This window comes from Rhabdothermincola salaria (assembly GCF_021246445.1).
GTDB lineage: Bacteria > Actinomycetota > Acidimicrobiia > Acidimicrobiales > Acidimicrobilacustridaceae > Rhabdothermincola_A > Rhabdothermincola_A salaria.
In genome coordinates this window covers 795781-852905 of record NZ_JAJQXW010000002.1, presented here as the reverse complement: position 1 = coordinate 852905, position 57125 = coordinate 795781, and the positions used below count along the sequence as shown (strand labels likewise).

At 72.9% G+C, this 57125-nt stretch carries 54 protein-coding genes (2 of these 54 only partly in view); 30 read left to right on the top strand and 24 right to left on the bottom strand.

Features of this window, described 5'->3' with window-relative positions; genetic code table 11:
* From lhgO to LUW87_RS13190, 5 genes are all read left to right on the top strand, one after another.
* A protein-coding gene (gene lhgO, locus LUW87_RS13210; protein WP_430300539.1) for an L-2-hydroxyglutarate oxidase crosses the window boundary here: on the top strand, nt 1-549 show its final stretch. It extends 738 nt beyond the left edge of the window; 549 of the gene's 1287 nt are visible here — the last part of the coding sequence; its start codon lies beyond the left edge, outside the window; its stop codon occupies nt 547-549.
* A gap of 70 nt (nt 550-619) precedes the next feature.
* The gene (locus LUW87_RS13205) at nt 620-1255 is read left to right on the top strand and encodes a peroxiredoxin (RefSeq protein WP_232671645.1); all 636 of its coding nucleotides are present in this window, start codon (nt 620-622) and stop codon (nt 1253-1255) included.
* A gap of 143 nt (nt 1256-1398) precedes the next feature.
* Nucleotides 1399-2187 (top strand): ABC transporter ATP-binding protein, encoded by a 789-nt coding sequence (locus tag LUW87_RS13200; protein WP_232671644.1) that lies wholly within the window; start codon nt 1399-1401, stop codon nt 2185-2187.
* Nucleotides 2187-4742: an ABC transporter permease gene (locus LUW87_RS13195; RefSeq protein WP_232671643.1), complete on the top strand. Its 2556-nt coding sequence runs from the start codon at nt 2187-2189 to the stop codon at nt 4740-4742. Before LUW87_RS13200 ends, LUW87_RS13195 begins: the two co-directional genes overlap by 1 nt.
* A gap of 43 nt (nt 4743-4785) precedes the next feature.
* Nucleotides 4786-5181 carry a pyridoxamine 5'-phosphate oxidase family protein gene (locus LUW87_RS13190; protein ID WP_232671642.1) on the top strand — a complete coding sequence of 132 codons (396 nt, stop codon included), beginning with the start codon at nt 4786-4788 and terminating at the stop codon, nt 5179-5181.
* Here the strand turns inward: LUW87_RS13190 and LUW87_RS13185 are convergent.
* On the bottom strand, nt 5156-5335 hold the full coding sequence (locus tag LUW87_RS13185; RefSeq protein ID WP_232671641.1) for a hypothetical protein: 180 nt from the start codon (nt 5333-5335) through the stop codon (nt 5156-5158). The two genes, LUW87_RS13190 and LUW87_RS13185, sit on opposite strands and share 26 nt — an antisense overlap.
* Before the next feature lie 220 nt (nt 5336-5555).
* Between LUW87_RS13185 and LUW87_RS13180 the strand changes: the two genes are divergently transcribed.
* From LUW87_RS13180 to sigJ, 3 genes are all read left to right on the top strand, one after another.
* On the top strand, nt 5556-6539 hold the full coding sequence (locus LUW87_RS13180; protein WP_232671640.1) for a peptidoglycan-binding domain-containing protein: 984 nt from the start codon (nt 5556-5558) through the stop codon (nt 6537-6539).
* A 247-nt stretch (nt 6540-6786) separates the two neighbouring features.
* Nucleotides 6787-8160 carry an FAD-dependent oxidoreductase gene (locus LUW87_RS13175; RefSeq protein ID WP_232671639.1) on the top strand — a complete coding sequence of 458 codons (1374 nt, stop codon included), beginning with the start codon at nt 6787-6789 and terminating at the stop codon, nt 8158-8160.
* Nucleotides 8157-9098, top strand: a complete 942-nt coding sequence (gene sigJ, locus LUW87_RS13170) for an RNA polymerase sigma factor SigJ (protein WP_232671638.1) — start codon at nt 8157-8159, stop codon at nt 9096-9098. Before LUW87_RS13175 ends, sigJ begins: the two co-directional genes overlap by 4 nt.
* 44 nt (nt 9099-9142) lie before the next feature.
* On the opposite strand, the gene LUW87_RS13165 is transcribed toward sigJ, so the two are convergent.
* Both LUW87_RS13165 and LUW87_RS13160 read right to left on the bottom strand, forming a co-directional pair.
* Complete coding sequence (locus tag LUW87_RS13165; protein ID WP_232671637.1) at nt 9143-9985, bottom strand: DNA-formamidopyrimidine glycosylase family protein; 843 nt, start codon at nt 9983-9985, stop codon at nt 9143-9145.
* The gene (locus tag LUW87_RS13160; RefSeq protein WP_232671636.1) at nt 9972-14594 is read right to left on the bottom strand and encodes an Lhr family helicase; all 4623 of its coding nucleotides are present in this window, start codon (nt 14592-14594) and stop codon (nt 9972-9974) included. Before LUW87_RS13160 ends, LUW87_RS13165 begins: the two co-directional genes overlap by 14 nt.
* Before the next feature lie 116 nt (nt 14595-14710).
* Here LUW87_RS13160 and LUW87_RS13155 point away from each other — a divergent pair, with 116 nt between their 5' ends.
* Nucleotides 14711-15382: a metal-dependent transcriptional regulator gene (locus tag LUW87_RS13155; protein WP_232671635.1), complete on the top strand. Its 672-nt coding sequence runs from the start codon at nt 14711-14713 to the stop codon at nt 15380-15382.
* 33 nt (nt 15383-15415) lie between these two features.
* Here the strand turns inward: LUW87_RS13155 and LUW87_RS13150 are convergent, their stop codons facing one another.
* Nucleotides 15416-17533: a HelD family protein gene (locus LUW87_RS13150; RefSeq protein ID WP_232671634.1), complete on the bottom strand. Its 2118-nt coding sequence runs from the start codon at nt 17531-17533 to the stop codon at nt 15416-15418.
* A gap of 192 nt (nt 17534-17725) precedes the next feature.
* On the opposite strand from LUW87_RS13150, the gene hemE reads away from it, so the two are divergent.
* From hemE to LUW87_RS13125, 5 genes are all read left to right on the top strand, one after another.
* Nucleotides 17726-18829 (top strand): uroporphyrinogen decarboxylase, encoded by a 1104-nt coding sequence (gene hemE / locus LUW87_RS13145; protein ID WP_232671633.1) that lies wholly within the window; start codon nt 17726-17728, stop codon nt 18827-18829.
* Nucleotides 18826-19767 (top strand): ferrochelatase, encoded by a 942-nt coding sequence (gene hemH, locus LUW87_RS13140; RefSeq protein WP_232671632.1) that lies wholly within the window; start codon nt 18826-18828, stop codon nt 19765-19767. Before hemE ends, hemH begins: the two co-directional genes overlap by 4 nt.
* Nucleotides 19764-21224 (top strand): protoporphyrinogen oxidase, encoded by a 1461-nt coding sequence (hemG, locus tag LUW87_RS13135; protein WP_232671631.1) that lies wholly within the window; start codon nt 19764-19766, stop codon nt 21222-21224. Before hemH ends, hemG begins: the two co-directional genes overlap by 4 nt.
* Nucleotides 21225-21325: 101 nt before the next feature.
* A complete protein-coding gene (locus LUW87_RS13130; RefSeq protein ID WP_232671630.1) occupies nt 21326-22573 on the top strand; it encodes a C40 family peptidase in 1248 nt (415 codons plus the stop codon).
* Between the two features lie 62 nt (nt 22574-22635).
* Nucleotides 22636-23250, top strand: coding sequence for an alpha/beta hydrolase (locus LUW87_RS13125; protein WP_232671629.1), 615 nt, complete (start codon nt 22636-22638; stop codon nt 23248-23250).
* A 17-nt stretch (nt 23251-23267) separates the two neighbouring features.
* Here the strand turns inward: LUW87_RS13125 and LUW87_RS13120 are convergent, their stop codons facing one another.
* Entirely contained in the window at nt 23268-24233 is a 966-nt protein-coding gene (locus LUW87_RS13120) for an aminoglycoside phosphotransferase family protein (protein ID WP_232671628.1), read from the bottom strand.
* 72 nt (nt 24234-24305) lie between these two features.
* Here LUW87_RS13120 and LUW87_RS13115 point away from each other — a divergent pair, with 72 nt between their 5' ends.
* The gene (locus LUW87_RS13115) at nt 24306-24875 is read left to right on the top strand and encodes a copper chaperone PCu(A)C (protein WP_232671627.1); all 570 of its coding nucleotides are present in this window, start codon (nt 24306-24308) and stop codon (nt 24873-24875) included.
* A gap of 119 nt (nt 24876-24994) precedes the next feature.
* Nucleotides 24995-26515 carry an apolipoprotein N-acyltransferase gene (lnt, locus tag LUW87_RS13110; protein WP_232671626.1) on the top strand — a complete coding sequence of 507 codons (1521 nt, stop codon included), beginning with the start codon at nt 24995-24997 and terminating at the stop codon, nt 26513-26515.
* A gap of 53 nt (nt 26516-26568) precedes the next feature.
* Here the strand turns inward: lnt and LUW87_RS13105 are convergent, their stop codons facing one another.
* Complete coding sequence (locus tag LUW87_RS13105) at nt 26569-28209, bottom strand: ABC-F family ATP-binding cassette domain-containing protein (RefSeq protein ID WP_232671625.1); 1641 nt, start codon at nt 28207-28209, stop codon at nt 26569-26571.
* 68 nt (nt 28210-28277) lie between these two features.
* Nucleotides 28278-28715 (bottom strand): D-aminoacyl-tRNA deacylase, encoded by a 438-nt coding sequence (dtd, locus tag LUW87_RS13100; RefSeq protein ID WP_232671624.1) that lies wholly within the window; start codon nt 28713-28715, stop codon nt 28278-28280.
* A 167-nt stretch (nt 28716-28882) separates the two neighbouring features.
* On the opposite strand from dtd, the gene LUW87_RS13095 reads away from it, so the two are divergent.
* From LUW87_RS13095 to LUW87_RS13085, 3 genes are read left to right on the top strand one after another with little or no spacing between them, the layout of a single operon-like run.
* Nucleotides 28883-30286 (top strand): glycosyltransferase family 4 protein, encoded by a 1404-nt coding sequence (locus tag LUW87_RS13095; protein WP_232671623.1) that lies wholly within the window; start codon nt 28883-28885, stop codon nt 30284-30286.
* Nucleotides 30286-31023 carry a class I SAM-dependent methyltransferase gene (locus LUW87_RS13090; protein WP_232671622.1) on the top strand — a complete coding sequence of 246 codons (738 nt, stop codon included), beginning with the start codon at nt 30286-30288 and terminating at the stop codon, nt 31021-31023. Before LUW87_RS13095 ends, LUW87_RS13090 begins: the two co-directional genes overlap by 1 nt.
* Nucleotides 31016-32110, top strand: a complete 1095-nt coding sequence (locus LUW87_RS13085) for a prenyltransferase/squalene oxidase repeat-containing protein (RefSeq protein WP_232671621.1) — start codon at nt 31016-31018, stop codon at nt 32108-32110. Before LUW87_RS13090 ends, LUW87_RS13085 begins: the two co-directional genes overlap by 8 nt.
* 45 nt (nt 32111-32155) lie before the next feature.
* Here the strand turns inward: LUW87_RS13085 and LUW87_RS13080 are convergent, their stop codons facing one another.
* Nucleotides 32156-32686 carry an SRPBCC family protein gene (locus tag LUW87_RS13080; RefSeq protein WP_232671620.1) on the bottom strand — a complete coding sequence of 177 codons (531 nt, stop codon included), beginning with the start codon at nt 32684-32686 and terminating at the stop codon, nt 32156-32158.
* Between LUW87_RS13080 and LUW87_RS13075 the strand changes: the two genes are divergently transcribed.
* Nucleotides 32672-33448 carry a TetR/AcrR family transcriptional regulator gene (locus LUW87_RS13075; RefSeq protein WP_346742547.1) on the top strand — a complete coding sequence of 259 codons (777 nt, stop codon included), beginning with the start codon at nt 32672-32674 and terminating at the stop codon, nt 33446-33448. The two genes, LUW87_RS13080 and LUW87_RS13075, sit on opposite strands and share 15 nt — an antisense overlap.
* Nucleotides 33449-33460: 12 nt before the next feature.
* On the opposite strand, the gene LUW87_RS13070 is transcribed toward LUW87_RS13075, so the two are convergent.
* The 7 genes from LUW87_RS13070 to LUW87_RS13040 all read right to left on the bottom strand — a co-directional run bounded on the left by LUW87_RS13070 (nt 33461) and on the right by LUW87_RS13040 (nt 39326).
* On the bottom strand, nt 33461-33988 hold the full coding sequence (locus LUW87_RS13070; protein WP_232671618.1) for a DUF7700 domain-containing protein: 528 nt from the start codon (nt 33986-33988) through the stop codon (nt 33461-33463).
* Entirely contained in the window at nt 33985-34887 is a 903-nt protein-coding gene (locus LUW87_RS13065; RefSeq protein ID WP_232671617.1) for an amidohydrolase family protein, read from the bottom strand. Before LUW87_RS13065 ends, LUW87_RS13070 begins: the two co-directional genes overlap by 4 nt.
* Nucleotides 34877-36256, bottom strand: a complete 1380-nt coding sequence (locus LUW87_RS19330; protein ID WP_232671616.1) for a phenylacetate--CoA ligase family protein — start codon at nt 36254-36256, stop codon at nt 34877-34879. The genes LUW87_RS13065 and LUW87_RS19330 overlap by 11 nt, the downstream gene beginning before the upstream one ends.
* On the bottom strand, nt 36253-37431 hold the full coding sequence (locus LUW87_RS13055) for an amidohydrolase family protein (RefSeq protein WP_232671615.1): 1179 nt from the start codon (nt 37429-37431) through the stop codon (nt 36253-36255). Before LUW87_RS13055 ends, LUW87_RS19330 begins: the two co-directional genes overlap by 4 nt.
* A 76-nt stretch (nt 37432-37507) precedes the next feature.
* A complete protein-coding gene (locus LUW87_RS13050; protein WP_232671614.1) occupies nt 37508-37993 on the bottom strand; it encodes a MarR family winged helix-turn-helix transcriptional regulator in 486 nt (161 codons plus the stop codon).
* A 159-nt stretch (nt 37994-38152) separates the two neighbouring features.
* Complete coding sequence (locus LUW87_RS13045) at nt 38153-38773, bottom strand: class I SAM-dependent methyltransferase (protein WP_232671613.1); 621 nt, start codon at nt 38771-38773, stop codon at nt 38153-38155.
* Nucleotides 38774-38825: 52 nt separating this feature from the next.
* On the bottom strand, nt 38826-39326 hold the full coding sequence (locus tag LUW87_RS13040; protein WP_232671612.1) for a GtrA family protein: 501 nt from the start codon (nt 39324-39326) through the stop codon (nt 38826-38828).
* 113 nt (nt 39327-39439) lie between these two features.
* Between LUW87_RS13040 and LUW87_RS13035 the strand changes: the two genes are divergently transcribed.
* Together LUW87_RS13035 and LUW87_RS13030 are read left to right on the top strand one after the other, a co-directional pair.
* A complete protein-coding gene (locus LUW87_RS13035) occupies nt 39440-40753 on the top strand; it encodes a PQQ-dependent sugar dehydrogenase (RefSeq protein ID WP_232671611.1) in 1314 nt (437 codons plus the stop codon).
* Between the two features lie 3 nt (nt 40754-40756).
* Complete coding sequence (locus LUW87_RS13030; RefSeq protein ID WP_232671610.1) at nt 40757-41581, top strand: phosphatase PAP2 family protein; 825 nt, start codon at nt 40757-40759, stop codon at nt 41579-41581.
* Here the strand turns inward: LUW87_RS13030 and LUW87_RS13025 are convergent.
* The gene (locus tag LUW87_RS13025) at nt 41526-42719 is read right to left on the bottom strand and encodes a glycosyltransferase family 4 protein (RefSeq protein ID WP_232671609.1); all 1194 of its coding nucleotides are present in this window, start codon (nt 42717-42719) and stop codon (nt 41526-41528) included. The genes LUW87_RS13030 and LUW87_RS13025 overlap by 56 nt on opposite strands.
* A gap of 107 nt (nt 42720-42826) precedes the next feature.
* On the opposite strand from LUW87_RS13025, the gene LUW87_RS13020 reads away from it, so the two are divergent.
* Both LUW87_RS13020 and LUW87_RS13015 read left to right on the top strand, forming a co-directional pair.
* Nucleotides 42827-43660, top strand: coding sequence for a PIG-L deacetylase family protein (locus LUW87_RS13020; RefSeq protein WP_232671608.1), 834 nt, complete (start codon nt 42827-42829; stop codon nt 43658-43660).
* On the top strand, nt 43657-44841 hold the full coding sequence (locus tag LUW87_RS13015) for a lysylphosphatidylglycerol synthase domain-containing protein (protein WP_232671607.1): 1185 nt from the start codon (nt 43657-43659) through the stop codon (nt 44839-44841). Before LUW87_RS13020 ends, LUW87_RS13015 begins: the two co-directional genes overlap by 4 nt.
* A 17-nt stretch (nt 44842-44858) precedes the next feature.
* Here the strand turns inward: LUW87_RS13015 and LUW87_RS13010 are convergent, their stop codons facing one another.
* A complete protein-coding gene (locus LUW87_RS13010; RefSeq protein WP_232671606.1) occupies nt 44859-45770 on the bottom strand; it encodes an LLM class flavin-dependent oxidoreductase in 912 nt (303 codons plus the stop codon).
* A gap of 18 nt (nt 45771-45788) precedes the next feature.
* Between LUW87_RS13010 and LUW87_RS13005 the strand changes: the two genes are divergently transcribed.
* Both LUW87_RS13005 and LUW87_RS13000 read left to right on the top strand, forming a co-directional pair.
* Entirely contained in the window at nt 45789-46619 is an 831-nt protein-coding gene (locus tag LUW87_RS13005; protein ID WP_232671605.1) for an SDR family NAD(P)-dependent oxidoreductase, read from the top strand.
* Nucleotides 46620-46703: 84 nt separating this feature from the next.
* Nucleotides 46704-47552, top strand: coding sequence for an SDR family NAD(P)-dependent oxidoreductase (locus LUW87_RS13000; RefSeq protein WP_232671604.1), 849 nt, complete (start codon nt 46704-46706; stop codon nt 47550-47552).
* 25 nt (nt 47553-47577) lie between these two features.
* Here LUW87_RS13000 and LUW87_RS12995 read toward each other — a convergent pair whose 3' ends face one another.
* The 3 genes from LUW87_RS12995 to LUW87_RS12985 are packed head-to-tail and all read right to left on the bottom strand — an operon-like array spanning nt 47578 to nt 49749.
* Nucleotides 47578-48219 (bottom strand): TetR/AcrR family transcriptional regulator, encoded by a 642-nt coding sequence (locus tag LUW87_RS12995; protein ID WP_232671603.1) that lies wholly within the window; start codon nt 48217-48219, stop codon nt 47578-47580.
* A 25-nt stretch (nt 48220-48244) separates the two neighbouring features.
* Nucleotides 48245-49084 (bottom strand): SDR family NAD(P)-dependent oxidoreductase, encoded by an 840-nt coding sequence (locus LUW87_RS12990; protein WP_232671602.1) that lies wholly within the window; start codon nt 49082-49084, stop codon nt 48245-48247.
* Nucleotides 49081-49749 (bottom strand): SDR family oxidoreductase, encoded by a 669-nt coding sequence (locus tag LUW87_RS12985; protein ID WP_232671601.1) that lies wholly within the window; start codon nt 49747-49749, stop codon nt 49081-49083. The genes LUW87_RS12990 and LUW87_RS12985 overlap by 4 nt, the downstream gene beginning before the upstream one ends.
* Nucleotides 49750-49868: 119 nt before the next feature.
* Here LUW87_RS12985 and LUW87_RS12980 point away from each other — a divergent pair, with 119 nt between their 5' ends.
* Genes LUW87_RS12980 through LUW87_RS12965 form a run of 4 tightly spaced genes read left to right on the top strand, consistent with a single transcriptional unit; the run spans nt 49869 to nt 53874 of the window.
* On the top strand, nt 49869-51284 hold the full coding sequence (locus LUW87_RS12980) for an MFS transporter (protein WP_232671600.1): 1416 nt from the start codon (nt 49869-49871) through the stop codon (nt 51282-51284).
* A 13-nt stretch (nt 51285-51297) separates the two neighbouring features.
* Entirely contained in the window at nt 51298-51933 is a 636-nt protein-coding gene (locus tag LUW87_RS12975; RefSeq protein ID WP_232671599.1) for a hypothetical protein, read from the top strand.
* Nucleotides 51930-52562, top strand: a complete 633-nt coding sequence (locus LUW87_RS12970) for an arsenate reductase/protein-tyrosine-phosphatase family protein (RefSeq protein WP_232671598.1) — start codon at nt 51930-51932, stop codon at nt 52560-52562. The genes LUW87_RS12975 and LUW87_RS12970 overlap by 4 nt, the downstream gene beginning before the upstream one ends.
* 55 nt (nt 52563-52617) lie before the next feature.
* Nucleotides 52618-53874 (top strand): cytochrome P450, encoded by a 1257-nt coding sequence (locus tag LUW87_RS12965; protein WP_232671597.1) that lies wholly within the window; start codon nt 52618-52620, stop codon nt 53872-53874.
* A 79-nt stretch (nt 53875-53953) separates the two neighbouring features.
* Here the strand turns inward: LUW87_RS12965 and LUW87_RS12960 are convergent, their stop codons facing one another.
* From LUW87_RS12960 to LUW87_RS12945, 4 genes are all read right to left on the bottom strand, one after another.
* Nucleotides 53954-54379, bottom strand: coding sequence for a hypothetical protein (locus tag LUW87_RS12960; RefSeq protein ID WP_232671596.1), 426 nt, complete (start codon nt 54377-54379; stop codon nt 53954-53956).
* 73 nt (nt 54380-54452) lie between these two features.
* Nucleotides 54453-55721 (bottom strand): phosphotransferase, encoded by a 1269-nt coding sequence (locus LUW87_RS12955; RefSeq protein ID WP_232671595.1) that lies wholly within the window; start codon nt 55719-55721, stop codon nt 54453-54455.
* A gap of 48 nt (nt 55722-55769) precedes the next feature.
* Complete coding sequence (locus LUW87_RS12950; RefSeq protein ID WP_232671594.1) at nt 55770-56441, bottom strand: response regulator transcription factor; 672 nt, start codon at nt 56439-56441, stop codon at nt 55770-55772.
* On the bottom strand, nt 56438-57125 hold the 3' end of the coding sequence (locus tag LUW87_RS12945) for a sensor histidine kinase (RefSeq protein WP_232671593.1). It continues 836 nt past the right edge of the window; 688 of the gene's 1524 nt are visible here — the last part of the coding sequence; its start codon lies off the right edge, out of view; its stop codon occupies nt 56438-56440. Before LUW87_RS12945 ends, LUW87_RS12950 begins: the two co-directional genes overlap by 4 nt.

The following is a 57125-nucleotide window of genomic DNA, read 5'->3' as shown; positions in this document are numbered from 1 at the left end:
GGGGAGTACCTGGAGCTGCGCCCCGAGGCCGCCCACCTCGTGAACCACCTCGTCTACCCGGTGCCCGACCCCCGCTTCCCGTTCCTCGGCGTGCACTTCACCCGGGGCATCGACGGCACGGTGCACGCCGGGCCCAACGCGGTGCCGGCGCTGGGCCGCGACGCCTACGGGTGGGGCACGGTGCGGGCCGGCGACACCGCCCGCTTCGCCGCCCGACGCTCGACGTGGCGCCTCGCCCGCCGGTACTGGCGAACGGGGGCGGGTGAGATCGTGCGCTCCCTCGACCGACGACGCTTCGTGGCCGCCCTGCAGCGGCTGGTCCCGGAAGTGCGCCCCGACGACCTGGTGCCGGCCGGCGCCGGCGTGCGGGCCCAGGCCGTGGCGGCCGACGGAACCCTCGTCGACGACTTCGCCTTCGCCCGCTCGGGGCCGGTCCTGCACGTGGTGAACGCGCCCTCACCGGCGGCCACGGCATCGCTGGCCATCGGGGCGGCCATCGCCGGGTGGCTGCTCGACGACCGTCCGGCGGACACAATTCCGACCTGTTAGGTCGCCTTTCGGTCCGACGCATCCGTAGAGTGAGGCGACCCACCGCCACGAGACCTCGGAGACGACGGACATGGCCATTCGCCTCGGCGACACCGCCCCCAACTTCACGGCTGACACCACCCAGGGATCCATCACCTTCCACGATTGGAAGGGCGACAGCTGGGCCGTGCTGTTCTCCCACCCGAAGGACTTCACCCCGGTCTGCACCACCGAGCTGGGCACGGTGGCCAAGCTCAAGCCAGAGTTCGACAAGCGCCAGGTGAAGGTCATCGGCCTGTCGGTCGACCCCCTCGACTCCCACGAGAAGTGGGAGGGCGACATCGCCGAGACCCAGGGTCAGGCGGTGAACTTCCCGATGATCGCCGACGCCCACCGCAAGGTCTCGGACCTCTACGACATGATCCACCCCAATGCCAACGACACCCTCACGGTGCGCTCGGTGTTCGTCATCGACCCGGCGCACAAGGTCCGCCTCATCCTCACCTATCCGGCCAGCACCGGGCGCAACTTCGACGAGCTGCTCCGCGTCATCGACTCGCTGCAGCTGACCGACGGCTACAAGGTGGCCACGCCCGCCAACTGGACCGACGGTGACGACGTGATCGTGGCCCCGGCGCTCTCCGACGAGGAAGCAGGCGAGCGCTTCCCGAAGGGGTTCACCACGCTCAAGCCCTACCTGCGCATCACGCCCCAGCCCAACAAGTGACACCCGCCGGCCCGTGCGGCCGGCACCACCTCCACCTCGTCACGGGGGCGACCCGCCGGTCGTCCCCGTGGCGCGCCCGGAGCGACTCGACCCCGACGATTCTCGATCCCCTCCGGCGCCGTTTCCCCCTTAGGCTCTCGATCGTGACCGTCACCGACACCTCCGCCCCCCCGCCTCCCGCGCCGAACCCGTCGGCGGCCGCCCGCACCGTGCACGCCTCCAAGATCTACGGATCCGGCGAGACCGAGGTGCGGGCCCTCGACGACATCACCGTCGACTTCGAGCGAGGCCGCTTCACCGCCATCATGGGCCCTTCTGGTTCGGGCAAGTCCACGCTGATGCACTGCATCGCCGGCCTCGACACCCTCACCGACGGCCAGGTGTTCATCGGTGACGTGGACCTGAGCCGACTCAACGAGAAGCAGCTCACGACGCTTCGTCGCGACACCATCGGGTTCGTGTTCCAGGCGTTCAACCTCGTGCCCACCCTCACCGCAGCCGAGAACATCACCCTCCCGATGGACCTGGCCGGCCGCAAGGTCGACCGCCCCTGGTACGACACGGTCATCAAGGCCGTCGACCTCGGCGACCGTCTCGGTCACCGGCCGAGCGAGCTCTCCGGCGGCCAGCAGCAGCGCGTCGCCGTCGCCCGGGCTCTCGCCAGCCAGCCCAAGATCATCTTCGCCGACGAACCGACCGGCAACCTCGACTCCAAGAGCGGCAGCGAGATCCTGCACTTCATGCGCGCCGCGGTCGACGACTTCGGCCAGTCCATCGTGATGGTCACCCACGACCCGGTCGCCGCCGCCTACGCCGATCGCGTGGTCTTCCTCGCCGACGGCAAGGTCGTCGGCGACCTCACCGACCCCACCGCGGACGACGTCCTCGAGCGGATGCGCACCCTCGGAGAAGATCTCTCCCCCGACGCCTGATGCTCCGGCTGACCCTGCGGGGTCTACGAGCCCACAAGGTCCGCCTGGTCGCCACCGCCGTCTCCGTGCTGCTGGGCGTGGCCTTCATGAGCGGCACCCAGGTGCTCACCGGCAGCGTCAGCGCCAGCTTCGACAAGGTCTTCGCCGACGTCTACGCCCGCATCGACACCGTGGTGCGCTCGACCACCGAGATCGACACGCCGTTCGGCGCCGAACGGGCCAAGATCGACGAGTCGCTGCTGCCCGCCGTCCAGGCGGTCGAGGGGGTCGAGGCGGCCGAGGGCCAGGTCATCGGCCAGATCAGGGTGCTCGACCGCACCGGGGAGCCGTTGGTGTCGGCCAACGGACCCCCCAACTTCGCCCTCAACTGGCTGACGTCACCCGCGCTCAACGGGTGGACGGTCGAGGGTGCTCCCCCACAGGGCCCCGACCAGGTGGTGCTCGACGCCAAGACGGCAGCCGACGGCGACTTCGCCGTCGGCGACCGGGTCGACGTCTCGCTCCAGCAGGGCATCCGGTCGTTCGAGGTCGTGGGCGTCGCCCGCTTCGGGGAGGTCGACACCTGGGGCGGCGTGCAGGCCGCCCTCTTCGACACCGCCACCGTCCAGGACATCGTGCAGGAGCCCGGGCAGTTCGACTGGATCTCGGTGGCCGGAGCCGACGGCGTGGGCCAACAGGAGCTCACCGACCGGGTGGCGGCCGTGCTGCCCCCGGAGACGCAGGCCATCACCGGCGAGGAGTTCACCGAGGAGAGCCAGAGCGCCTTCCAGCAGCTGATCTCGATCTTCAACACCTTCTTGTTGACCTTCGCCCTGATCGCCCTGTTCGTCGGCTCGTTCATCATCTACAACACCTTCTCGATCATCGTGGCCCAGCGCACCCGGGAGCTGGCCCTGGTGCGCGCCATCGGGGCCAGCCGCGGCCAGGTCCTGCGATCCGTGCTCCTCGAGGCCCTCGTGGTCGGGTTCGGCGCCTCGGCCGTCGGCGTGGGCCTGGGCATCCTGCTCGCCATCGGCCTCAACGAGCTGCTGCGCTCCATCGGCTTCGCCGGCCCGGAGACGCCGATCATCGTGCCCGCCACGGCCGTGGTGTCGTCGTTGCTGGTCGGCACGGGCATCACCTTGGTCTCGGCCATCTTCCCCGCCCGCAAGGCGGCCACGGTCCCCCCGGTGGCCGCCATGCGCGACGTGGCGGTCGACACCAGCTCCGCCTCCCGCATCCGCCTGCTGGCCGGCCTGGCCGTGGTCGTGCTCGGCAGTGCGCTGCTCTACGCCGGGCTCACCGCCGGGCTCGACGACGACCTCCAGGTCCTCGGAGCCGGAGCCGCGGCCGTGTTCGTGGGCTTCGCCGTGCTCGGTCCGGTCACCGCGCCCCCTCTCTCACGGTTCATCGGGTGGCCCCTCCCCCGGCTGCGGGGGGTCACCGGGCGGCTCGCCCGCGAGAACGCCGTGCGCAGCCCCCGGCGCACCGCCAGCACCGCGTCGGCGCTGATGATCGGCGTCGGCCTCGTCGTGTTCATCGCCGTGATCGCCGACTCGCTCAAGGCCTCCACCACCGACGCCATCGACGCCTCGGTCCGGGGCCAGTACGTGGTCACCACCGAGGGGTTCGGGCCCACCGCCCTGCCCGTGTCGGTCGCCGACGACCTACGGGCCCTGCCCGAGGTGGAGGTGGCCGCCGGGTTCCGGGCCGGGTTCGGCACGATCGACGGCGACGCCCAGGTCGTGCTGGCCGTCGATCCGGCCGACCTGGTGCAGGTCATCGACTTCACCGACGTCGAAGGCCGCCTGGTGGACCTCGAGGGCAACGGCGTGGCCATCAGCGCCGGCCAGGCCGACGAACGAGGCCTCACCGTGGGTTCCACCCTGCCGGCCTCGTTCCTGCTGGGAGGCGAGACCACCCTCGAGGTGCAGGCCGTCTACGAGACCCGCTTCGACCTTCAGGGCGCCGGCTGGCTGATCACCCAGGACCTCTACGAGTCGCTTTTCCCGCCCCAGCAACAGACCGACCAGGCCGTGTACGTGGCCCTCGAGGACCCGAGCTCCGAGGGCATCGCCGCGGCCCGTCCCGACCTCGAGGCGGTCGTCGACCCCGTCACCGGGGCCGAGGTGCAGGACCTCACGGAGTTCAAGCAGACCCAGACCGACCAGGCCGACCAGTTCCTCTTGATCGTGTACGTGCTCTTGGCGCTGGCCCTCATCATCGCGGTGGTCGGGGTGGTCAACACGCTGCTGTTGTCGGTGTACGAGCGCACCCGCGAGCTGGGCCTGCTGCGAGCCGTCGGCATGAGCCGCCGCCAGGTGCGCGCCAGCGTCCGCTGGGAGTCGGTGATCATCAGCCTCATCGGCACGTTCACCGGCCTCGGCATCGGGCTCGTCTTCGGCTGGGCCCTGGTGCGGGCCCTCGCCGACGACGGCATCACCGTCTTCACCATCCCCGTCGGCCAACTGGCGATCATGGTCGCCATCGCGGCTTTGGCCGGGGTGGGCGCCGCGCTCTACCCCGCGTCCCGGGCGGCCCGCCTCGACGTGCTCACCGCCATCGCCACGGAGTGACCCGACCGCACCACACGCCCCCCCATCCCGCCAGGAGCGACCCATGGCCCTCGACCCCTCCGCCTTCCCCGCCGAGGTCACCGCGTTCCTCACCGAACGCCACCTCGCCACCCTCACCACCATCCGCCCCGACGGCACCCCTCATGTGGTGGCCGTGGGCTTCACCTGGGACCCCGACGCGTCCCTGGTGCGAGTGATCACCTGGGCCGACAGCCACAAGGCCCGCAACGTCGTCCGCCAGGGGTCGGTGGCCGCAGCCGTGTGCCAGGTGGACGGCGGGCGCTGGCTCACGATCGAAGGCATCGCCACGGTCACCGCCGACCCCGACGCGGTGGCCGAGGGCGTACGCCGCTACACCGAGCGCTACCGCCCGCCCAAGCAGCGCGACGACCGGGTGGTGATCGAGATCGCCGTCACCCGGGCGATGGGTCGGGCTTGACGTCGCCCTCGTCGGCGGGCGACACGCCCACGGCGTCGGACTCGACCCGCAGGCTGTGGGGCAACGTCTCGGGCCGCAGGATCAGCCGGGGTCCCCGGTCCCACGTGAGGTAGTTCCAGAACCAGCTCACGAGCACGGACAACCGGTTGCGCATGCCCAACAGGTAGACGAGGTGCAGACCGAGCCAGGCCGACCAGGCGATCCCACCGTCGAGGACCGGACGGCATGCACGGGAGATGGGGCCTCGCCCGGGGCGGCGAGGTCTACGAGTGGTCGGATCGGGTAGCGCGCGCGTCAACGACACGCCGTCGCCCACCCCGGACCATGAGGGGCTGACGGCCACATCCCCATCGACGACCCAGGAGATCTTCCTCGTGAACCCACGCGCTCTCTTCTCGGCACTCCCCGCCACCGCCCTCAGCATGGCCCTGGTGGCGGCGGCACCTTCCGCGGCCGCCGCCCAGTCGGCGGAACCCGCCGTGCAGGAATCCACCGGTGCACCGACCGCCACGCTGGCCGGCATCTCCGACCGGCCGCTGCTCTCGCTCGGCGACACCGGCCAGTCCGTGGCCGCCTGGCAACGCCAGATGAACATCCTCACCGGCGCCGACCTCGACGTCGACGGGGTCTACGACACCACCACCGAGCAGGCGACATCCAACTTCCAGGCCTTCTTCGGGCTGCGCGCCGACGGAATCGTGGGCGAGAACACGCGCACGTTGATGCGCTACCTGCTCGCCATCACTCGCGACTACACCGCCCTGGTGGCCTACGAGGGCTACGAGGTGAACGGCTACCAGAGCGAGGGCGGCTTCTGCTTCGAGGTGCTCGCCGGCGACGACTGGAACGTCGAGTGCGGCCCCCTGCCGCCCTACGAGGTGAGCGCCCAGACGGTCCAGGTCGGTGAACGCCTGGTGCTCCTCGGCAGCGCCCAGCCGACCATCGGCCAGGTCGCCCTCGACACCGGGGAGCCCGAGGCCGAGCCCCTTCCCGCCGACATGGTGGCCGACGTGCGCGGCACCGATCGGATCGTCTGGGTCAGCGCCCTGCCCCCGGACAGCGTCGACGTGGTGCGAGCCTACGACGGCGACGGCGTCGAGGTGCGGGCGATCGTCATCGACGACGAGCGCTCCATCCAGATTCTCGAGCGAGGCGACCGCGGTCCCGCCGTGGCCCAGTGGCAGAACGACCTGAACCGGCTCCTCGGCGTGGGTCTGGCCGTCGACGGCATCTTCGGACAGAACACCGTCCAGGTCACCACGGCCTTCCAGGCGTTCTTCGGGCTCACCGCCGACGGCATCGTGGGCCCCGAGACCCGCACGCTGGTCGAGTACCTGCTCGCCATCAGCGGCCGCTGACGCACGGCCAGCCGGCCGAACGGCCCGGAGCTCGGGCCGACCAGACCCTCACGTTCGTCCTCCTCGTCGAGCCGGCGGGGAGGACGACGCGCGCCCGGACCGGACCATCGGTGGCCACCAGCACCGGCCGTTCGACCGGGCGGAGGGACGGTGATGGTCGTCACATCCGGGCGCTCGCGGTCACGTTCGGGGTCCGGCCGTCGTCGATCCGTCGACGGAGCGACACCTCAGCGACCAGGAGGACGCCATGGCGGCGCCGACCCACCACCACCCACCGGACACCGACCGAGCCCGACACGACACCCCCGACGATGACGGCGCCGGGCGGCCCGGGCCTCGCGACCGCGACGCGATCGTGGTGGGCGCCGGCTTGGCCGGTCTCGCCGCCGCGGCCACGATCGCCCGCGCCGGTCGATCGGTCACCGTGCTCGGTGGGCTGACGCCCGGCGGGCGGGCCCGCACGGATCATCACGGCGGCTTCGCCCTCAACCGGGGGCCACACGCCCTCTACCGACGGGCACCCGGGACCGAGGTCCTGGCCCGCCTCGGCATCGAACCAGACGGTGCCGGCCCACCTGGCGGCGGTGCGCTGCTCTGGGGCGACCCCCGCACACCCGACGTGCTGGTCGGGCTCCGGGCCCGCCAGCTGGCGGCCCCGGGCGGGGTGGGCCCCCGCGGGCTGGCCGCCCTGGTCCGCCTGGTGCGCGCCGCGACCCGCACCGACCCCGCAGCCGTCGCCCACCTGAGCATCGACGAGTGGCTCGAGGCCACCGTCGCGGCGCGGTGGCGGGACCTGGCCCGCACCGTCGTGCGCATCACCACCTACGTGGCGGACACCGACCGGGCGTCGGCCGACGTCGCGGTCGGACAGCTGCGCGCCGCCCGCCACGGGGTCGACTACCTGCACGGCGGCTGGGGCCAGCTCGTCGACGCCCTCCGGGAGGCTCTCGCCGCCGCAGCCGGCGACGTCACCTGGACCGACGAACGGGCCCGGCAGGTGGCCCGCCACGACGGCCGGACCGTGGTGGAGACCCCTGCGGGGACGTGGACCGGCGACGCCGTGGTGGTCGCCGCCGGGGGTCCCGAGACCTGCGCCCGCCTACTCGGCACCACTGCCACGGCCGCCTGGCCCGGGTTGGGCCACCCCGTTCGGGTGTCCTGCCTGGACATGGGCCTTCGTCGCCCACCCCCACGACCGGTCCTCGTCGGTGTCGACCGCCCCCTCTACCTCATCGCCCACGCTCCCGCCGCCCGGCTGGCCCCTCCCGGCCAGGCGTTGGTCCACGCCTTGGTGAACCACCGCACCGGGGAGGAACCGGACCGCCGCCACACCCGGGCGACGCTCGAGGCGCTGGCCCGCCGGGCCGGCATCACGGACGACCTCGTCGCCGTCGACCGCTACCTTCATCGCATGACGGTGGTCGGGGCGCTGCCCACGCCCGACAGCGGCGGCCTGGCGGGCCGCCCGACGATCCACGCCCCCGGCCGGTCCGGCGTGTGGGTCGCCGGCGACTGGGTGGGGGAGGTGGGCTTCCTGGCCGACGCCTCCCTGGCCAGCGGCGAAGCAGCCGGGCGCGCCGCGGTCGCCCACCTGGACGCCCGCGCGGACCACCGCTCGTGACGAGCGACCGCGGCGCCACGCCAGCCGCAGTCGACACCCGCGCCATGGGGTTCGACGCCGAACGCCTCCGCCTCGTGGGCGTCGCCTACCGCATCCTCGGTTCGCGCGCCGAGGCCGAGGACGCGGTGCAGGACGCCTGGTTGCGCTACCAGCGCGTCGAGGAGGAACCTCGCAACCTGGCGGCGTGGCTCACCACGGTGACCAGCCGACTGGCCCTCGACCGGTTGCGGCTCGCCGTGCGTCGGCGCGAGACCTACGTGGGTCCCTGGCTGCCCGAACCCGTCCGCACCGACCTCGGGGAGCCCACCGCCGACCCCGGCGGTGCGCCGGGGATGGATCCCGCCGTCGCCGTCGACCGGGCGGCCACGCTGACCCTCGGCGTGCTCGTGGTACTCGACACCCTGAGCCCCGAGGACCGGGTGGTGTTCCTGATGGCGGACGTCTTCGGCGTGCCGTACGCAGAGATCGCCTCCACCGTCGGTCGTTCGCCGGAGGCGTGCCGGAAAGCCGCCAGCCGCGCCCGTCGGCGGGTGCGGTCCGCGGCGCCGGCACCCGGCCGCACCTCGGTGGGCTGGGACCTCGCCGCCCGGTTGGCGGCGGCCGTCGCCGCCGGCGACGTCGACGCCACGATGGCCCTGCTCGCCCCTGACGCCGAGCTCGTCACCGACGGCGGCCCCTCCCGCCATGCCGCCCGCCGTCCGGTCCGGGGAGCCCCGAGGGTGACGCGCTTCTTGATCAACGTCACATCGCGCCTGGACGCGAGCGACATCGAGCTCGTCGAGGTCAACGGTTCGCTCGCGGTCGTGGCCCGCACCGCGGCGGAGCCGATCGCCGTGCTCACCGCCGACCCGGACGACACCGGACGGGTTCGGGCCATCCGGCTGGTGCTCGCTCCCGAGAAGCTGACCGGGCTCGATCGGGCGGTGGTGCCCTCATGAGACTGCGACGGAGCTCGGCGTGCCACCGCCGGATCGGACAGGGGTCAGGAAGGTGGGCGCGGCGCCGACAGCCCGGCAGCAGGAGGGGGTTGGCAGGTGGGGCACCAGTAGGTGCTGCGGGCCTGGGGCCCGGTGCGGGCCATGCGCACGGGGGTGGCGCAGCGCCGGCAGGGCTCGCCCTTGCGGCCGTACACGGCGAGGGTGCCGGGCGGGCCCGGCCAGGTCGTGCGCGCCGTGGTGGTGAGGTTGGCTCGCAGCTGACGGGCGGCGGTGGCCACCACGCGCCAGCGCGTGTCGCCGTCGAGGTGGCCGACCGGTGTCGACGGATGAAGGCCCAGAGCGAAGGGCACCTCGCTCTTGTAGACGTTGCCGACACCGCAGCACACGCGCTGGTCGAGCAGGACCTCGGCGAGGGCGGTGGTGGGGTCGAGTGACCCCATGCGTCGAACCGTCTCGGCGAGGTCGGCGTCGCTGCGGCACAGGTCCGGCCCGAGGTGGCCGGTGCGCGGGGCGCGCACGAGCTCGACCACCGGAGCCGAGAAGCACACCGCCACCCAGCCGTCGTCGATGGGCTCGGGACCCTCGGGGCGACGGTCGGTCCCTCCCACCTCGAGCACCACCCGGGCCAGGTGCGCCGGCTTGCGCCACCGTTCGCCGCGTCGGTAGAGGTGCCAGCTGCCGGTCATGCGCATGTGGGTCTGGAGCACCCAGCCGTCGTCGAAGGCGATCAGCAGGTGCTTGCCCTCGGCGCCGACCGAGGTGACGACGGTGCCTGGCCCCGGCAGGGGCGGGGGCAGCCGTCGAGCCTCCATCCGCACCAACGCCCGCCCCTCGAGCGCCGGACGCAACCGGGCTGCGGTGCGGTGGATGGTGTCACCCTCGGGCACGGCTGCTCCGCAGGGTGAGGCCCCGGTAGCCGTCGGCGAAGCCGGCATCGCGCAGCACCTCGGCCAGTGGTGACTCGCCAGCCGGCTCACCATCGATGCGGGTGATCTCGAGGCGCCCGACGCGCCCGCCGTGCACCAGCTGGGCGATGGCCGCGGCCCAGTGGGCGTGACGTCCGGCGGACGGGAAGGTGGACAACGTTCGCCCACCCCGTTCGAGGTGCACCACCGGCTCGCCCGCCACGAGCACCACGAACGCGCCCGCCGACCGCGCCGGGCGACCGGCCGATGCCGGCCAGGGCAACGTGAGCCCGAAGGGCTGGGCCGGGTCGGTGGCGGCGAGCACGACCGGTGAGAGGTCGTCCTCGCCCACCTCGCGGGCGGCCCGCAGGCGGTCGACAGCACCCGGCAGGGCGAACTGGGCTGCCCCGAGCCCGGCCACGAAGTAGCCCCGCCGGACCTGCCCCCGTTCCTCGAGGGCCTTCAGCACCTGGTACACGCCGGCGAAGCCGCCTTCGACCCCCTCGCCCAGCACCGCCTCGCGGGTGAGGACCCCGTGCCGTTCGAGCAGCTGCAGGGCGGTGGCGTGCGCCGCCTCCGTGGGGGTGGGCGAGGTGTCGAGCAGGGTGGCGACCGACGACCAGCGACCGGCACCCGCCGGGGGCCCGAGCCGGCTGAGAGAGCCGACCGCCGGGCGACCGAGGTTGGGGCGGCGTCCGAGCGAGCGCAGCGTGGCGGCCCGGGTGGCGCTGTTCGCCCCGCGCCGAGCACGCGAACCCGAGGCCTTCCGACGGCCGCCGCCGGCGACGAGGGAGCGCAGCGGGGCCAGGGAGTCGTTGGTGACCAGGCCGGCCCACACCAGTTCCCACAGGGCGTCGAGCACCGTGGGGTCGTCGTAGGCCGCCCCGGCTCGTTGGGCCGCCGCCACCAGGTCGGGCCAGAACGACGCCCCCCGCTCGCCCAGGTGGTGGTGCAACGCCCGCCGCACCTGGGCCGCGCCGTCGTCGTCGGGCCCGAGGAGCCCGTCGACGGCCTCGGGGTCCGGCGCGGCGACCAGCAACGCGGCCTGGTCGCGGAACAGCAGGCGCACCCGCCCGTCGCCGGCACCGACCGCACCGGCTCCGACCCACACCACCTCGCCGGCGGTCATCAAGGCGTCGAGGTCGGACGGCTGGTAGCCCGGCACCCGGGCGGCGAGGACGTCGGCCTCCAGCACCGAGGCGGGCACGGCCGCTCCCTGCACCACCCCGAGGGCCTCGACGAGCGCCTCCACGCCCCGGCGAGGAGATCCCACGCCCTGCCACCCGGGGAGGAAGCGGGCCAGGGCGTCGCCCTCGACGGGCTCGACCTCCCGGCGCAGCGCGGCCAGCGATCGACGACGGAGCTGGCGCAGCACGTCGTCGTCGACCCATTCGCGCTCGACGCCGTCCGGCCGGAACTCGCCGCGCACCAGGCGACCCTCGCCCTCGAGCACGTCGAGGGCGGCGCCGACCCGGTCGACCCCGACGCCGTAGCGGGCGGCCACCTGGGCGGCCAGGAACGGCCCGTGGGTGCGGGCGAAGCGGGCGACCAGGTCGACGAGCGGCGCGGCGACGGGGTCGGTGAAGGCCGCCGGCAGCCCCGGCGGCAGTGCCACCCCCAGAGCATCCCGGAGGCGGGCGGCGTCCTCGGCCGCGGCGAGGCGCTCCTCTCCCCCGACCACCACGGCGATGGCCCGGCGCGTGGCCACGAGCTCGTCGAGCCAGGCACCGACGGCGGCTTCCGCTCGACCGTCGCGGGGTTCGCTGCGCGACTCGATCTCCCATCGAGAGAGCGGCCCCAACCGCCGCAGCAGGTCGTGGGCCTCGTCGACGTCGCGTGCCCGGCGGCCGTCGGTGAGGCGCTGGAGCTCGAGCTCGAGGTCGGCCAGGACGGCAGGGTCGAGGAGGTCGCGCAGCTCTTCGGCGCCCAACAGCTCGCGCAGCAGGTCGCGGTCGAGGGCCAGCGCCGCCGCCCGGCGCTCGGCGAGCGGGGCGTCGCCCTCGTACATGTAGACCGACACCCAGCCGAACAGCAGCGACTGGGCGAACGGCGAGGCCTTCGGGGTGTCGACGGCCACCACCCGGACCCGACGGGACCGCAGGTCGGCCAGCACCTCACGCAGGGCGGGCAGGTCGAAGACGTCGTTGAGGCACTCGCGGGTGGTCTCCAGCAGGATCGGGAAGTCCGGATAGCGGGCGGCCACCGCGAGGAGGTCGGCGGCCCGCTGGCGCTGTTGCCACAGCGGCGTTCGCCGGTCGGGGCGACGGCGGGGCAGCAGCAGGGCGCGCGCCGCGCACTCTCGGAAACGACCGGCGAACATCGCCGTCTGGGGCAACTGGGCGATGACCAGCTCGTCGATCTCGTCGGGGTCGATCGTGAGCTCCTCGACGGGCAGGGAGTCGATGGCCTCGGGGAGGCGCAGCACGATGCCGTCGTCGCTCCAGATCAGCTCGACGTCGACCCCCCAGCGTTCGGCCAGCCGGGCCTGCAGCGCCATGCCCCACGGGGCGTGGACCTGGGCGCCGAACGGGGTGTGCACGCAGACCCGCCAGTCGCCGATCTCGTCGCGGAAGCGCTCGACGACCACCGTGCGGTCGTCGGGCACCACCCCTGCGCAGGCGTCGCTCTGCTCGTCGAGGTAGGCGAGGAGGTTGGCGGCGGCGAGCGGGTCGAGGGCATGGCGTTCGGCGAGGACCGTGAGGGCTTCGTCGGGGGCCGTGGACCGGATGGTGCGCACGAACTCGCCCAGGGCGCGACCCAGCTCCAAGGGCCGCCCGGGGCCGTCGCCGTGCCAGAACGGCATCTTGCCGGGCTGCCCCGGAGCCGGGGACACCACCACGCGTTCGTGGGTGATGTCCTCGATCCGCCAGGTGGAGGCACCGAGCAGGAACGTCTCGCCCGGCCGGCTCTCGTAGACCATCTCCTCGTCGAGCTCGCCGACCCGGGTGCCGTCGGGGAGGAAGACGCCGTAGAGGCCCCGGTCGACGATGGTGCCCCCGCTGGTCACGGCCAGACGTTGGGCCCCCGCCCGGGCCCGCACGGTGCCCTCGATGCGGTCCCACACGATCCGGGGCCGCAGCTCGCCGAACTCCTCGCTCGGGTACCGACCGGCCAGCAGGTCGAGGACGTTGGCCAGGACCTCCTCGGACAGCTCGGCGTAGTTGGCCGACGAATGGACGAGGCGGGTGAGGTCGTCGACGGACCAGTCGTCCATGGCCACCATGGCCACGATCTGCTGGGCCAGCACGTCGAGGGGGTTGCGGGGGTAGCGGGTGTGCTCGATGAGGCCCTGTTGCATGCGGTCGACGACGACGGCGGCCTCGACCAGGTCGTTGCGGTGCTTGGGGAAGAGCTTGCCCCGGCTGGGCTCGCCGACCTGGTGCCCGGCTCGCCCCACCCGCTGCAGGCCCCGGCTCACGGCCCCGGGCGACTCGACCTGCACGACCAGGTCGACGGCTCCCATGTCGATGCCCAGCTCCAGCGACGACGTGGCGACCAGGCCCTTGAGCTCGCCACGCTTGAGGCGGTCCTCGATGAGGAGGCGGCGCTCCCTGCTGAGCGAGCCGTGGTGGGCCATGACCAGCTCCGCCCCTTCGTTCGGCGGCGTCCCGACGGCCTCGGCGGCCCGGTTCTCGCCCTCGAGGTGGAGCTCGTTGAGGCGGGTGGCCAGGCGTTCGGCCAGGCGACGGGCGTTGACGAAGATGATGGTGCTGCGGTGGGCCTGGACCAGCTCGAGCAGGCGGGGGTGCATCGACGGCCAGATGGAGCGTCGCACCGGCCCGGCCGCCGCCGGACCGCTGACCGGTTCCTCGATGACCTCGCCCAGCGCGCCCATGTCCTCGACCGGCACGACCACTTCGAGCTCGAGCGGCTTGCGCACCCCGGCATCGACGATCGTCACCGGGCGGGGGCTTCGGGCGACCGGGTCGTGGCCCCCCAGGAAGCGGGCGATCTCGTCGAGCGGTCGCTGGGTGGCCGAGAGGCCGATGCGCTGCACGGGCCGGTCGGTGACGGCGTCGAGGCGTTCGAGGGTGAGCGACAGGTGGGCGCCCCGCTTGGTGGGCGCGAGGGCGTGGATCTCGTCGATGATCACCGCCTCGACACCCCGCAGGGTCTCGCGGGCCTGGGAGGTGAGCATCAGGTACAGCGACTCGGGGGTGGTGATCAGCAGGTCGGGCGGGTGGCGCAGCATCCGGCGGCGCTCGTCGGCCGGGGTGTCGCCGGTGCGCATGGCGACCGTGGGCGCGGTGAAGGCCTCCCCGAGACGCTCGGCGGCCAGGCCGATGCCCGCCAGCGGCGCCCGGAGGTTCTTCTCGATGTCGACGGCCAGGGCCCGCAACGGCGACACGTACACCAGCCGGGTGCGCCGCTCCCGGTCGGGGGGGGTCGGCGCGGTGACGAGACGATCGAGGCCCCACAGGAAGGCGGCCAGCGTCTTGCCCGACCCGGTGGGCGCCAGCACGAGCGAGTGGTCGCCCGCGCTGATGGCCGGCCACCCCTTGGCCTGGGGCGCGGTGGGCGCGGCGAACGAGGTCGAGAACCAGGCCCGCACGGGGCCGGAGAAGGCCCCGAGGGGGTCGTCGGACGGCACCCGGTCACGGTACCCAGGGCCGGCGACCCCCGGACCGGCCCGGCTCCATCCGAACGGCCGGTGAACTCCTGCGACCGACCCGCCCAAGGCGGCGACCGACCCGTAGACTGCCAGCCATGGCACCGCCCGCGACCCGTGAATGGCATCCGGCCTTCGAGGAGTACTGCGAGGCCATCTTCGAGCTCCGCGAAGACGACCTCGACGTCATCCAGGCCCGCATCGCCGAACGGCTCGACGTCTCGCGGCCGGCGGTGTCGGAGATGATCCGCAAGATGGACAAGGCGGGGCTGGTCACCGTCGACGCCGGGGCGATCAAGCTCACGGCCAACGGCGCCGAGCTGGCCGAGAGCGTGGTGCGCCGCCATCGTCTGGCCGAGCGGTTCCTCACCGACATCCTCGGCCTCTCGTGGGCCGACGCCCACGTCGAGGCCGGTCGCTGGGAGCACGTCATCTCCCCCACCGTCGAGACCGCCATGATGTCGGTGCTGGGCGCGCCCACCACCTGCCCGCACGGCAACCCGATCCCCGGCACCGACTACGACGCGCCGGACGCGGTGAGCCTCGACAGCCTCTCGGTCGGCTCCCGTTTCGTCGTCAGCCGCATCCCCGAGGAGCTGGAGTTCACCCCGGGCATCCTCGACTTCCTCGAGGAGTCGTCGCTGCTGCCCGGCAACAAGGGCCTCGTCACCGCCACGTCCCCCGACGGCACCACCACCGTCGAGGTCGGCGGCAACCGGGTCGGCATCGGCGCCTTCGCCAGCGGACGCATCCTCGTCACCGCCGCCTGAGCGGCACCGCTCCTCGGCCGCCGGATGGCCGGACTACTCGTCGAGGCAGGCCGGCAGCGGGGCCTCGTGGACGACGGCGAGCCGCTTGGTGGCTCGGGTGAGCGCCACGTAGAGCGCCCGCTCACCCTGGGCCTCCTCGGCGACGATCGCCTCGGGCTCGACCACCACGGCGGCATCGACCTCGAGGCCCTTCACCAACCCCACCTCGACCACCGTGACCTGGTGGTCGAGCCCGGCGCGAGTGGCCCGACCGAAGGGGACCTCGGCGTTCGACAGGGCGTTGCACAAGGGTTCGACCATCGAGGCCGAGCAGATGACGGCCACCTGGCCGGGGTCGACGGCGGTCCGCTCGGCCAGCACGGTGGCCACCGCCTCGGCCGAGAGCTGCCCGGGTCCGACCCGGCGGACGGTGGGGGCGGTGCCGTCCTCTCGTACCGAACGCGGCGGCGTGAGGTCGGGGGCGGCGTGGCGCAGCACCCGCGCCGCCAGGTCCATGATCGGCGCCGGCAGCCGGTAGCCGAGGGTGAGCTCGGCCCGGCGCGGTGGGCGCTTGGCGGGGAGGCGCTCGAGGATCTCGTCCCACGAGGCGTGGGCCCACTGTCCGGTGGCCTGGGCGATGTCGCCGACGATGGTCATCGAGCCGTTGAGCGACCGGCGATCGAGCATCCGCAGCTGCATGGGCGAGAGGTCCTGGGCCTCGTCGACCACGATGTGGCCGTAGGTGCGCACCTCGTCGTCGTGGTCACCGGGGCGCTTGCGGCGCGGCTTGGGGCCGAGGACGGCCTTGGCCTCGTCGAGCAGGGGGGCGTCGTCGGTGGCCCAGACGACGTCCTCGACCCGCTCCGATCGGGGTCGGCGCAACGACCGCCACTCGTCGTCGGTGAGCAGGTCGCGGGCGGCGTGGCGCAACAACGACGGCGCCCCGTACAGGTCGTGGAGCAGCTGGGCCGGGGTGAGGACCGGCCACATCCACTCGAGCGCCTCTCGCACGGAGATGTCGTGGCGGAGCCGCTCGCGCACCTCGGAGGCATCGAGCTCGTCACGACCGGACAGGGCCAGCTCGGCGTACACCTCGCCCTCGACGTAGCGCCGCCCCGAGTTGTGGCGTCGATACCGACGGCGGGCCTCGGCCACGATGCGAGCACTGCGCTCGCGCGTGAGGGTGAGGCGCTGCAACCCGTAGCCGACGTGGAGGTCCGAGCGCAGGGGGAGCTCGCGGTCGCGCACCGCCCGGGCGAGGAACTTGGCCATGCGGGGATCGCCTTTGACCCGGGCGGTGAGGCCTCGGTCGTAGCCCTGGATGCGGACGTCGTCGACCAGGTCGGGGAGCACGACCAGCTCGACGCCCGCTTCGCCCAACGAGGGCAGCACCTGCTCGATGTAGCCGAGGAAGAGGCGGTTGGGACCGACCACCAGCACCCCTTGGCCCTCGAGGGGGAACCGGTGCGTGTAGAGCAGGTAGGCCGCCCGGTGCAGGGCCACGACCGTCTTGCCGGTGCCGGGCCCGCCCTGGACCACCAGCACCCCCGGCAGCGGACTGCGGATGATCTCGTCCTGCTCACCCTGGATGGTGGCGACGATGTCGCCGAGCTTGCCCGTGCGCGCCGTCTCGAGCGCCGAGAAGAGCGCCCCCTGCCCGGTGACGCCGGCGGTCTCGGGCTCACCGGACTCGGCGGCCAGCCCGTACTGGGCCAGGGCGTCACCGAAGAGCTCGTCCTCGATGCCGAGCAGCGTGCGGCCACGCGTGGCGAAGTGGCGCCGGCGGGACAGCCCCATGGACTGGCGACCGGTGGCCCGGTAGAAGGGCTCGGCCACCGGGGCCCGCCAGTCGACGATCAGGGGCTCCTGGGTGGCGTCGCTGACGGCGATGCGGCCGATGTAGAAGCTCTCGGTGCCGTCCCCACCGGCGTCGGGGTCCTCGCGGTCGATCCGACCGAAGCAGAGCGCAGCGTCGCCCAGCTCGAGCTGCTGGAGGCGGTTGACGACGGTGTCGAGGATGACCTCGCGCTCGTAGCGGGCCTGCTCGGTGCCGCCCCGCCCGACCTCGACCATCGAGGTGAGACGGGTCGCCGCACGCCGAGAGGCCTCGAGGGCCGCGTAGGCCTGGTCGAGGTACTCCTGCTCGGCAGCCAGATCGGGATGGTTGGCCATGGTGTCTCGGGGTGTCGGCCACTGCCGACGGGTGCGAGCCGGTGGCCGCAACGGCCGACCGGGGGATCGGACAGCCTATCCGGGCGCAGCCGCGTCGGACCGAGCGCGGGCGCGCTCCGGGAGGGCACCGCACCGCGGACCGCACCGCTCGCCGACTCGGAGCCGCCGAGGTCGGAGGCGTAGCGTGGCCGGGTGCCTCCCGACCAGTCCGCCTCCGCCACCGACCCGGCCTCCCCTGACCTCGCTCCCTTCCTGCGGGCCTGCCGTGGCATCCCGGGTGGGCCGGGAGACCGGGTGCCCGTCTGGTTCATGCGCCAGGCCGGTCGCTCGCTCCCCGAGTACCGGGCCGTCCGTGGCTCGGGCAGCATCCTCGACGCCATCGCCGACCCCGAGCTCTCGGCCGAGATCACCCTGCAGCCGGTGCGCCGCTACGGCGTCGACGCCGCCATCTTGTACTCCGACATCGTCGTCCCCGTGCACGCCATCGGCTTCGGGGTCGACGTCGTCCCCGGGGTCGGGCCGGTCGTGTCCGACCCCTTCCGGGGCGCGGCCGACCTCGATCGCCTCCGGCCGCTCGACCCGGAGGCCGACACGCCGTACGTGCTCGAGACGGTCCGCATCCTCTCCCGCGAGCTCACGGTGCCCCTGATCGGGTTCGCCGGAGCCCCCTTCACGGTGGCCAGCTACCTGATCGAAGGGCGCCCCTCTCGCACCTACGGGCTGACCAAGGCCCTCATGCACGGCGACCCGGCCCTGTGGCACGAGCTCATGGACCGCCTGGTCGACCTGGCGGTGGTGTCGCTGCGCAGCCAGGTCGACGCCGGCGCCCAGGCACTGCAGGTCTTCGACAGCTGGGCCGGTGCCCTCAGCCCACCCGTGTACCAGCAGTTCGTCCTGCCCCACAGCCGGCGACTCTTCGCCGAGGTGGCCGACCTCGACGTCCCCCGCATCCACTTCGGTGTGGGCACCGGCGAGCTGCTCGGCCTCATGGCCGCCGCCGGGGTCGACGTCGTGGGCGTCGACTGGCGGGTGCCCATCGACGTGGCCCGCACCCGGGTGCCCGAGCACGTGGCCCTGCAGGGCAACCTCGATCCGGCTCTGTGCCTGGCTCCCTGGGACGTCGTGGCCGAAGCCACCCGCGACGTCCTCACCCGCAACGCCGGGCACCCGGGCCACGTGTTCAACCTCGGTCACGGGGTGCTCCCCGAGCTCGACCCGGGGATCCTCGAACAGGTCGTGGAGCTGGTGCACGCCGAGGGCCGCTGCGACGGCCCGTTCCCGGAGGGAGAGCGATGAGCGGAGACCGCGCTGCTCCTCTCGGCCTGCTGGTGATGGCCTACGGCACACCTCGCACGCCCGAGGACGTCGAGGCCTACTACACCCACATCCGCCGAGGACGTCCTCCCACGCCCGAGCTGCTGGCCGATCTCACGGCGCGCTACGACGCCATCGGCGGCATCTCCCCGCTCGCCGCGCTCACCGAGGCCCAACGAGCCGCCCTCGCCGACGCCCTCGAGGCCCGTCAGCCGGGCCGCTGGAAGGTGGTGCTGGGCCAGAAGCACGCGGCACCGTTCATCGAGGACGGGGTGGCCGAGCTGGCCGCCGCCGGCGTGCACGACATGGTCGGCCTGGTGCTCGCCCCGCACTACTCGGGGTTCAGCGTGGGCCAGTACCAGCAGCGAGCCGCCGACGCCGGCGACGAGCACGCCATGGCCCTGCACCGCATCGACCGATGGCACCTCCTGCCCGCCTACCTCGACTTCCTCGCCGCCGCCGTGACCGACGCTCGCGCCTCGCTGCCGGCCGACCACAAGGTGCTCTTCACCGCCCACTCGCTGCCCGAACGGGTCCTCGAGGGCGACCCGTACCCCGACGAGCTGCGCCAGACCGCGGCCGCGGTGGCCGAGCGGGTGGGGCTGTCGCCGTGGCCCGAGTGGGCGCTGGCCTGGCAGAGCGCCGGGCGGACCCCCGAGCCCTGGAGAGGTCCCGACGTGCTGGAGGTCATCCGGGACCTGGCCGCCACGGGCCGCACCGACGGCGTGCTGGTCTGTGCCCAGGGCTTCACCGCCGACCACCTCGAGGTGCTCTACGACCTCGACATCGAGGCGTCCGGCATCGCCGCCGAGGTGGGTCTGGCCTTCGCCCGCACCCGCTCGCTGAACGCCGAGCCCACGGTCATGGCCGCACTGGCCGACGAGGTCGTGAGGGTGGCGGAGGCGGGCCTCGCCCCATGAGCCCCGCCCCTCGGGTCGTGGTGGTGGGGGCGGGCATCACCGGCCTGACCGCGGCCTTCACGATCATGACCCGCACCCCTCAGGTCGACGTCACCGTGCTCGAGGCCGCCGACCGGGTGGGCGGCAAGGTCCTCACCACCCCCTTCGCCGGACGGCCCGTCGACTGCGGCGCCGACGCCTTCCTGGCCCGGGTCCCCGAGGCGATCGAGCTCTGTGAGGAGCTCGGCCTCGACACCGTGCTCACGTCACCCGCCCGCCGCTCTGCGCTCGTCTATTCCGGCGGCGCCCTCCGTCGATTGCCGGAGGGCCTCGTGCTCGGCGTCCCCACCGACCTCGACGCCCTGGCCGGTTCGGGCATCGTGAGCCCCGACGCCGTGGTCCGTGCCTCCGCCGACGTCGACACCACCGAGTGGTTGCCCGGCGAACCGTCAGGCGACCCGCTGGCCGACGGCGACGAGTCCGTGGGGACCCTGGTCCGTCGCCGCCTCGGCGACGAGGTCTTCGAACGGCTGGTGGCTCCCCTCTTGTCCGGCGTCAACGCCGGCGACGCCGACCACCTGAGCGTGGCTGCGGGTGCGGCCCAGATCGGAGCGGCGGCGCGCCGCCACCCCAGCCTGGTGGTCGGCCTACGCCAGCAGACGGCGGACGCGCGTGCCGCCGGGGCCGACCCCGAGGCGCCGGTCTTCCGGGGAATCCCCGTCGGCACCCAGACCCTCACCGACCTGCTCCTCGCCCGGCTGGTGGCCGGTGGCGCGTCCGTGCACCTCTCCTCGGCCGTCACCGCTCTCGACCACCGCCTCACCGATGGAGGCGCTCGCTCGGGGTGGACCCTGCGCACCGAGCACGGCGTCGTCGACGCCGATGCCGTGGTGCTGGCCGTGCCCGCACCGGTCGCCGCCCGGGTGCTCCACGACCACGCGGCCGATGCCGCGGCGGGCCTGGCGGAGCTCGAGTACGCCTCGGTGGCCATGGTGACGCTGGCGGTGCCGCTCGACCGGATCGAGCGCGACCTCGACGCCTCCGGCTTCCTCGTGGCACGCGGCGAAGGGCTCGCCGCCCTCACCGCCTGCTCGTGGGCGTCGTCGAAGTGGGCCCACCTGGCCGATCCCGACGTCGCCGTGCTGCGCGTCTCGGCCGGTCGTCACGGCGACACCGGTGCACTCGAGCTCGACGACCCCGAGCTGGTGCGGGTGCTCACCGGCGACCTCGCCGCCACCATGGGCGTCGACGGGCCACCGGTGGCGGCGCGGGTCACCCGCTGGCCCGACGGCCTCCCCCAGTTCCGGCCCGGGCACCTGGGCCGCGTCGCCGCCTGGCGCGACGAGGTGGCCGACCGGGCTCCGGGCGTGGTGCTCGCCGGCGCGAGCTACGACGGCCTCGGGCTGCCGGCCTGCATCCGCCAGGGCCGGGTCGCGGCAGCCGACGCGGCGCGTCAGGCCCTCGACGCGACGCGCTGACCGCGTGGCGGGCTCGAGACATAGGTCTGATTACCCAGGTAGAGGGCCGATCCAGACCTGGTGTTGCGCATTCGAGGTCAGGCTGTAAAGATTCCGCAACAATGCGAACCGAACGAAGCCCCCGGGCAACCCGTCGAAACCGCAAGGTCCTCTCCGGCATCGTCGTCGCCGGCATCCTCGCCGTCCCCGTCGCCGGCGGCCTGCCGGCCAGCGCCCAGTCGTCGATCTCCGACAAGCGCGCCGAGGCCGCCGAGGTGGCGGCCGAGCTCACCGAGCTCGACAACCGCCTCATGACCCTCAACGCCGAGGCCGAGGCCGCCAGCTACGAGCTGCACCAGGCCGAGGAGCAGGTGGGCGAGGCCCGAGCCCGCGTCGAGCACACCAACGCCGAGCTCGAGCAGCGTCGCAGCGAGCTGCGCACCTTCGCGGTGAAGGCCTACCAGACCGGCGGCGAGGACCCCGTCCTCAACGCGGTGCTCACCACCGAGGCCGACACCGCCCCGGCCAAGCAGTCCTACATCACGGTCACCACCGGCAACCGCTCCGACCTCGTCGACAGCCTCAGCGCCATGCGCCGCCAGGCCGAGGACGAGACCAAGGCGCTCGAGCAGGCCCAGGCCGAGGCCGAGGCCATCACCCGCCGCATCGCCGAGAAGCGCGACGAGGTGGCCTCCGCCACCGAGGCCCAGCGCGCCATCAACGAGCGGGTCCAGGGCGAGCTGGCCGGGCTGGTCGCCGAGGAGCAGGAGCGCCAGCGCCAGGCCGCGGCCCGAGCCGCCGAGGAAGCGGCCCGCCAGGCCCAGGCCGAGGCTGCCGCCCAGCAGCAACAGCAGCAGGCCCGTTCCAGCCAGTCGACCTCGCAGCGTTCGAGCTCGACGCAGGCCCCCCGCCCGGAGGCGCCCACGGCGCCCCCCGCCCCGACGGCCCCGACGGCCCCCACCGCCCCGAGCACGCCTGCTCCGGCACCGGCGGACCCCGGACCGGTCCGCTCGGGCATCCAGGGCGCCATCGACCTCGCCGTGAGCAAGGCCGGCAACTCCACCTACGTCTGGGGCGCTTCCGGCCCCAACAGCTTCGACTGCTCCGGGCTCCTCGTGTGGGCCTTCAGCCAGGTCGGCATCTCCCTGCCGCACTACAGCGGCGCCCAGTACAACGCCACCACCCGCATCTCGCGCTCGCAGGTGCAGGCCGGCGACCTGGTCTTCTGGGGCTCCGGTGGCTCCGAGCACGTGGCCCTGGCCATCGGGCCCAACACCTTGGTGCACGCCTTCGGCTCGCTGAAGGGCGTCGGCATCACCAACCTCGACGGTTGGTGGAAGGCGCCCTCGGGCTACGGACGGATCCGCTGAGCGGACCCGGTCCCGTCACCCCCGAGCTCAGCTACCACGGTCCGCCCTCTACGGGGCGGGCCGTGCTCGTCCTACCCGGCTACGGCGACACCAGCGCCGTCATCACCCGCCGGTTGCACCTGATCGACCCCGACGAACGCTGGACCGTCGCCGTGGCCGAACCGGCGTGGCCGGGTCCGGCGGGGCCGATGTGGTACACGGTCGACACCGACGGGCCCGACCCCGAGGGCGTCACCCGAGCCGTGTCGGCGGTCGATCGGGCCCTCGACGACGTGGCCGGACGCTGCGGGGTGTCGCGCGAGGAGGTCGTGCTGGTGGGGTACTCCCAGGGAGGGGCCACCGCCCTGGCCACGGCGCTCGACCCCCGGCTCGGCCCGCCTCCGGCCGCGGTGGCCCTGCTGGCGGGCTACCTCGTGCACCGTGACGACGACGAGCTCGACCTCTCCCGGGCCCACGGCCGGCCGGTGCTCGTGGCCCACGGCCGCGACGACGACATGGTCGACCCCCTGCGCGGTCGCGCCGCGGCCAAGGCCCTCCACCGCCGCGGCGCCGTCACCTCATGGCAAGAGGTCGCCGGCAGCCATCGCCTGGGGCCAGCCCTGCTCGCCCCCCTCGCCGCGTGGCTCGACGCCCTCGCCGACGGGCGTGTCCCCCACCAGCCCCCGCCAGGGGTCTGACACCGCGAGCCCGAGGCTCAGCGCAACGACCAGGGCCGCGACGAGTCCCGGCCCGGGCGCCAGTGGTCGAGGCGGACCTCGGCCTCGGCCGCCAACACGGCGGAGCCACCCCGGTTGGCCACCGACCACGCGGTGACCCACAGCTCGTAGGCCTCGACCATCACCTCCAGGCCCGGCCACACGTGCAGCTCTCGGCCATAGCCCTGCATGAGCTCCTCGAGGACGCGGGGACTGGCGTCGTAGCGCCGCACCGCCACGACGTGGGGGACGAGGTCGGCCGCGGCCGGGCCCACGCCTGCCAGCTCGAGATCGGCCAGGACGAGGCCCTCGTCGGTGACGATGGCGTTGTCGCGGTGGAGGTCTCCGTGCACCACGGCCACCCCCAGTGGGTCGTCCTCCGGCGCGGGCCAGGTGGCCCGGAGCCGGGCGATGTGACCGTCGAGCAGACCGAGGTCGCGCTCGTCGGTGAGGCCCAGCTCCGCAGCGCGCTCCAACTCGGCGGCGACCGCGGTGAGCGGGTCGTAGGGCGCCACCCCTTCGACCCCGCCCCGGGTGGCGTCGTGCAGCCGGCGCGCCAGGCGCCCCAGGCCTTCGGGCGAGGCCTCGACACCATGGGCGTCGAGCCAGCGCCACAGCGTCACCGGACCGGCCTCGGTGAGCACGGGCTGGTCGGCCGGGCCGGTGAGGGTGATGGCCGGCACCCCGCGCTCGGCCATCACCTCGGACGCGATGACCTGGCGGCAGGCGGCATCGACCCGCCGGGGGTCGTCGACCCGCCCGAGCACCCGGGCCACGGGCAGCCCCACCAGCACCGACGACCCGGCCCGCCAGATGCCGGCGGCCTCCGCGTCGAGGCCGACGTGGTCGGCCACCTCGAGCACCGCCGCCATGGCGGCCCGCTCACGCCCCTCCGAGGCCGGCCGCAGCCGCGCGGCGTCCGACGCGGCGGAGGAGGGCCGCTCGAACGGTGCGTCGGGGACCATGGCGGCATCCTCCCACGGCCCTGCGCCGCGATCTGACCCGCACCCCCGGGGTGGGCGAGGATCGTGGGCACCATGACGACCTCCGATTCCCCCACCGCCGATCGGCCCCCGGCCGGTCCCCTACGCCGCTGGGCCCCGGCCCTGGTCGTGCTCGGCGGCATCGCCCTGCTCGTGGTGGTGGCCATCGTCAGCCCGTTCGGCACCACCCCTCCCGAGGTGCGCGTCACCACCGCGCTCGTCGGGGCCGACGCCGACCCCGCCGGTGCCTACCTGGTGCTCGAGAACGACGGCGGCAGTGACGACCTGGTGGCGGTCACCTCGCCGGCCGGTGAGGTGACCCTCCAACGGCGCGTGATCGACGGCGCCACCGACCAGGAGGCCCTCGAGCCGACCGCGTCGCTGCGGGTCGGTGGCTTCGAGGAGACCCGCCTGCAGCCCGGCGACGACCAGCTCCTGTTGACCACCACCGATGGGCGAGCACCGGCCGTGGGCGAGACGGTGAGCCTCACGCTCGAGTTCCGACTGTCGGATCCGATCACCGTCGACGCCGAGGTGCTCTCCTACGACGACGTCGGTGCCGCCCTGTTGCCGCCGCGCATCATCGCCGGCGCCACCACCACCTCCACGCCCGGCGCCTCGTAGCGCCGAGCGCCCACCGGAGGTCCTCGCGCCGGCGGGGCCGATCGGCCCGGCCCCACCGCAGCGAACCCGCCGCGACGGCGACGGGGCCGCACCTCGTCGCCGCGCCATGATGGTGCGCCGTGCCCGCCCTCACCCTCCCCGCCGTGTCCGATCGGGCCCGCGGCCTGTCGCTGGCCTTCCTCGGCGGGCTCTGCCTGGCGGCGTCGGTCCCGCCGTGGGGGTGGTGGCCGGCGGCCTTCGTCGGGGTCGCCCTGTGGGACCGGGCGATCGCCGGGCGCACCGCCCGCTCCCGCTTCCTGCGGTCCTGGCTCCTCGGCGCGGTCTGGTTGATGCCCGCCACCTTGTGGATGTGGGACCTCACCGCTCCCGGGTACCTCGTCGCCGGCGCCCTCTTCGGCGCCTACGTGGGTGTCGCCGGGGCCCTGGTCCCCTCGCCCCCCGGTCGCCCCTGGGTGCGCTGGCTGGCCCTCCCGGGCGCGCTGGTGCTCTGCGAGGCTGCCCGCTGGTCGTTCCCCTTCGGCGGGGTGCCGTTGGCCACCACCGCCATGAGCCAGGCGGCCGCCCCCCTCGGGCAGGTGGCCCGCGTCGGCAGCGCCATCGGCGTGGTGCTCGCCGTCGGCGTGGTGGGGGTGGCGCTCTCGGCCGCATGGGAGCGCCGCTGGGGGGTCGCCGGCGCGCTGGTGGTGGGCGTCGCCGTCCTGTGGGGTCTCGCGTCGGTCGCCCCCCGGGGCGAGGCGGTCGGCGACCTCACGGTGGCCCTGGTCCAAGGAGGCGGCCCCCAACGCACGAGAGCCGCCGACACCGACCCCTGGGAGGTGTTCCAGCGCCACCTCGAGGCCAGCGACGACGTGACCACACCCGTCGACCTCGTGCTGTGGCCCGAGAACGTGATCAGCGTGGAGGGCCCCCTGACCGACAGCCGCGAGCACCGAGAGCTCGTCGCCCTGGCCCGCCGCCTCGACACGACGCTCGTCATCGGGGCCACGGAAGGCGTCGACGCCGAGCGCTTCACCAACTTCGCCGCCGTCTACGACGCCGACGGCGACCTCGGGGATCGCTACGACAAGGTGCGGCGGGTGCCGTTCGGCGAGTACGTGCCCTTCCGATCGCTGGTCGAGTCGGTGGCCGGCTCGGCATCGCTCACCCGTCGCGACGCCGTCATCGGCGAGGAGCCCGCCGTGCTCGAGACGCCGGCGGGCCCCTTCAGCCTGGCCATCTCCTGGGAGATCTTCTTCACCGACCGGGTCCGAGAGGGCGTGGAGTTCGGGGGGCAGGCCGTGTTGAACCCCACCAACGGGTCGTCGTACTGGCTGACCCAGGTCCAGAGCCAGCAGGTGGCCTCGAGTCGGCTGCGGGCCATCGAGACCGGCCGGTGGGTGCTGCAGGCCGCCCCGACCGGGTTCAGCGCGGTGGTGACCCCCGAGGGCGAGGTCGTGGCCCGCACGGGGGTCAGCGAGCGCCGGGTCCTGGAGGAGACGATCGAGCGGCGCGAGGGCCTGACCATCGCCACCCGGATCGGGCCGCTGCCGGTGGTGGGGCTCGGAGGCCTGCTGGTGGTCGCCGCCTGGGTGCTGGCCCGTCGGACGACGTCGCCCACGGGGAGCCCCGACGAGGACGACGTGGTCCTCGACCCGAGCTGACCCGGCCGAAGCTGACGGCCGGCGCCGGTCGCGTTCGGTCCGGTCCGCCCGGCTCAGCCCTCGGCGGCGGGCTCCCCCGACCGGCCGGCCCACGCCTCGACCTCCACGACCCGTTCCACCGCCAGGCGCTCCAGGAACCGGCGATCGTGGCTCACCACCACCAGCGTCCCCGTGTAGGCCTCGAGGGCCGTCTCGAGCTGTTCGATGGCCTCGGGATCGAGGTGGTTGGTGGGCTCGTCGAGGACCAGGCAGTTCACGCCCTCGGCCATCAGGGTGGCGAGCACCGCCCGGCTGCGCTCGCCCGGGGAGAGGTCGGCGCCGGTCCGGCCCACGTGATCGGCCCCGAGACCGAACTTGGCCAGCAGCGACCGGGCCTCGCTGAGCGGGAGGCCGGTGCGGTCCTGCACCACGGCGACGACCGAACGCTCGCCGTCGAAGGCGGTGCGGGCCTGGTCCATCTCGCCCACCACCACGCCCGGACCCACCCAGCGCCGACCCGAGGCGAGCGGGGCCCTGCCGAGCAGGGCGGCCAACAGGGTGGACTTGCCGGTGCCGTTCGCGCCCACGATCGCCACCCGCTCCTGCCAGGCGATCTCGAGGTCCACCGGGCCCAGGCGGAACCCTCCCCGTTGGACCACGGCGGCGTCGAGGCGGGCGACCACGTCGCCACTGCGGGCCGCCGGGCTCAACCGCAGATCGAGACGCCACCCCTCCCACGGCTTGTCGACCACCTCCAGACGGGCGAGGCGACGCTCGGTGGCGCGGACCTTGCCGGCCTCCTTCTCGCTGCGGGCGACCTTGCGGGCCCGGAGGTGCTTGTCGGTCTCCCCACCGCTCCTGGCCGCCCGCACGCCCTTCTGCGACCACTGCAGCTGTCGCCGCTGCCGGTCGCGGAGACGGTCCCGTTCGGCGACGTAGTCGCCGTGGGCCTGGTACTGCTGGCGACGGGCCAAGGCCCGTGCCTCGACGTAGTCCGACCACCCGCCCGCGTACTCCACCAGGTGACGCCGCCGTTCGTCGACCTCGACGATGCGGTGGACGGCCCGGTCGAGGAAGGCCCGGTCGTGGGACACGACCACGGCCGCACCCGCGAACCCGTCGAGGAAGGACTCGAGCAGGTCGAGACCGGCGAAGTCGAGGTTGTTGGTGGGCTCGTCGAGCAAGAGGACGTCCACCCGGGTGAGCAGGATCGCAGCCAGCGCGGCGCGGGCGGCCTCGCCTCCGGAGAGGGTGGCGGTCTGCTGGTCGAAGGGCGCCGACGCCAGGCCCACCTCCTCGACCACCTGGGCCGACCGGTGTTCGAAGTCGGCGCCACCCAGGGCGAGGAAGTGGTCGAGGGCGTGGGAGTACTGGGCGATCACCTCCGGGTCCTCGGCCAGCGCAGCCGTCCACCGGTCGAGCTGCGAGGACGCCTCGGCCACGCCCGTGCGGCGGGCCAGGTAGGCGGACAGCGTCTCCCCCGGTCGAGCGTCGGGCTCCTGGGGCAACAAGGCGACGGTGAGGTCGCCCGGCGCCCGCTCGATCGCGCCGACGTCGGGCCGGTCGAGCCCGGCGAGCAGTCGCAGCAGCGTGGACTTGCCGATGCCGTTGCGACCGATGACACCGACCCGGTCAGCGCCGTCGACGGTGAGGTCGACGTGGTCGAGGACGGTCAGCCCTCCATAGGAACGCGAGACGTCGCGGGCGCGGAGCACCCGCCGACAGTAGAGCCGCCCACCGGCCCGACCCGAGGGGTTTCGCTTCGCCGCGGGTACGACCGGGCTCAGAGCTCGAGCACCAAGGTGACAGGACCGTCGTTGACCAGCGCGACCTGCATGTCGGCCCCGAAGCGCCCGGTGGCGACGGTGGCGCCCCGGGCCCGCAGGGCGTCGGCCACCGCCTCCACCAGCGGTTCGGCCACCGGACCAGGGGCCGCCGCCCCCCAACCGGGACGGCGGCCCTTGCGGGTGTCGCCGTACAGGGTGAACTGCGAGATCACCAGGATCTCGCCGCCGACCTCCTCGGCCGAGCGGTCCATGCGGCCCTCGTCGTCGGGGAAGATCCGCAGCTGCCAGACCTTGCCGGCCAGCTGCTCGGCCCGGCCGACGTCGTCGTCGTGGGTCACCCCGACGAGAGCGCAGAGCCCGCGCCCGATCGCACCGACCACCTCACCGTCGACGGTCACCGACGCACTCGTCACCCGTTGCACCACTGCACGCATGCCGCCGAGTCTCCCAGCCCCCGCCGAGGTCCGGCGCCCGCCCACGCGAGGACGCCCCCCGGCACTCCAGCCGCCGCCGACAGCCCCGCTGACCTGCGGCGTTCCCCGGCCCGGGAGCCCTCCCAGGCTTGACCCTCGGTCATCCCAACGGGGAGACTTGCAGGCTCATGTCCGACCGCTCCACGCCACCGAACCCCTCCGTCGCGCCCCGGCGATCGGTGGCCACCGCCGCCGACGGCGACCTACCGCTGCGCATCGCCTTCCTCACCTATCGCGGCAAGCCTCACGTGGGCGGTCAGGGCGTCTACACCCGGCACCTCTCCAAGGCGTTGAGCGACCTCGGCCACGAGGTCGAGGTGCTCAGCGGGCAGCCCTTCCCGATCGTCGACGAGCGGGTCCCCCTCGTCGAGCTGCCCAGCCTCGACATCTACAACGACCAGTTCCCCATGCGCCTGCCCGGGCCCTGGGAGGTCAAGACCTGGGGCGACTTCGTCGAGGTCGCCAACTTCATGGGCGGCAGCTTCTCGGAGCCCCTCGCCTTCAGCGTGCGGGCCTACCAGCACCTGCGCCGGCGCATCAACGACTTCGACCTCGTCCAGGACAACCAGTCCCTCGGATACGGGCTGCTGGGGCTGCAACGGGCGGGGCTCCCGGTGCTGGCCACCGTCCACCACCCGATCACCGTCGACCGGCGCCTCGAGATGGAGCATGCCGAGAACCCGTGGAAGCGCCTCTCCAAGGGCCGCTGGTACGGGTTCACCAAGATGCAGAGCCGGGTCGCCAACCAGCTGCCGAGGGTGATCACCGTCTCGCAGAACTCCCTCGCCGACATCCACGCCGACCACGGTGTGCCCCTCGACCGCCTCCACGTGGTGCCGGTGGGCGTCGACCAGGACCTCTTCCGGCCGCTGCCCGAGGTGGGTCGCATCAAGGGCCGCCTGATCACCACCGCCAGCGCCGATGTCACCATGAAGGGCCTGCGCTACCTGCTCGAGGCGGTGGCCAAGCTGCGCACCGAACGCCACGTCGAGCTGTTGGTCATCGGTCGGCTCAAGGAAGGCGGCCCGTCGGCTCGCATCATCGACGAGCTGGGGCTGCGCGATGCCGTCACGTTCGTCACCGGGGTGCCCGACCAGCGCATCATCGAGCTCTACTCCGAGGCCGAGGTGGCGGTGGTCCCCTCGCTCTACGAAGGCTTCTCCCTCCCCGCCATCGAGGCCATGTCGTGCGGCGTGCCCCTCGTGGCCACGACCGGTGGAGCCCTGCCCGAGGTCGTCGGCCCCGACAACGAGACGGCCCTCGTGGTGCCCCCCGGCGACGTCGAGGCCCTCACCACCAAGATCGCCCTGGCCCTCGACGACGCCGAGCTGCGGGCCCGCATCGGCGCCGCCGGGCGCCAACGCGTCATCGAGCGCTGGACCTGGCGACACACCGCGGTCGGCACCGTCGAGCAGTACCGGGCCCTCCTGGCCGAGACGGCCCACGTCCAGGCCCGTCGTCCCGGCGGTGCCGGGCAGGCGCCGCGCTACCGGCGAGCCCGACCCGGCGTCACGTCGATCACCGAGGCCTGATGCTCACCGCCGACTACGACCGCCTGGGCCTGCGCGCCGGCGACCGCCTCCTCGACCTCGGCTGCGGCTTCGGTCGCCACGCCTTCGAGGCCCTCCGCCGCGGCGCCCGGGTGGTGGCCTGCGACATGGCCGTCCCCGAGTTGGCGGCCACCACCGAGACGTTCGCCGCGCTGCAGTCGGCTGGGGAAGCGGCTCCCGACCTGCTGGCCTGTGCGGTCAACGGCGACGCCACCCGGCTGCCCTTCGCCGACGGGAGCTTCGATCGCATCATCGCGTCGGAGGTCATGGAGCACGTCCCCGACGACCTCGCCGCGCTCGACGAGCTCACCCGGGTGCTGCGCCCCGGTGGCACCATGGCCGTCACCATCCCCGCCTGGCTCCCCGAGAAGCTCTGCTGGGCGATCTCGGAGGAGTACCACGCCCCGTTCGTCGAGGGCGGGCACGTGCGCATCTACACCGAGGGCGAGCTGCGCCGCAAGATGCAGGGCGCCGGCCTCGACCCGGGCGGCGCCCACCTGGCCCACGCCCTCCACGCCCCCTACTGGTGGCTGCGCTGCGCGGTCGGCCCCACCAACGACACCCACCCGCTGGTGCGCGCCTACACCCGGCTGCTCGAGTGGGACATCACGTCGGCGCCCGCGGTCACCCGCGTCACCGAACGGGTGTTGAACCCGGTGCTGGGCAAGTCCCTCGTCGTGTACGCCACCAAGCCCGTCCGGAGCACCGTCCGTGTCTGAGCTCGTCATCCCCGCCGTCCCCGGTGTCATCACCGCGGAGCAGGTGAAGGCCACCGCCGAGGCCATCGCCGACTGGCAGCTGCCCACCGGCATGATCCCGTGGTTCCCCGGCGGCCACGCCGATCCGTGGAACCACACCGAGGCCGCCATGGCCCTCGACCTGGCCGGTATGCGCGCCGAGGCCGAGCACGCCTACCAGTGGCTCGTCGACATCCAGCACGAGGCCGGGTCGTGGCACCAGTACTACCTGGCCGACGGCATCGAGCAGGACAAGCTCGACGCCAACACCATCGCCTATCCCGCCGCCGGGGTGTGGCACCACTGGCTGTTGCACCGCGACCGCGGCTTCGTCGAGCACATGTGGCCCACCATCGAGCGGGCCATCGACTTCGTGCTCGACCTGCAGACGCCTCGCGGTGAGATCCTCTGGGCCCGCCACGCCGACGGTACCCCTTGGTCCTTCGCCCTGCTCACCGGCTCGTCGAGCATGGTCCACAGCCTGCGCTGCGCGGTGGCCGTGGCCGACCTGCTCGGCCACGAGCGCCCCGACTGGGAGCTCAGCGTGGCCCGGCTGGCCGAGGTCATCCGTCGCCACTGCCACGGTGAGATCCCCGATGCCTTCGCCCCCAAGGCCCGTTGGGCCATGGACTGGTACTACCCGGTGCTGGCCGGGGTGCTGCACCCCGACCACGCCGAGGAGCGCCTGGCCGCCCGACGCCACACCTTCGTGGTGCCGGACCGGGGTGTGCGCTGCGTGAGCGACCGCCCCTGGGTGACCGCGGCCGAGACCTGCGAGTTCGTGATGGCCGAGCTGTCGCTGGGCAACGCCGATCGGGCGCTCGAGCTGTTCACCTGGGCCCAGGCCCTGCGCGACGACGACGGCCACTACTTCACCGGCATCGTGTTCCCCGACGAAGTGCACTTCCCCGGCGACGAGCGCTCCACCTACACCGACGCCGCCGTGGTCCTGGCCGCCGACGCCCTCAGCCGCACCAGCACGGCCTGGGACCTCTTCGTCGACCACGACCGCCTGCCGGCCATCGTCGACCTCGACACCCACGAGCGCCTGCCCGACCCCACCGACTGACCACGCCAGCGGCGTCGGGGCCGACGGCCCCCTGCGGTTCGTCGCTCAGCGTGAACGCGGTCGGGTCTCGGTGTCTGCCTCGGCCGTCGCACGAATCGCCTCGAGGGTTGCCCTCATCTGTTCGCGCATGTCGAGGTGGTGTGGCATCGAACGTCGGATGATGGGCCGGAACCACCGCTGCGGGGGCTTCACGGGTTGCAGTGACTGGGTGAGACGACAACCTTCGTCGGTGGGGTGCACCGAGAACCGCCAGACCGAGGAGTCGGCCGACGGACCGAATCCCGGGACGGTCCGGTAGGCGAACTCACGCCCGGGTCGATCCTCGACGACCTCACAGACACGGCTCCAGCGGTTGCGGCCCGAGCGGTTCGTGCCCTTGAACCGGGCTCCGACCCCGCGCTCGTCGCTCAGCCAGACCGCGGTGTGGCACTCGGGACTCCACTCGCCGATGCGGGTGGGGTCGCTGACGAGGGCATAGACGTCGTCCGCCGGTCGGGCGACGTCGACGGAGACCTCCCGACCCACCAGCCAGGGTTCGTCGCGTCTCGTGCGGTCGGGTCGATGGGCGTCATCCATGGTCACGGTCCTGTCGCTCGCCGGAGGACACGAACTATTCACTACAGTGCTACTGTTGTCAATATGTCGCAGGAGTCCCCCGGTCCGGGGCGGCCGCGCCGGTACGACAACTCTCGACGCGCGGCCGCAGCCCGGGACACACGCCAGCGCGTCGTCGTCGCAGCAGCCTCCCTCTTCTCCGAACGCGGCTTCGCGTCGACCTCGGTGAGGATGATCGCTGAGCGAAGCGGCGTGTCGGCCGAGACCATCTACGCCGGCTTCGGCTCGAAGGCCGCCATCCTCCAGGCATGGATCGACGTCGCAGCCGCGGGGGACGACGAGGAGATCGCGCTTCGCGATCGCGCCGAGATGCGGGCGGCGGTGGCCGAGGAAGATCCGATCGAGAAGATCCGGATCCACCTCGCCACCGTGCGGCGCATCAACGAGCGAGTCGCCGTACCCATGCGGGTCCTGCGAGCTGCTGCGCTCGGCGACCCGGAGCTCGATGCGGTCCTCGATGAGAACGAGCACCGACGCCGCACCGACGTGCAGGACGCACTCGATGACGTCACCGCCGCCACACCGCTCCGAGACGACCTCGACCGTGACGTAGCCGTGGACCTGGTGCTCGTCCTGACCTCGTCGGAGACCTACCACGCCCTGGTCGTCGAGAGCGGCTGGACCCCTGAACGCTACGAAGCCGAGATGGTGGGCTTGCTGTGCCACTCGGCCTGGGGGCCGTCCGGACCGAGGCCTCGCTCGCGGCCGCCAACCGCCACCTGAGACCTCCCGACGTCAGCGCGAGGCACGCACCTGCGCCTGGGCGGCCTCGGCGAGGGCCGCGACCTCGGCGACGGCTGGTTCGACCTCGGCGGCATCGACACGCGCGGCGAGATCGGCACCACCGGCGTTGCGCAGCATCTCGGGCAGACGCCCCCGCAACCGGTCGAGGACCCACGGGAGCATCTCGCCGTGGGCCACCTCGTCGAAGTCGATGACGTTGTTGACCACTTCGCCCCCCTCGGGCACGCGGTGCACGTAGTGGTAGTGGGGCTCCCCCTCGAAGACGTCGAAGCGGAGGTACTCCCACCCGTCGGCGGCGTCGAAGACGTGGATCGACACCCCTTCGTCGGTGAAGCCGCCCTCGGGGGACGTCTCCTCGAGCTCGGCCAGGTGGGCGTCGTTGCCGGCGTAGGTGGCGCGGAGCTTCTCCGGGTCGAGGTCGCGGTACTCGACCCCCAGCGTCACCGCCCCGGCGGGCACCAGGCGGGTGTCGCGCTCGGAGTGGGGCTGGGGTGGGATGGCGTAGACCTTGCCGATCACGGGGCCTCCTCGGGTGGTGACGGGACGGGTGGGAGCCGGTTGAACACGCGCCGGGCGGTGCCGCCGACGAGGGCGGTCTCGGTGGCGGGGTCGAGGCCGAGCTCGGCGATCTGGGCCAGAGCCCGATGGTGGCCGACGGTGGGGAAGTTGGTGGCGAACAGCACCTTGTCGCGGCCCGGGCCGTCGATGAACGCCAGCACCGCCGGGTCCCAGTGCCGGGGTGGGTAGGCCCCGGTGCCCAGGTGCACGTTGGGGAACTTGAGGGCCATGGCCACCGCTTCGGGCACCCAGGGCCAGCCGGTGTGGCTGAGCACGAAACGGGTGCCGGGGAAGTACAGGGCCGGCCGATCGATGCCGATCGGCTGTCCGCAGGCGCTGGCCATCAGGCCGCCGGAGGTGCCGGCCTGCATGGCCACGGGCAGGTCGAGGTCCGATGCCAGCGCGTACCAGGGGTAGTAGTCGGCATGGTCGAAGGGCCGGTCCCAGCTGTGGGTGTGCAGGTAGAAGCCCACCACGGAAGGGTCCCGACCCGCCCGGCGTCGGGCCTCGGCCACGCCCGCCATGCCGGAGGAGGGGTCGACGAGGTGGAGGCCGGCGAAACGCCCCGGGTGCTCGTCCACCAGGCGCTCGAGCTCGTCCCAGCGGGTGGCCACGTGGTCGAAGTCGGTGGGGCTGAGCCGACCGTGCGGGCCCACGTCGCCGACCGGGAGCACGAGGGTGGCGATGCCGAGCGCGTCCATGCGGGCCACCATGGCGTCGGCCTCGGCGAAGTCGTCGTCGGCCGATCGCACGATCTTGAGGGGGATGCCGGCGTCGGCGATCGCGGCCTGCCAGACCTCCCGGCGCGACGGCAGGAAGCAGTTGACCAGGGTGTCGACGACCGTCGGCTCAGCGCTCATCACGGAACCGCTTCAGCTTGGCGGCGGTGCCGGCCCCGGTGAGGGCGTCGAGCGAGCCGGGCGCCACGACCTCGACCGCGACACGCACGCCCAGGCGGTCTCGCAACTTGCTCTCGACGGCACCCTGGAGTTGCGGCCAGTCCGCGGGCGGCGCCTCGCCCACCACCGAGAGCACCAGCTCGTCGCGGTCTTCCCGACGAACGGCCCGCACGAACCAGTCCGGGGCCACACCCGGCACCGACAGGGCGATGTCGCCCACCGCCTCGGGCCACACGTTCACCCCGCGGAGCTTGACCATGTTGTCGCCCCGGCCGGCGAAGGGGGCCATGCGCCGCAGCCAGCTGCCGCACGCGCACCGCTCGCGCGGATAGAGGTAGGAGAGGTCCTTGATGTCGTAGCGGAACTGCGGGCTGCCGCTCTTGTACAGCTCGGTGATGCAGATCGAACCGAGCTCACCGTCGGGCAGGCGCTCACCGGTCTCGGGATCGACGATCTGCACGATGAAGGCGTCCTCGAAGATGTGGAGGCCGTCGTGCGCCGGGCACTCGACCGAGACCCACTGCACCTCGTGGAACCCGTAGCTGTCGAAGCACTCGGCGTCGAAGGTGGACTCGAGACGACCACGATCGCCGATGTTGGGCAGTGCCCGGATCTTGAGGTCGGCCGGTCCGTAGCCCATCTCGGCGGCCACGTCGGCGAGGCGCAGCAGGTAGTCGCCGGTGGTGAGGATGGCGGTGGCGCCGTACTCGACGGCCAGCTCGACCTGGCGCTCGCTGCTGGTCACGTTGCCGGTGCCGGTGGTGACGACGACGCAGTTGAGCCACCGGTGGAGCGCTTCGTCGAAGATGAAGGCGCCGTTGTGGGTGCCGTAGGCCCAGGCGTTGAGCACCACGTCGCCGGGGCGGATCCCCTGGGCGTAGAGGGCGCGGGCGGTGAGCAGGGCCCCGACCTCTCGATCCCACTGCGTGTAGAAGGTGGGCCGGCTCTTGCCGGTCGTGCCGCCCGACATGAAGACCCGCATCGGCTCGGCCAGCGCCTGGTGGGGCAGCACGGCCTGGTAGTCACCCCACGGCGGGTGGGCCTCGATGCTGCGGCGGATGTCGTCGACGTCGTAGGAGGGGGCCCGCCACAGGTCCTCGAGCGAGGTGATGGATCGGGGGTCGAACCCGACCTCGGACCACCGACGGGCGAAGAAGGGGACCCGTTCGGCGGCCAACGCCCGCTGGCGCAGGCGCACCAGCTGGCGGCGCTCGATCTCCTCGGGATCGGCGAACCAGCCCGACTCGAAGTACTCGGGGGGCGGCTCGAAGGCCCGCACCACGTCGTCGAGGTCGACGGCCTGGTGGGGCCGCCGGATGCCGATGCTCACGCCGACGCCGACGCCGGCTCGTCGAGCAGGCCCTCGGGGTAGTGCGAGGCCGGGAACCGGTAGAAGTCGACCGGGTTGTCCCAGAGGATCTTGCGCTTGGACTCGTCGGTGATCTGGTCGGGCAGCAGACCGAGGAACTCGTCGACGGTGTGGGGGTACTTGGAGTCCGGGTGGGGGAAGTCGGACTCGAACAGGATGCGGTCGTCGCCCATCCAACGGATGACGTCGGCGACGAACGGGTCCTCGCACTCGGTGGAGATCCAGCAGTTGCGGCGGAAGTAGTCGGTGGCCGACATGGTGAGCTCGGGGAACTCCTTGCCGGCCAGCTCGAGGTGCTCGTCGATGCGGTGCAACCACGACGGCAACCAGCCGCACCCGGCCTCGAGGTACGCCACCCGCAGCCGGGGGTACCGCTCGAAGACACCGTGGGTGATCATCGAGAGGCAGGCACCCATGGCTTCGAAGGGGTGCACCACGGTGTGCCACTCGTTGTAGGAGTGGAAGCGGTCGGAACCGAAGGTGACGCCGCGCAGACCCATGAACTCGTGGGTGGAGAACGTGACGTCGAGGTCCTGGATCAGCTCCCAGATGGGGTCGTAGTAGCGGTCGCCCAGGGTTCGCTTGTTGAACTCGCCGGGTCGGGCCCAGAAGGCGCGCACGCCCAGCTCGTCGTAGGCGTAGCGGATCTCGGCGACCGCCCGGCTCACGTCGTTGAGGGGCACGGGCGAGGCCACGTGCACCCGCTTGCCGGAGGCCTCGCGCATGTCGGCGCCCCACTGGTTGTAGGCGCGCACCATGGCGGCCTGCAGCTCGGGGTCGATGCCCTCGACCCACAGGTCGTACTCGGGGCCGTAGATGACCGAGAGGTCGATGCCGTCGATCTGCAGCGCATCGGCCACCGCGTCGCCGGAGAAGCCGCGCGTCACGCAGTCGCCGAACTTGGCGATCATGTCGTCGGCCGTCCAGTCGATGTAGCGCTGGAACCGCCCGTAGAGCGACGTGTCGTGCTGGCTCCACTTCCCGTCGACGGTGACCGGGTTGTAGGCCTCCCATCCCTCGATGGGTTGGCGCAGTCCGATGCGATCACGGAAGCGCTCGGGCAGGTAGCGCTGCCACATGTCCTTCGGGTAGATGACGTGGGCGTCGGCGTCGAAGACCTTGAATCCGTTCTTCACCTGGTGTTCCCCTTGGGTGTCGTGGCGTGCGGGCTGCACGCCTGCGTCTGGTCGTGCGTCTGGTTGCGGCCGGCGTTCACGACGCCACCTCCACCGCGGCATCGCCCTCGAGGACGTCGATGAGGCGGCCGACGGCGTCGTCGAGGCGGGCGAGCTCGGCGTCGTCGAGCGGGGCGAGCACCCGCGCCCTCTCGCGGGCGTAGGCCTGCTGGGCCCGGCGCACGAGGTCGAGACCGGCGTCGGTGAGGCCGACCACCACTCGGCGGCGGTCGCTCGGATCGGGGCGGCGCACCACGAGGCCGGCGGCCGCCAGCCGGTCGACGATCTGGGTGATGCCCCCCGTGGACCGAAGGGTCAGATCGGCGAGCTCCCCCGCGGACAGCTCGTGCGGTTCGCCCGCCAGGTCGAGCACCCGGAGCACCGAGAAGTCGATGAAGCGGAGCCCGAACGGGTCGAGGCAGCGGTGTTGGAAGCCCTCCACGAGCAAGGTGGCGCGGGCCAGGCGGGTGAACAGGCCCGTCGGGCCACGGTCGGCGAGGTAGCGCTCGAGCTCTCGTTCCACCTCGCCCCCTCCTTGCGGGATCGCCCCTCGGCACCGCCCCCGATGCCCGTCGCCGGCATCATCACAGGCTCAAGACTCTTACACCTAAGAGACCATGCGCCCGATCTCCCGTCAAGGACACCCGCGCCCCCTCGGGTGGGGCGAGGACTCCACCGACGCTCAGACGCGACGCAGCAGCCGGAGCGAACCGGTCGCCGAGACCTCGTCGAAGTGCCCCGACTCGAGCGCCCGGCAGTAGATCTCGTAGGGCGGCCGACCCCCGTCGGCAGGGTCGGGGAAGACGTCGTGGATGGCCAACAGACCACCGGATTCCACCCAGGGCGTCCACAACTCGTAGTCGCGGTGCGCCGGCTCCGATCCGTGGCCGCCGTCGATGAAGAGCAGGGACAGCTCGATCCGCCACCGGGAGCCGACCGTGGGCGAGTCGCCGACGATCGCCACCACGTTCGGTTCCAGGCCGGCGTCGTGCACCGTGCGCCGGAAGCGGGGCAGCGTGTCGATGCGCCCGACCTCGGGGTCGACCAGATCCGGCTCGTGCCACTCCCACCCCGGTTGGTTCTCCTCGGAGCCCCGGTGGTGGTCGAGGGCGAACAGCACGGTGTCGCGGGCCTGGGCGGCGGCCCCCAGGTAGACGGCGGACTTGCCGCAGTAGCTGCCGATCTCGAGCATCGGCGACGCACCCTGCGCCACGAGGAGGGCGGCCTCGTACAGGGCCAGCCCCTCGTCGGGGGGCATGAACCCACGGGCGGCCTCGGCCGCCGAACGGAGTCGGGGATCCATGGTCATCGCGTCGGGGTGCGGGCGTGCTCGAACGGCACCGACCAGAGCCCGCTCACGCCTCGTCGGGGGTGTCGTCTTCGTAGATCTCGACGTGGAAGAGCTTGTCGAAGAGGAAGAAGCGCAGCACCCACAAGATGCCGAACGCCGACAACTGGACGAAGAGGATGGCCACCCGGTTGGTCGTGTAGTTCTGCGCGACCGAGATGAAGCCGGTGGACATGATCAGGCCGGTGAAGGTGAAGATCCAGAACGGGAGGATCTCCTTCTTCCACAGGCTCTTGCCCCGCTTCTGCCAGACCCACGCCCGGCTCATGTAGTAGGCGGGGACCGCACCGATGGCCACCGACGTGACGTTGGCGTAGGTGGGCCGCATCCACTTCTGGAGCAGGAACAACATGCCGGCGCCGACGATGACGTTGACGACCGACACCATCACGTAGCGCGGGCCTTTGGTCTTGATCTTGAGAAAGACCGAAGCCAGCAGGCTGTTCGCCTCAGCGGGTGGCTGGCTCACGGCGTCGGCCGTGTGGGGCTCGGTTCTCACGTACGGCACGACTCCTGCGCGACGGCGGACGATGCAGCGTACCCGTGCCCCGGCCGAACTGTCAGACCACGCTCGGTGAGCGGCCACGGTGCGTGGCGGGCCGCACGGTACCCTCGGCGCCGATGCGTCCCCCGTCCCGTACCTCGCCATCCGCCCGTGCGCGCGGCCTCGTCGCCGTCGTCGCCCTGCTCGCCGCCGCCTGCTCCGGAGCCGACGATGGCGAGGGGGCGTCGACGACCACGGCCGTCACCACCTCGTCCGAAGGGTCCGACACCACCGCTCCCGACCCCGGCCCGGGTCCGACCGAGATCACCACCACCATCACGTTGGCCCCCGTCGTCGACGGCCTCGACCAACCGACGGCCATGGCGCCCCGTCCGGGCCACAGCGACCTGTGGATCACCGAGCAGGGCGGGGCCGTGCGCCGGGTCGACAGCACCGCCGGCACCGATCCGCTGAGCGGGCAGCCCGGGCCGACCCGCTACGAGCTCGACCCCGAGCCCGTGCTCGACCTCGGCGACCTCACCGAGGCGGGCGGTGAGCAGGGGCTGCTGGGCATCGCCTTCAGCTCCGACGCCCAGCGGCTCTACCTCCACCACACCAGCCCGGACGGCGATGTGGTGGTGGCCGAGTACCGCATCGAGGAGTCCCCCGACGGCGATCCCCGGGTCGACGCGGAGTCGCGACGGGTCCTGCTCACCATCCCCCACTCCGAGTTCCCGAACCACAACGGCGGCCAGCTCGCCACCGGACCCGACGGCTTCTTGTACGTCGGGGTCGGCGACGGGGGCGGCGCCGGCGACCCGCTGGCCAACGGCCAGGACCCCGGCACCCTGCTCGGAGCCATCTCCCGGATCGACCCGGAGGCACCAGGCCCCGACCGTCCCTACGCCGTTCCCGAGGCCAACCCCTTCGCCGACGGCGAGGGCGGGGCCCCCGAGGTCTACCTCTACGGGGCCCGCAACCCCTGGCGCTTCAGCTTCGACACCGCCACCGGCGACCTCTGGGTGGCCGACGTCGGCCAGAACGAGATCGAGGAGATCAACTGGTTGCCGGCTGCCGACGGCGCCGGTCTCGGCGCCAACCTCGGGTGGGACTGGTTCGAAGGCGACCGGCCCTACCGCGACGGCGATGCCCCTGACGGTCTCGTCGACCCCTTGTTCACCTACGACCATTCGGGTGACAATTGCTCGGTGACCGGCGGCTACGTCTATCGGGGGGAGGCGATCGAGTCACTCGACGGCGTCTACGTCTTCGGCGACTACTGCGGCGGTGACGTCCGTGGCCTCCTGGCCCGCAACGGCGTCGTGCTCGACGAGCGTTCCCTCGGCGCCCAGGTGCCCGGCCGAGCGCTGGTCAGCTTCGGCCAGGACGACGACGGTGAGCTCTACGTGCTGGCCGGCACCGGCGAGCTGCTCAAGGTCGTCGAGGGCTGATCGATGACCGACCTGGCCGCGCCCGCCCGGTCGGTCCCCTCCGATCCGCGCGGCCGTGCGGCGCGGCGCCTGAGCGACGGCTCCAGCCTCGCCTGGTGGCGCGAGCTGCTCCTGGTCGGGGTGCTCTACCTCGTCTACGAGACGGCCCGGAACCTCTCGACGTCGACACCCGAGCGGGCGTTCGACAACGCCCGGCGCGTCATCGACTGGCAACGGGCGGTCAACCTCTGGCACGAGCTGCCCGCCCAGGAGTGGGCGTTGCAGTACACACCGATGATCGTGGCCGCCAACTACTTCTACGGTTCGGCCTACATCGTGGTCACGGTGCTGGGGCTCGTGTTCCTGTACCGGATGTACCCCGACGACTACCCGCTCTGGCGCAACACCCTGGCCATCGGCACCCTGCTCGGCCTGGTCGGCTTCGCCACCTTCCCCCTCATGCCGCCTCGCCTCCTCGACGAGTTCGCCGGGGGCCAACCCTTCGGGTTCGTCGACACCCTCATCTCGTACCCCACCTTCTGGTCCTTCGACTCCGCCGCCCTGCAGGCGGTCTCGAACCAGTACGCGGCCATGCCGTCGCTGCACTGCGGCTGGGCGTTCTGGGCCATGTGGGTCTTCTGGCCCCGCGTCCGCACCTGGTGGGGCAAGGCCCTCGCCGTCGCCTACCCGGCGGCCACCATCTACGTGGTGGTCATCACCGCCAACCACTACCTGCTCGACGCGGCGGGCGGGCTGGTGGTGTTCGCCGTGGCCTACGCGATCGCCCGGGGCGTCACCCGCGCCGGTCGCCGGCCAGCGGTGCCGGCTCCCGAACCTGTCGGGCCATAGCGAGGCGATACGCCTCGACATTGCGGCCCACCACGACCGACCAGTCGACGGGTGACGGCTCCCTACGGTTGTGCTCGGCGATCCGGCGGCGCAGATCGGCGTCGACGACGATGCGCCGCAGCTGATCGACCATGTCGCGGTCACTGACGGCCAGGAGGCCCTCGCGGCCGTGCTCGACGAACTCCCGGATGCCGGTTCGCGCCTTGGCCACGACCGGGAGGCCGGCACAGCGGGCCTCGAGCGCGGCGATGCCGAAGGACTCGAGGTTGGCCGGAGCGACGAAGGCATCGGCCGCGGCGTAGAAGCCCTTGATCTCGTCGCGGGTGCGGCGTCCCACCAGCTCGACGACGCCGGTCAGGCCGTTGGTGCGCACGTACTTCTCGAGCTGGCCGAGCTCGGGGCCATCGCCGATGACGACGAGGCGCAAGCTGAGGTCGACCGGGAGCGACTCGTTCACCTGACGGATGATCTTGAGGAGCTGGAGCGGGCGCTTGCGCGGAGCCAGGCGCATGACCGACACCAGCGTCACCACCCCGGGCCGAGGAGGAGCGGACGGAACGCGCCAGGCCGCCTCGTCGATGCCGTTGGGGAGCACGATGACGGGGTGGCCCGGACCGGCGATGCGGCGCAGCGGCTGGGCGGCCACGTCGCTGACCGCGGACAGCACGATCGGCCAGCGCGACCAGCCCACGGCCCGATCGAGACCGGCGAAGAGCGGGGTGGCGTAGCTCCACATGCAGTGCAGCGTCACCACGCTCGGGATCCCGAGCGCCTGCGCCCGTCGCAGGGCCAGGTACACCATCGGCGAGGCGATGCCGCCGTGGAAGTGGGCGACGTCGACCTCCTCCTCGAGGAGCAGGTCGGTGACCAGCCGGAAGGTGCGGGGGGTGAAGGGGACGTCGAAGGGCAGCAGCGGGACGTCCATGCGCCGCACCCGCACACCGTCGACCTCGTCGGGGCCGGCGGTCGGCGTCACCGCGACCACGTCGTGGCCCTGGGCGCGGAGGTTGCGAGCCAGGTCGTGAGCCTGCATCTCGATGCCACCGAGGCGGGGCACGTAGCAGTCCGAGACGATCCCGACCTTCAGCGGGCCGCCGCTGCCGTCGGGGGCAGGGCTGCTCTGGGACCGGGCCGACACGGGCGCTCACCGTAGTGCGCACCCGCCCCCGTCTCGCCCGGGCGCACCCGGGCGCGGCGCCGGTCGGCTCCTCGGCGCCCTCCCCCCGCCCTGCCACAATGGGGGCGGTGACCGCTCGCACGCTCGTGGCCTTCCACGCCCACCCGGACGACGAGGCGTTGCTCACCGCCGGCACCCTGGCCCGAGCGGTGCGCGAGGGCCACCGGGTGGTGCTGGTGCTGGCCACCCGGGGTGAGGTCGGCACCGTCGCCGAAGGAGTGCTCGGCGGGGACGAGGACCTGGCCGCCCTCCGCAGCGCCGAGGCGGGCCGGTCCGCCGCCGCCCTCGGGGCCGACCTGGTGTTCCTCGGCTACGCCGACTCGGGCCTGGCCTCCGACACCGAGGGCCGCTGGCCGGAGGGCTCGCTCTGCGCGGCGCACGTCGACGAGGTCGCCGCCCGACTGGCGGAGGTGCTCGAGACCGAGGGGGCCGACCTCCTCGTCGCCGACGACCGCAACGGTGGCTACGGGCACCCCGACCATCGCCGGGTGCACGAGGTGGCCGTCCGGGCGGCCGCCCGGACGGGCGTGGCCTTCTTCGAGGCGACGATCGACCGCGAGTTCCTCTCGGGGGGCATCGCCCTTGCCGAGCAGATGGGCGTCGAGGTCCCGTCCGGCTTCGTCCCTCCGGACGTCTCGTCGTGGTACACGCCGGCGGCGGAGATCACCCATGCCGTCGACGTCGCCGCCGACCTGCCCGCCAAGCGGGCGTCGATGGAGGCCCACGCCAGCCAGACCACCGGGGCGCCGGACACCGTGCGCACCCTGGCCGTCTTCCTCGGTCTGCCCGACGAGATCTTCGCCCTGGCCTTCGGCACCGAGTGGTTCGTGGCCCGGGGCCGTCCCACCGAGCCACGAGCCCCGTGGCTGTTCCCCGACCCCTCGGAGCCGGGCCCGTCGTGAGCCCCTCCCCCCACTCCGGGGACGACGAGGACCCCGACATCGGCCAGGCGATCGACATCGACCGCACCGACGCCATCGCCGTCGTCGAGCACGAGCTGCACCGCAAGTCGACCCGCCGCCGGGTGGTCGAGGCCCTGGTCTCGCTCACCGTCGTGGCCGTGTTCTTCACCTTCGTGATCCCGGCGGTGAGCGACGCCCACTACTCCGAGATCTGGCGCGAGCTCGACCGGCTCACCTGGCTGCAGGTGGCGGGCCTCACCGCGGTGTGGATCACCTCCATGTTGCTCTACACCGGCGTGCTCACGACGTCTCTGCCCGGCCTCACCCACCCTCAGGCCCTCACGGTCAACTTCGCCGGCAGCGCCGTCTCCAACGTGGTGCCCTTCGGTGGTGCCGTCGGGGTGGGCGCCACCTACGCCATCTGCCTCTCGTGGGGCTTCCGCATGACGTCGATCACCCTGTCGATCCTGGTGTCGGGCATCTGGAACGTCTTCGCCAAGCTCGGCCTGCCCCTGGTGGCCCTCGCCCTGCTGGTCGGGATGGGGCTCTCGAGCGGCCACACCCGCAGCCTCCTCGTACCCACGGTGCTCGGCCTCGCCGTCCTCGTCGCCGCGGTCACCGTGCTCGTGCTGATCCTGCGCAGCGAACCTCTGGCGGTGCGCATCGGTGAGCTGGGCCAGCGGCTGGCCACCCCGGTGGCTCGACGGCTGCGCCGCTCGTCCGCGCCCGACGTGGCCGTGGCCGTCGTCGAGTTCCGCCACCGCAGCATCGGTCTGTTGCGGACCCGTTGGCTGCCGCTGACCCTCTGGATGCTGGCCTACAACCTCACCCAGTACCTGCTGCTGCTCGGCTGCGTGCGGGCCATCGGCGTCGACAACGCCGAGCTCGGCTGGGCCCAGGTGTTCGCCGCCTTCGCCTTCGCCCGCCTGCTCGAGACCATCCCGCTCACCCCCAGCGGGGTGGGGTTCGTGGAGGCCGGCGCGGTCGCCGCCCTCATCGGCTTCGGTGGCGGGGCCGCCGGCTCCACCGCGGCGGTCTTCTGCTTCCGGGGCTTCACCTACCTCGCCGAGATCCCGCTCGGTGCGGTCGGCTGGCTCACGTGGACGACCCGACGTTCCTGGCGTCGCCCACCGCGCTCGAGGACGGAGACCCCCGAGGCGGTCGGTGCCCCCGGCCCCTGATCGGACTCGGCGGCTGATCAGCCGTCCGTCGCGGCCCGCACCGCGGTCAGCAGCTCGTCCATGGCCTGGCGGCGGGCCGGACCCGCTCCGAGGTGGAGGTCGGGGACGACGACCTCGGCGACGCCGGCGGCACCCCAGTCCCCCACCAGGTCGGCGAAGGCCGTCGCCGGACCGGCGAACGCGGCCCGGGGGGCGGACCGCTCCACGAAGGCCCGAGCCTCGGACCGGTCGTCGGTGAGCTTCACCAGCGCCTGAACGCTGCGTTGCACCCCGGCCGGGTCACGGCCGAGGGCCTCGCACCGCTCGTCGAGGACCGTCGACCGGGCCCGCAGGGCGTCGGGCAGGGCCCACGTGTTCCACACGTCGGCGTGGCGCGCCACCACTCCCAGCATGCGGTCGCCCTTGGCGCCGACGAGCAGAGGCAGGCGGGGTTGGACGGGCTTGGGCTCGGCCACCGCGTCGGTGAGGGTCACGAAGCGGCCGGTCACGGACGTGCGCTCGTCGCGGAGCAGACCCGTGATGGCGGCGCAGGTCTCGTCGAGCAGGCGCACCCGGTCTCCCGGCGACGGGAGCTCGATGCCGTACTGCTCGTGCTCGTTGCGCTGCCAGCCGGCTCCGAGACCCAGCGTGAGGCGGCCCGAGCTGAGGTGGTCGACCGTGCCGGCCCACTTGGCGACGACCGCGGGGTGGCGGTAGGTGGCCGACAGCACGAGCGTGCCGACCCGTACCCGCTCGGTGACGGCGGCCAGCGCGGCCACGGTGGCGGTGGCCTCCCAGGTGGGGCCGTCCTCGGCGCCGAACTGCACCCCGTCGCCCATGAAGTGGTCGGCGACGTAGACGCCGTCCCAGCCGGTGACGTCGGCGTGGGCGGCGGTCTCGAGGACCGACGACCAGGGCTGCTGGGCGAGGGGCCAGATGCACAGGCGCATGTGCGTAGTCTGACCGCCATGGGGGACCTCTTCGACGCGAACTCGATCCTGCTCACCGACAAGGTCGCCGTCGTCACCGGCGCGGCCCAGGGCATCGGTGAGGCGACCGCCCGCCTCTTCGCCCGGTGCGGGGCATCGCTGTCGGTGTGCGACCGCGACGCCGACGGACTGGCCGACACCGTCGCCGGGCTCCGGGAGCTGGGGGCCGACGTGCACGCCGACGTGCTCGACGTGCGCGACAGCGAGGCGGTCGACGCCCACGTGGCCGCCACCGTCGAGCGCTTCGGCCACGTCGACGTGCTGGTCAACAACGCCGGGGGCACCTTCGTGAGCTCCTTCCTCGACGTGTCGGCCAAGGGTGAGGCGTCCCTCGTGGCCGAGAACTTCGGGCAGGTCACCCACTTCATCCGCGCCGTCGTGCCCCACATGACCGACGGCGGCTCGATCATCAACCTCACCTCGATCGAGGCCCACCAGGCCGGGCCCGGCTTCGCCGTGTACGCCGCCATGAAGACGGCCGTGTCGAGCCTCTCGAAGTCCCTGGCCCTCGAGTTCGGGAGTCGTCGGATCCGCGTCAACAACATCGCGTCCGACGCCCAGCCGAGCGGCGGCGAGAAAGGGGCGCGCGACGCCATGCTCGCCAGCGAGCCCGAGTTCCTCCCCGCCTACGTGCCACCGCTGGGGTTCTTCGGCACCCCCGAGGACTCGGCGGCCGCCGCGCTGTTCCTCGCCAGCCCGCTGTCGAGGTTGATCACGGGGACCACCATCCACGTCGACGGGGGCAACTGGGCCGCGGGCGGATGGCACCGCCCCGACGACACCACCGCCGACGTCCGCGACTCCCTGTAGCCACGAGCTGACCGGCCTCGACCGCCGGGCCGATCGTCCCCCGCCGGCCGCCCCCGAGCCCGACCCACGGTAGGTTCGGCGCCCATGGACGACATCTGGGGGATCTCGGGCAAGGTCGTGGTCGTGGTCGGCGCCGGCGGCGGGGGCATCGGCACCGCCATCGCCCGTCACGTCGGTCGAGCCGGGGCCACCGTCGTGGCCGTCGACGTCGACGCCGACAAGCTGCGGCTGGCCACCGACGCGCTGGCCGCCGACGGCTCCGAGCACCTGGGCATCGTGGCCGACGGACGTGACCGCGACGCCGTGGCCGACGTCGTGGCCCGAGCCGGCGCCCTCGGCCCGCTCCACGGCGGGGTCCAGGTGGCCGGCGGCATGTGGCCACCGCAGTGGGCGCCGTTCGCCAGCGACGACCCCGCCTTCGACGACGTCATGGCCCTCAACTTCGGGGTCACCGTCAACGCCACGCGGGCCATCGGCACCCGGCTCGTCGAGCAGGGCGAGGGTGGCGCCATCGTGCACATCGCCACGGTCGCCGCCCTCAACGCCATGCCCTACGCCGGGGCCTACGCCGCCGCCAAGGCCGCCGTGCTGTCGCTGACCCGCACGCTGGCCGTCGAGTGGGGCCGCCACGACATCCGGGTCAACGCGGTCGCCCCCGGATCGATCGCCACCCCCAAGAGCGCCTCCACCCGCGCACCCGGCGACACCGACGGCGACGACCTGCTGGTCATCCCCATGCGCCGCCGAGGCACGGCCGACGACATCGCCGCTTCCACCCTCTTCCTGCTCTCGGAGCAGGCCGGCTACGTCACCGGCCAGTGCCTCGCCGTCGACGGCGGCACGTCGGTGCGCCCGGCGGTCAACGACGCCGACGAGCTTCCCGTGTTCGTGCACAACCAGGAGCTGCGGGACCGCCTCACCGGGCGGAGCTGAGACAGGGTCCGCCCGAGCGGCGGGCTCAGGTCGCCTTCACGCCGTCGAAGAGGACCGCCAGGTACGAGTCCGCGATCGTCTGGCTGGCCGTGGGGCCACCGTCGCTCAGGTACTGCACCGTGGCCCAGATGGCGCCCTTGATGAACACCCAGACCATCTCGGGATCGACGTCGGCCCGGAACACGCCCTCGTCGACACCGCGCTGCAGCACCCCGACCCACAACCGGGCGATGTGGGCACCGGTCTCCTGCAGATAGGCGAACCGGGGGATCTGCTGGAGGTAGTAGCTGTCGTTGTTGGCCAGGGTGATGGCCGCCCGGTTCTCGATGAGGCCTTCGAACTGGACGTGCACGAGGGTGCGAAGCGTCGACTCGACGTCGTCGCCGGCGGCGATGACCGCCTCGTACCGGCCCACGAGCGTGGTGAGGAAGGTCGACAGGATCTCGTCGACCATGGCCTCCTTGGACTCGAAGTGGTGGTACAAGCTGCCGGCGAGGATGCCGGAGGCGTCGGCGATCTCTCGGACCGTGGCGTTGACGTAGCCCTTGCGAGCGAAGATCTCGGCCGCGGTGGCCAGGATCTCGGCCCGCCGGTCCGAGACGTTGGCCCCCGCCGCGCCGCTGCGTCCCCGACCCCGGGCACCGGACGTGGTCGAAGCGGCGCTCACCACCGCAGCCTAACGGGCGTCAGGTTCACAGGCCGGTGAAGCGGCCGCCGCTGACCACGAGGGTCTGTCCGGTGACGTAGCGCGCGGCGTCGCTGCACAGGAACACCGACGGAGGCCCGATGTCGGCGGCGGGATCGCCGAACCAGCCCAGGGGGATCAGGGCCCGGAGGCGCTCGTGCATGGACGGGTCGACGGTGAAGCGGTTCTCGAGCGCCGGGGTGACGGCCAGTGGGGCCACGCCGTTGACCCGGATGCCGTCGGGGCCCCACTCGCGGGCCAGGGCCTTCACGAACCCCCGCTGGCCGGCCTTCACCATGCTGTAGAAGCCGAGCGGACCCGAGCCGTCGATGCCGGCCGGCGAGACCATCAACAGGTAGGCACCGCGGGAGCGGGCCAGATGGGGGTGGGCGACCCGAGCCAGGCGGAAGGCGGCGGTGAGCGCCACCGAGGCGTGCTCCTGCCAGAGGTCGAGCGAGGCCGTCTCGAGCTCGACCGGCTCGCTCGAGCGGTTGCTGGTGGCGTTGTGGACCACGGCGTCGAGGCGGCCGTGGGCCGCGACCAGGTCCTCGACCGAGCCTCGCACCTGGTCGGGGTCGGTGACGTCGCCGCGCAGGACCATCGCCGGGGGTCCCCCGAGGGTGGCGATCTCGGCCGCGACCGCCTCGCCGCCCTCGGGCCGGCGCACGCCGAGACCGACCGTGGCCCCGGCCGCGGCGGCGGCCAGGGCCACCCCTCGGCCCACGCCGGCCGCCGCGCCGGTGACGAGCACCACCCGGCCGTCGAGCAGGCCGTCGATGCCGAGCTCGGTGGGGCTGGGGGCGGCGCCGGAGTCGGGGTCGACGGGGGCGACCTCGTCGGGGCTCATGGCTGCATCACCGTCCCGGCGTCGGCCCCCAGGGTGGCGCCGGTGAGGGCTCGCCCGTCCGGGCCGCCGAGCATGGCCGCCAGGGCGGCGGCGTCGTCGAGGGGATCGTGGCCCGACAGCGAGGCGGGGCCGAGCGACGGCACGTGGGCTCCTTCGGGGGCGAGATCGCCGAGGAAGGCGTCGAGGGGCACGAGCACCACGTTCACCGTGATGCCGCGGGCGCCCCAGCGGCGGGCGGCCACCTTGGCCATGAGCCGGATGGACTCGACCGCGGTGCACATGGGCACCAGGCCGGGCACGCCGATGGCGGCCACGGAGGGCAGGACGACCACGACGGTCCCCCCGTCGGGCAGGTGGTGGTGGGCGTGCTGGAGCACCTGCAACGCCACTCGCACCGATCGCTCACCGGCGCCGTCCCATTGCTCGTCGGAGTGCTCGACGAGCGGGCGGGCCACGGCCGCGGCCGGATCGAGGTGGGCCAGCACCACCGAAGCCGGGGCCCCGAGCTCGTCGACGACCACATCGAAGGCGGCGCCCGGGCTCATCGCCGCGCAGGGATCGATGCGCCCCACCGTCTCGCCTCTCGAGGTGAGGCGTTCGGCCAGGCCCTCGGCAGCGGCGGTCGATCCGACGACGATGGTCGGTCCCCTCTCGTCAGCCGCCACGAGTCGACCCTCCGGTGTGTGCCCCCATCGATTCCATCCTCGCAGTCTGGCGCGGGCGACGGGCCCGAGCCGCCCCGAGCCCAAATGGGCGTTAGGGGCAACTGCCCTAGGATGACCCGGTGGACGCCCGCCAGCAACGACGCACCCTGCGCTCGACGCTCATGGGTGTCTTCGTCACCGCCTGGCCGTCGGTCATCCTCATCGCCGCCCTGCCGGCCATCGCCGACGACCTCGACACCAGCGCATCCACCCTGGCCTGGGTCATCACCCTGCCGCTGCTCATCTCGTCGGTGCTGCTGCCCACCTTCGGCCGCCTCGGCGACCTGCACGGCCACCGCAAGGTCTTCCTGTGGGGCCTCGGGCTCAGCATCATCACCGCCGGGCTGACCGCCGTCGCCTGGGACGCCTGGTCGCTGATCTTCTTCCGCACCCTCAGCCAGACCGCCGGTGTGGCCACCATGCCGACCGCGATCGCGCTCATCATGGCGGCCTTCCAGCCGACCGACCGTCCCCGGGCGCTGGGCCTCTGGTCGTTCGTGACCGCCGGGTCACCGGCGCTCGGCCTGCTGTTCGGCGGTCCCCTCATCGCCGCGGTGGGGTGGCGTGGCGTGTTCGTGCTGCAGTTCGTGGCGGCCGCCGCGTTCTTCCCGATCTGCCGCAGCTGGCTCGAGGAGACCGCGCTCGCCAAGCGGGTCCGCTTCGACGTCGCCGGCGGGGTGTCGTTGATGATCGCCAGCGGGTCGGTGCTGTTCTTCTTCGACCGGGCCTCCGAGTGGGGGTGGGGGCACCCCTCGCTGCTCATCACCGGGCTCGTCTTCCCCGTCGCCACCGTCCTCTTCATCCGGGCCGAACGGCGCACCACCGACCCCCTGCTCCCGCTCGACCTGCTCCGCTCGCGCCGCTACACCGCCCCCCTGATCGCCGAGCTGTTCGCCCAGGTCGCCGGCAACGGCGCCTTCTTCATCGCGCCCCTGCTGCTGACCGAGGTGTTCGACACGACCGTGGCCCGCACGGCCATGTTGATGCTCCCCCTCCCCCTCGGCATGGCCGCCGGCTCACCCGTCGGTGGCCGCTTCGCCGTCCGGTTCGGCGAACGGGCCGGGGCCATCCTCGGGGCGGCCGCCATGACCGCCGCCATGGCCTTGTTCCTCGTCGGCTACAGCTTCGAGCTGCTGGGCGTCTTCGTCGGTGGACTGGTCGTCATGGGTCTGTCGCACGGCATGCTCCGCCCGGCCACCGCGTCGGCCGCCGGGAACGCCCTGGCCCCGGAGTTCTTCGGCGTGGGAATGGCCACCATGCGCATGACCTCGCAGCTGGGCGGCGCCGTCGGCATCAGCGTCGCGGTCACGGCGCGTAGCCTCGGAGGCTTCGGTGCCTTCTACGTCGTCGGCATCGGCGTCGCCGCGACCGCCGTGGTGGCCACGACCTTCATCATCTCCCAACGCCATCCCGCCACCGACGCCGAGCGCGCCACGGCGGAGGAGAAGGTCGAGACCGAGTCCGCCCTCACCACCATGCCCGCCTTCGAGGGCTGAAGGAGCACCCCCCGTGACCGAACCCGGCCTGCTCTACCTGCACACCTGGCTCGAGCCCGAGGTCGACGAGCGCTTCTCGTCATGGTGCAACACGCACCACGCCGAGCACCTCGCCGTCCCCGGCTTCCGGCGAGTGCGTCGCGGCAAGCTGGTCGCCAGCGAGGCCACCGACCCCCCGCGCTTCCTCACCGTCTACGACCTCGACGACGTCGGCGTGCTCCACAGCGACGACTACGAGGCCTACCGCCAGAGCTCCAGCGGGCTGCCGGCCGACCTGGCACCCGAGCTCCGCTTCGCCCGCTCCGAGGGCACCGAGGTGGGCCGCTTCGGACCCGTTGGCCGAGTCGACGTCGACGACACCCTGGTCGAGAGCGGGCCGGCCGTGCTCACCCTGTTCCTCTCCGCCGAACGACCCGCCGGCCAGTCCCAGGCCCTGCTCGACGACCTCGACGACGTGGCCGCCGCCGTGGCCGCCCTCGACGGCATCACCCTCGTGCGCCGCATCAGCACCGCCAACGGCGACCACGTGATGGTGGCCGAAGTCGCCGACACCGAGGCGATCGACCCCACCGAGCTCCCCCGCCCCGGAGCAGCCACCCCCGACGAGGCCTGGGGCCTCTACGAGCTGGAGCACACGGCCACCCCGTGACCCCCGGCAGCCACGACCCGTCACCGACCCCCTCCGACCCTGCGGCCGGTCTGGAGGTCACCGACCTCGACGTCTTGATGGTCTGCTCGGGCAACACCTGCCGCTCGCCCATGGCGATGGCGTTGCTCGACCACCACCTGCGCCGGCGCGGCGTGCTCGCCCGCGTGCACTCGGCCGGCACCTTGGGCTGGGGCGGGCCGGCCACCGCCAACTCGGTGACCGTCCTGGCCGAACGGGGCATCGCGCTCGACCACCACATGAGCCGCCGCATCGACGCCGGCATGGTCGTCGGAGCCGATCTGGTGCTGGGCATGACCCGCGACCACGTCGGCGGCTCGCTCATCCACGACCCCACCGCCGTCGACCGGGCGTTCATCATCGGCGAAGTGGTCCGCCTGGCCGAGCGGGTCGGCCCTCCCGAGCCGGGACGGCCGCTGCGCGACTGGACCACCGAGCTGGCGGCCCGACGCGAACCGGGTCGGCCCCCCGGACGCCTGGCCGACGAGGTGGCCGACCCCGTGGGCGAGCCGCTCGACGTGTACCGCCGCACTGCGGAACGCCTCGACGGCCTCACCGAGGCCATCGCCGACCTCCTGGTCGGTTCGATGCGCCACCAACCCACGGCCTGACCCGCGCGTCCCGTCTCCTCCGGCGACGGACCGGACCCTGGTCCATGATGGGGCCATGACCGTTCGCGCTTCGGACGTGCCGGGCGAGCTCGTCGGCATCGACCTCACCGACCTCGACAACTTCGCCGACGGCTTCCCCCACGAGCTGTTCGCCGGGCACCGGCGCGTCGCCCCGGTCTGGTGGCACCCGCCGACCGAGCACACACCCGACGACGAGGGGTTCTGGTCGGTGGCCACCCACGCCGAGACCATGGAGGTCCTCCACGACCCCGTGACGTACTCCTCGGAGACCGGCGGCGATCGCCCCTACGGCGGGACCCTGATCCAGGATCTGCCCATCGCCGGACAGGTCCTGAACATGATGGACGATCCGCGCCACGCCCGGATCAGGCGACTGGTCACGTCGGGGTTGACGCCACGCATGATCCGCCGTGTCGAGGACGACCTGCGGGCCCGCACCCGGGGACTGCTCGACGACGTGGTCGACGGCGAGGCCTTCGACGTCCTGTCCGACGTGGCGGCCGAGCTCCCCATGCAGATGATCTGCGTGTTGCTGGGCATGCCCGAAGAGGACCGGCACTGGCTGTTCGAGGCGGTGGAGCCGACCTTCGACATGGGATCGGCCCGCCGCTCCGACACCGCGCCGGTCGGAGCCGACGAGGCCCGCGCCCAGATGTTCCGCTACGGCAACGAGCTCATCGCCGCCAAGCGCGCGCAGCCCGGCGACGACCTGCTCTCCGTCGTCGTCCACGCCGAGCTCGACGACCCCGAGGCACCACGGCTCAGCGACATGGAGCTCTACGCCTTCTTCTCGCTGTTGTTCAGCGCCGGCGCCGAGACGACCCGCAACGCCATCGCCGGCGGGCTGCTGGCCCTGCTCGACCACCCCGACCAGATGACCGCCCTCCGCGAGGACCCGGCCCTGCTGCCCACCGCCGTCGAGGAGATCGTGCGCTGGACCACGCCGTCGCCGGCCAAGCGCCGCACCGCCACCCGCCCCGCGGTGCTGGGGGGCCACGAGATCGCGCCCGGCGAGAAGGTGGTGGTCTGGGAGGGCTCGGCCAACCGCGACGAGCTCGCCTTCGACCGTCCCGACACGTTCGACATCACCCGGTCACCGAACCCCCACGTGGGCTTCGGGCACGGCATCCACTACTGCCTGGGGGCCAACCTGGCCCGCCTCGAGATCCGCGTGCTGTTCGAGGAGCTGCTCCCCCGCTTCTCCGCGCTCGAGCTCGTGGAGCCGGTCGAGTGGACCCGCAGCAACCGCCACACCGGCATTCGCCGCATGGTGGTCCGCCTCCGACGCTGACCGCCGTCGGGGGCGCCCGGACGCGACCCGGCCCGCCACCCGAGGCGGGTGACGGGCCGGCTGCGGCTGGGCGGATGGGTCAGGGGGAGTCGAACGAGTCGAACGAGTCGAACGAGGCCGGCGAGTCGAAGGACTCCACATCGGGCGAGTCCCAGCTGTCGAAGGACGGGGCGGGAGCCGGAGCGGGGGCCGGAGCGGGGCCCGGGGCCGGGGAGTCGAACGAGTCCCACTGGGGGGCCGGGGCCGGGGCCGGGGCCGGGGCCGGGGCAGGCGCGGGCGGGGCAGGCGCGGGCGCCGGAGCGGGCACCTCGACCGGTGGGACCGACACCGAGTTGCTGGCATCGTCGCCCATGAGAGTGGTGGCCGTGGTCGACACGGGCGAGGTGTCGACCACGACGGGGTCGGGCAGGCTCGGCCCGTCGTCGGCCGAGGCGACCGAGAACCCGCCGATGGCGAGTCCGGCGACGGCACCGCTGGCGATGGCGATCTTCCAGTTCTTGTTCATGGGGTGCTCCTGTGGTGGGGGGAGACGGCTCGTCCGCCTCTGGTGTCTGTTCTCTCTCGCCGGGGTGAAGGCGTCATGAGGCTTCTCTGAGACTCCTCACATCTCCGAGGGCCCAGCGCTCGGCCAGGGCGATGCGGCGACGGCACGCTTCGGGCCAGTCGGGTTGCTGGACCCGGTACGGGCCGGTGGCCAGGCCCAGGAGGACCGCCGCGGTGCGCCGTCGCAGCTCGTCGGGGTCGGTCGCCTCTCCGAAGACCGGGAGCAGGCGGGCGGCGTAGCGTCGAGCCGGAGGCTGATCCCCCTCGACGCCGAAGGCCACGACGTGGCCGAGGAAGGTCGCCAGGTCGTCCACCCGAGCGCCGGGGCCCAGGTCGTCGAGGTCGAGCACGCCGGTGATGGTGCTGCGCTGCACGAGGAACTGGGCCGGGTGCAGATCTCCGTGGACGGCGACCTGGCGTTGAGGCACCTCCCGGCCCAGCTCGTGGCCGAGCGCGGCCAGGCGTTCTGCCTCGGTGGGCAACACGGCGCTCAGCATGGCGCCGAGGCCGCGCGCCATCTCGGGCACCGTCCAGTGAGGGGCCAGATCGGTGACGTCGACGGTGTCGAGTCGCTCGAGCACCTCGAGCACACGGCCCGGCTCGGGAGGACGGGCCGGGCCGGTGGCGGTGACCCGACCCACTCGGTCGGCCCGGAGGGCATCGCGCAGCGTGCGACCAGGGATGGCCTCGAGCTCCACCAACCCCTCGGCGACGTGTCGGGACAGCACTCGGGGGGCGGGGACCACCCCGGCCAGCCGGTCGAGGCGGGCGACCAGGGCCGGTGCCTCCGAGGGGGGCACCACCTTCAGGTAGCGCTGCCCGCCGCCGGCCAGGTCCACTCGCACGACGGCTCGTCGGGCCGGGCGGTAGGCCACCACGGTGAGGCCGCCCTCGGCCACCCGGTGGCCGATGCGCTCGGCGACCGCGTCGGGCGAGGTGGCCGCCACCAGACCGGGAAGCAGCGGATCGTGGGGGTAGCGGAACAGCCCGACTCGTTCATCACCCGCCTCCAGCACGAGGGTCCCCTCGGGTGGGCCGTCGACTCCGGCCATGGCCACGACGGTCTCGCGGGTGCGCACGTCACCGGCCCAGGCCACCTCCGCCGAGAAGCGAACGGTCAGGGCGCGCCCGGGACGGTGCAGGACCTGGTTGCGGGCCAACGAGAGGAGGCGGCCGCCGCCCGCCTCGACGGCGACGGCCACCATCTCGTCGGCGCCGGGACCGAGCAGGGTGTCGGCCGCGGGCAGCCGGGGGGCACTGTTCTCCACGACCCCCAGTCGAGCGGCGAGCGCTGAGAGCTTCATTGGGACACGATGAGAAGGCTCTCATCGTGGGTCGGGCCCCGCTCGGGATCAGGCGCGATGATCCGGCGAGAGCCGATAGCCCATGCCCCTGACCGTCTCGATGACCCCGTCGCCGAGCTTGCGACGCAGGTAGCGCACGTAGACGTCCACCACGTTCGATTCCGGGGCGAAGTCGTACCCCCACACGTGGCTGAGGAGCTGTTCCCGGCTCAGGACCTGGTCGGGATGGCGCAGGAACGTCTCGGCCAGCGCGTACTCCCGGGCGGTGAGCTCGACCACACGGTCGCCCACGTGGGCCCGCCGGGTGAGCATGTCGAGCGCCACGTCCCCCACGCGCAGCACGGTGGTCTCGGCCGTGGTCTCGTCACGGAGGCGGACCCGGATGCGGGCCAGGAGCTCCTCGAACCGGAACGGCTTGGTCACGTAGTCGTCGGCTCCGCCCTCGAAGCCGGCGACGGTGTCCTCCACCGCGTCGCGCGCGGTGAGGACGATGACGGGCATGGTCTCGCCCCGGGCCCGCATGGCCCGCAGCACCTGCTGACCGTCGATCCCGGGCAGGCCGAGGTCGAGGATCAGGAGCTCGAACTCGCCGTCACGAGCCATCTCGACCGCTTCGAACCCGGTGTGGACGGCCATGGTCGAGTAGCCGTTGGTCTTCAGACCGCGCTCGAGGAAGGTGGTGATGCGCTCCTCGTCCTCGGCGATGAGTATGCGGGTCATGGCAGGGGGATCTCCTCGGTCTCGTCGTCGACCTGGTGGGGGGTGTCGAGGACGACGCTGTTCGTCGTGACCACCTGGGGTCCGACGTCGTCGTCGGCCCCGTACTCGAAGGGCACGACGATGCTGAAGGTGGCGCCTTGGCCCGGGGGGCTGTCGAGGCGCACCTCGCCACGGTGGGCCTCGGCGATGGCCGCCACGATCGCCAGGCCGAGGCCCGACCCCTCGCGTCGGTGCGTGGCGGTGTCCGATCCTCGGCCGAAGCGCTCGAAGATGGTCCGACGGTCCTCGGGCGCCACTCCGGGGCCGTCGTCGGTCACGAAGAGGTGGACCTCTCCGTCGCCCACCTCGGAGCCGAAGCGGATCTCCCCGCCCGGGCCCGTGTGCTGAGCGGCGTTGGCCAGGAGGTTCACCATGGCCTGGGTGAGGCGGTCGGGGTCGGCGTCGACGACGACCGGAGCCACCCGGGCGATGCGCCACCGCCGGTCGGGTTCGATGGCCACGGCCCGGGCTTCGAGGCCGTCGGTCAGCTCGGCGATGTCGACGGGCCGGACCTCGAGGAAGTCGGGACGTTGGGACTTCGCCAACAGCACGAGGTCGGCCACGTAGCGCGCCATGCGGTCGAGCTCGTCGAGGCACACGGCGACCACGTCGGCACGTTCGGCAGGATCGTCCGGGAGCAGCTCG

Coding starts and splice junctions, on each gene's coding strand:
- LUW87_RS13205 (WP_232671645.1), top strand. CDS start 620: ATGGCCATTCGCCTCGGCGACACCGCCCCCAACTTCACGGCTGACACC.
- LUW87_RS13195 (WP_232671643.1), top strand. CDS start 2,187: ATGCTCCGGCTGACCCTGCGGGGTCTACGAGCCCACAAGGTCCGCCTG.
- LUW87_RS13190 (WP_232671642.1), top strand. CDS start 4,786: ATGGCCCTCGACCCCTCCGCCTTCCCCGCCGAGGTCACCGCGTTCCTC.
- LUW87_RS13185 (WP_232671641.1), bottom strand. CDS start 5,335: ATGCGCAACCGGTTGTCCGTGCTCGTGAGCTGGTTCTGGAACTACCTC.
- LUW87_RS13175 (WP_232671639.1), top strand. CDS start 6,787: ATGGCGGCGCCGACCCACCACCACCCACCGGACACCGACCGAGCCCGA.
- LUW87_RS13155 (WP_232671635.1), top strand. CDS start 14,711: ATGGCACCGCCCGCGACCCGTGAATGGCATCCGGCCTTCGAGGAGTAC.
- LUW87_RS13150 (WP_232671634.1), bottom strand. CDS start 17,533: ATGGCCAACCATCCCGATCTGGCTGCCGAGCAGGAGTACCTCGACCAG.
- hemH (WP_232671632.1), top strand. CDS start 18,826: ATGAGCGGAGACCGCGCTGCTCCTCTCGGCCTGCTGGTGATGGCCTAC.
- hemG (WP_232671631.1), top strand. CDS start 19,764: ATGAGCCCCGCCCCTCGGGTCGTGGTGGTGGGGGCGGGCATCACCGGC.
- LUW87_RS13130 (WP_232671630.1), top strand. CDS start 21,326: ATGCGAACCGAACGAAGCCCCCGGGCAACCCGTCGAAACCGCAAGGTC.
- LUW87_RS13120 (WP_232671628.1), bottom strand. CDS start 24,233: ATGGTCCCCGACGCACCGTTCGAGCGGCCCTCCTCCGCCGCGTCGGAC.
- LUW87_RS13115 (WP_232671627.1), top strand. CDS start 24,306: ATGACGACCTCCGATTCCCCCACCGCCGATCGGCCCCCGGCCGGTCCC.
- dtd (WP_232671624.1), bottom strand. CDS start 28,715: ATGCGTGCAGTGGTGCAACGGGTGACGAGTGCGTCGGTGACCGTCGAC.
- LUW87_RS13095 (WP_232671623.1), top strand. CDS start 28,883: ATGTCCGACCGCTCCACGCCACCGAACCCCTCCGTCGCGCCCCGGCGA.
- LUW87_RS13090 (WP_232671622.1), top strand. CDS start 30,286: ATGCTCACCGCCGACTACGACCGCCTGGGCCTGCGCGCCGGCGACCGC.
- LUW87_RS13075 (WP_346742547.1), top strand. CDS start 32,672: ATGGGCGTCATCCATGGTCACGGTCCTGTCGCTCGCCGGAGGACACGA.
- LUW87_RS13080 (WP_232671620.1), bottom strand. CDS start 32,686: ATGGATGACGCCCATCGACCCGACCGCACGAGACGCGACGAACCCTGG.
- LUW87_RS13065 (WP_232671617.1), bottom strand. CDS start 34,887: ATGAGCGCTGAGCCGACGGTCGTCGACACCCTGGTCAACTGCTTCCTG.
- LUW87_RS13045 (WP_232671613.1), bottom strand. CDS start 38,773: ATGGATCCCCGACTCCGTTCGGCGGCCGAGGCCGCCCGTGGGTTCATG.
- LUW87_RS13035 (WP_232671611.1), top strand. CDS start 39,440: ATGCGTCCCCCGTCCCGTACCTCGCCATCCGCCCGTGCGCGCGGCCTC.
- LUW87_RS13030 (WP_232671610.1), top strand. CDS start 40,757: ATGACCGACCTGGCCGCGCCCGCCCGGTCGGTCCCCTCCGATCCGCGC.
- LUW87_RS13010 (WP_232671606.1), bottom strand. CDS start 45,770: ATGCGCCTGTGCATCTGGCCCCTCGCCCAGCAGCCCTGGTCGTCGGTC.
- LUW87_RS13005 (WP_232671605.1), top strand. CDS start 45,789: ATGGGGGACCTCTTCGACGCGAACTCGATCCTGCTCACCGACAAGGTC.
- LUW87_RS13000 (WP_232671604.1), top strand. CDS start 46,704: ATGGACGACATCTGGGGGATCTCGGGCAAGGTCGTGGTCGTGGTCGGC.
- LUW87_RS12990 (WP_232671602.1), bottom strand. CDS start 49,084: ATGAGCCCCGACGAGGTCGCCCCCGTCGACCCCGACTCCGGCGCCGCC.
- LUW87_RS12965 (WP_232671597.1), top strand. CDS start 52,618: ATGACCGTTCGCGCTTCGGACGTGCCGGGCGAGCTCGTCGGCATCGAC.
- LUW87_RS12960 (WP_232671596.1), bottom strand. CDS start 54,379: ATGAACAAGAACTGGAAGATCGCCATCGCCAGCGGTGCCGTCGCCGGA.
- LUW87_RS12955 (WP_232671595.1), bottom strand. CDS start 55,721: ATGAAGCTCTCAGCGCTCGCCGCTCGACTGGGGGTCGTGGAGAACAGT.
- LUW87_RS12950 (WP_232671594.1), bottom strand. CDS start 56,441: ATGACCCGCATACTCATCGCCGAGGACGAGGAGCGCATCACCACCTTC.